73 protein-coding genes, 1 tRNA gene, 1 riboswitch and 1 other annotated feature (1 of these 76 running past the window's edge) are annotated in these 55,638 nt (G+C 37.1%); of the genes, 63 read left to right on the top strand and 11 right to left on the bottom strand.

Going from position 1 to position 55,638, the window contains the following annotated elements:
- Window positions 1-173 precede the first annotated feature (173 nt).
- The 8 genes from fadR (at window position 174) to C9J35_RS03520 (ending at window position 9,662) form a co-directional block, all read left to right on the top strand.
- Window positions 174-755: a fatty acid metabolism transcriptional regulator FadR gene (fadR, locus tag C9J35_RS03485; protein WP_054767282.1), complete on the top strand. Its 582-nt coding sequence runs from the start codon at window positions 174-176 to the stop codon at window positions 753-755.
- A 13-nt stretch (window positions 756-768) separates the two neighbouring features.
- A complete protein-coding gene (locus tag C9J35_RS03490) occupies window positions 769-1,542 on the top strand; it encodes an enoyl-CoA hydratase (RefSeq protein ID WP_054767283.1) in 774 nt (257 codons plus the stop codon).
- 109 nt (window positions 1,543-1,651) lie between these two features.
- On the top strand, window positions 1,652-2,425 hold the full coding sequence (locus C9J35_RS03495) for an electron transfer flavoprotein subunit beta/FixA family protein (protein ID WP_107923441.1): 774 nt from the start codon (window positions 1,652-1,654) through the stop codon (window positions 2,423-2,425).
- 382 nt (window positions 2,426-2,807) lie between these two features.
- Window positions 2,808-3,785 carry an electron transfer flavoprotein subunit alpha/FixB family protein gene (locus C9J35_RS03500; RefSeq protein WP_107923442.1) on the top strand — a complete coding sequence of 326 codons (978 nt, stop codon included), beginning with the start codon at window positions 2,808-2,810 and terminating at the stop codon, window positions 3,783-3,785.
- A 181-nt stretch (window positions 3,786-3,966) separates the two neighbouring features.
- Window positions 3,967-4,199: a binding site (T-box leader), on the top strand.
- 58 nt (window positions 4,200-4,257) lie between these two features.
- Complete coding sequence (locus tag C9J35_RS03505) at window positions 4,258-5,607, top strand: amino acid permease (RefSeq protein ID WP_054767284.1); 1,350 nt, start codon at window positions 4,258-4,260, stop codon at window positions 5,605-5,607.
- A gap of 143 nt (window positions 5,608-5,750) precedes the next feature.
- A complete protein-coding gene (gene trxA / locus C9J35_RS03510) occupies window positions 5,751-6,062 on the top strand; it encodes a thioredoxin (protein ID WP_054767285.1) in 312 nt (103 codons plus the stop codon).
- A gap of 88 nt (window positions 6,063-6,150) precedes the next feature.
- Window positions 6,151-7,941 (top strand): excinuclease ABC subunit UvrC, encoded by a 1,791-nt coding sequence (uvrC, locus tag C9J35_RS03515; RefSeq protein ID WP_107923443.1) that lies wholly within the window; start codon window positions 6,151-6,153, stop codon window positions 7,939-7,941.
- A 41-nt stretch (window positions 7,942-7,982) separates the two neighbouring features.
- A riboswitch (Lysine riboswitch) is annotated at window positions 7,983-8,161 on the top strand.
- A gap of 274 nt (window positions 8,162-8,435) precedes the next feature.
- On the top strand, window positions 8,436-9,662 hold the full coding sequence (locus C9J35_RS03520; RefSeq protein ID WP_107923444.1) for an aspartate kinase: 1,227 nt from the start codon (window positions 8,436-8,438) through the stop codon (window positions 9,660-9,662).
- Window positions 9,663-9,743: 81 nt separating this feature from the next.
- On the opposite strand, the gene C9J35_RS03525 is transcribed toward C9J35_RS03520, so the two are convergent.
- Complete coding sequence (locus C9J35_RS03525) at window positions 9,744-10,178, bottom strand: YslB family protein (RefSeq protein ID WP_054767286.1); 435 nt, start codon at window positions 10,176-10,178, stop codon at window positions 9,744-9,746.
- Between the two features lie 272 nt (window positions 10,179-10,450).
- Here C9J35_RS03525 and C9J35_RS03530 point away from each other — a divergent pair, with 272 nt between their 5' ends.
- From C9J35_RS03530 to racE, 7 genes are all read left to right on the top strand, one after another.
- Window positions 10,451-11,065, top strand: coding sequence for a succinate dehydrogenase cytochrome b558 subunit (locus tag C9J35_RS03530; protein WP_107923445.1), 615 nt, complete (start codon window positions 10,451-10,453; stop codon window positions 11,063-11,065).
- 65 nt (window positions 11,066-11,130) lie between these two features.
- Window positions 11,131-12,885 carry a succinate dehydrogenase flavoprotein subunit gene (gene sdhA / locus C9J35_RS03535; protein WP_107923446.1) on the top strand — a complete coding sequence of 585 codons (1,755 nt, stop codon included), beginning with the start codon at window positions 11,131-11,133 and terminating at the stop codon, window positions 12,883-12,885.
- A 5-nt stretch (window positions 12,886-12,890) separates the two neighbouring features.
- Window positions 12,891-13,670, top strand: coding sequence for a succinate dehydrogenase iron-sulfur subunit (gene sdhB, locus C9J35_RS03540; RefSeq protein ID WP_107923447.1), 780 nt, complete (start codon window positions 12,891-12,893; stop codon window positions 13,668-13,670).
- Window positions 13,671-14,056: 386 nt separating this feature from the next.
- A complete protein-coding gene (locus C9J35_RS03545) occupies window positions 14,057-14,515 on the top strand; it encodes an acyl-CoA thioesterase (RefSeq protein WP_107923448.1) in 459 nt (152 codons plus the stop codon).
- 189 nt (window positions 14,516-14,704) lie between these two features.
- Window positions 14,705-14,926 carry a helix-turn-helix domain-containing protein gene (locus C9J35_RS03550; RefSeq protein ID WP_107923449.1) on the top strand — a complete coding sequence of 74 codons (222 nt, stop codon included), beginning with the start codon at window positions 14,705-14,707 and terminating at the stop codon, window positions 14,924-14,926.
- A 75-nt stretch (window positions 14,927-15,001) separates the two neighbouring features.
- A complete protein-coding gene (locus C9J35_RS03555; RefSeq protein WP_107923450.1) occupies window positions 15,002-15,454 on the top strand; it encodes a MarR family winged helix-turn-helix transcriptional regulator in 453 nt (150 codons plus the stop codon).
- Between the two features lie 10 nt (window positions 15,455-15,464).
- Window positions 15,465-16,262 carry a glutamate racemase gene (gene racE / locus C9J35_RS03560; RefSeq protein WP_107923451.1) on the top strand — a complete coding sequence of 266 codons (798 nt, stop codon included), beginning with the start codon at window positions 15,465-15,467 and terminating at the stop codon, window positions 16,260-16,262.
- A 93-nt stretch (window positions 16,263-16,355) separates the two neighbouring features.
- Here the strand turns inward: racE and trhA are convergent, their stop codons facing one another.
- Window positions 16,356-16,997 carry a PAQR family membrane homeostasis protein TrhA gene (gene trhA, locus C9J35_RS03565; RefSeq protein ID WP_107923452.1) on the bottom strand — a complete coding sequence of 214 codons (642 nt, stop codon included), beginning with the start codon at window positions 16,995-16,997 and terminating at the stop codon, window positions 16,356-16,358.
- A 177-nt stretch (window positions 16,998-17,174) separates the two neighbouring features.
- On the opposite strand from trhA, the gene rph reads away from it, so the two are divergent.
- The 6 genes from rph (at window position 17,175) to C9J35_RS03595 (ending at window position 21,704) form a co-directional block, all read left to right on the top strand.
- Window positions 17,175-17,924, top strand: coding sequence for a ribonuclease PH (gene rph, locus C9J35_RS03570; protein ID WP_054767287.1), 750 nt, complete (start codon window positions 17,175-17,177; stop codon window positions 17,922-17,924).
- Window position 17,925: 1 nt separating this feature from the next.
- A complete protein-coding gene (locus C9J35_RS03575; RefSeq protein ID WP_107923453.1) occupies window positions 17,926-18,519 on the top strand; it encodes an XTP/dITP diphosphatase in 594 nt (197 codons plus the stop codon).
- Window positions 18,520-18,531: 12 nt separating this feature from the next.
- Window positions 18,532-19,032: a metallophosphoesterase gene (locus C9J35_RS03580; protein ID WP_107923454.1), complete on the top strand. Its 501-nt coding sequence runs from the start codon at window positions 18,532-18,534 to the stop codon at window positions 19,030-19,032.
- Between the two features lie 156 nt (window positions 19,033-19,188).
- Window positions 19,189-20,655 (top strand): protein adenylyltransferase SelO, encoded by a 1,467-nt coding sequence (locus tag C9J35_RS03585; RefSeq protein WP_201262035.1) that lies wholly within the window; start codon window positions 19,189-19,191, stop codon window positions 20,653-20,655.
- Between the two features lie 113 nt (window positions 20,656-20,768).
- A complete protein-coding gene (locus tag C9J35_RS03590; protein WP_193767085.1) occupies window positions 20,769-20,936 on the top strand; it encodes a DUF2639 domain-containing protein in 168 nt (55 codons plus the stop codon).
- 75 nt (window positions 20,937-21,011) lie between these two features.
- Complete coding sequence (locus tag C9J35_RS03595; RefSeq protein WP_107923457.1) at window positions 21,012-21,704, top strand: YqjF family protein; 693 nt, start codon at window positions 21,012-21,014, stop codon at window positions 21,702-21,704.
- Between the two features lie 87 nt (window positions 21,705-21,791).
- Here C9J35_RS03595 and C9J35_RS03600 read toward each other — a convergent pair whose 3' ends face one another.
- Window positions 21,792-22,454 carry a hypothetical protein gene (locus tag C9J35_RS03600; protein ID WP_107923458.1) on the bottom strand — a complete coding sequence of 221 codons (663 nt, stop codon included), beginning with the start codon at window positions 22,452-22,454 and terminating at the stop codon, window positions 21,792-21,794.
- Between the two features lie 102 nt (window positions 22,455-22,556).
- Window positions 22,557-23,303: an SDR family oxidoreductase gene (locus C9J35_RS03605; protein WP_107923459.1), complete on the bottom strand. Its 747-nt coding sequence runs from the start codon at window positions 23,301-23,303 to the stop codon at window positions 22,557-22,559.
- A 238-nt stretch (window positions 23,304-23,541) separates the two neighbouring features.
- Here C9J35_RS03605 and C9J35_RS03610 point away from each other — a divergent pair.
- A tRNA-Arg gene (locus C9J35_RS03610) sits at window positions 23,542-23,615 on the top strand.
- Between the two features lie 171 nt (window positions 23,616-23,786).
- Here C9J35_RS03610 and C9J35_RS03615 read toward each other — a convergent pair.
- The 3 genes from C9J35_RS03615 to C9J35_RS03625 form a co-directional block, all read right to left on the bottom strand.
- The gene (locus C9J35_RS03615; protein WP_107923460.1) at window positions 23,787-24,881 is read right to left on the bottom strand and encodes a site-specific integrase; all 1,095 of its coding nucleotides are present in this window, start codon (window positions 24,879-24,881) and stop codon (window positions 23,787-23,789) included.
- A 114-nt stretch (window positions 24,882-24,995) separates the two neighbouring features.
- Window positions 24,996-25,484: an ImmA/IrrE family metallo-endopeptidase gene (locus C9J35_RS03620; protein WP_107923461.1), complete on the bottom strand. Its 489-nt coding sequence runs from the start codon at window positions 25,482-25,484 to the stop codon at window positions 24,996-24,998.
- 3 nt (window positions 25,485-25,487) lie between these two features.
- A complete protein-coding gene (locus C9J35_RS03625) occupies window positions 25,488-25,829 on the bottom strand; it encodes a helix-turn-helix domain-containing protein (protein ID WP_054767290.1) in 342 nt (113 codons plus the stop codon).
- A 428-nt stretch (window positions 25,830-26,257) separates the two neighbouring features.
- On the opposite strand from C9J35_RS03625, the gene C9J35_RS03630 reads away from it, so the two are divergent.
- The gene (locus tag C9J35_RS03630) at window positions 26,258-26,467 is read left to right on the top strand and encodes a hypothetical protein (RefSeq protein WP_107923462.1); all 210 of its coding nucleotides are present in this window, start codon (window positions 26,258-26,260) and stop codon (window positions 26,465-26,467) included.
- Here the strand turns inward: C9J35_RS03630 and C9J35_RS03635 are convergent.
- Window positions 26,464-26,823: a hypothetical protein gene (locus C9J35_RS03635; protein ID WP_054767291.1), complete on the bottom strand. Its 360-nt coding sequence runs from the start codon at window positions 26,821-26,823 to the stop codon at window positions 26,464-26,466. The genes C9J35_RS03630 and C9J35_RS03635 overlap by 4 nt on opposite strands.
- On the bottom strand, window positions 26,816-27,229 hold the full coding sequence (locus C9J35_RS03640; RefSeq protein ID WP_107923463.1) for a hypothetical protein: 414 nt from the start codon (window positions 27,227-27,229) through the stop codon (window positions 26,816-26,818). The genes C9J35_RS03635 and C9J35_RS03640 overlap by 8 nt, the downstream gene beginning before the upstream one ends.
- A gap of 61 nt (window positions 27,230-27,290) precedes the next feature.
- On the opposite strand from C9J35_RS03640, the gene C9J35_RS03645 reads away from it, so the two are divergent.
- The 5 genes from C9J35_RS03645 (at window position 27,291) to C9J35_RS03660 (ending at window position 29,105) form a co-directional block, all read left to right on the top strand.
- Complete coding sequence (locus C9J35_RS03645) at window positions 27,291-28,049, top strand: phage regulatory protein/antirepressor Ant (RefSeq protein ID WP_107923464.1); 759 nt, start codon at window positions 27,291-27,293, stop codon at window positions 28,047-28,049.
- 16 nt (window positions 28,050-28,065) lie between these two features.
- Entirely contained in the window at window positions 28,066-28,248 is a 183-nt protein-coding gene (locus tag C9J35_RS03650; protein WP_054767294.1) for a helix-turn-helix domain-containing protein, read from the top strand.
- An 18-nt stretch (window positions 28,249-28,266) separates the two neighbouring features.
- On the top strand, window positions 28,267-28,587 hold the full coding sequence (locus C9J35_RS03655) for a DUF771 domain-containing protein (RefSeq protein WP_054767295.1): 321 nt from the start codon (window positions 28,267-28,269) through the stop codon (window positions 28,585-28,587).
- 141 nt (window positions 28,588-28,728) lie between these two features.
- The gene (locus tag C9J35_RS23460; protein ID WP_167395913.1) at window positions 28,729-28,887 is read left to right on the top strand and encodes a hypothetical protein; all 159 of its coding nucleotides are present in this window, start codon (window positions 28,729-28,731) and stop codon (window positions 28,885-28,887) included.
- 17 nt (window positions 28,888-28,904) lie between these two features.
- On the top strand, window positions 28,905-29,105 hold the full coding sequence (locus C9J35_RS03660; RefSeq protein ID WP_107923465.1) for a hypothetical protein: 201 nt from the start codon (window positions 28,905-28,907) through the stop codon (window positions 29,103-29,105).
- Here C9J35_RS03660 and C9J35_RS03665 read toward each other — a convergent pair.
- A complete protein-coding gene (locus tag C9J35_RS03665) occupies window positions 29,094-29,414 on the bottom strand; it encodes a hypothetical protein (RefSeq protein WP_107923466.1) in 321 nt (106 codons plus the stop codon). The genes C9J35_RS03660 and C9J35_RS03665 overlap by 12 nt on opposite strands.
- 96 nt (window positions 29,415-29,510) lie before the next feature.
- Between C9J35_RS03665 and C9J35_RS03670 the strand changes: the two genes are divergently transcribed.
- The 16 genes from C9J35_RS03670 (at window position 29,511) to C9J35_RS03740 (ending at window position 38,852) form a co-directional block, all read left to right on the top strand.
- Window positions 29,511-29,699: a helix-turn-helix transcriptional regulator gene (locus tag C9J35_RS03670; RefSeq protein WP_054767297.1), complete on the top strand. Its 189-nt coding sequence runs from the start codon at window positions 29,511-29,513 to the stop codon at window positions 29,697-29,699.
- 21 nt (window positions 29,700-29,720) lie between these two features.
- Window positions 29,721-30,140, top strand: coding sequence for a hypothetical protein (locus C9J35_RS03675; RefSeq protein ID WP_054767298.1), 420 nt, complete (start codon window positions 29,721-29,723; stop codon window positions 30,138-30,140).
- Between the two features lie 34 nt (window positions 30,141-30,174).
- Complete coding sequence (locus C9J35_RS24475) at window positions 30,175-30,303, top strand: hypothetical protein (protein ID WP_268807904.1); 129 nt, start codon at window positions 30,175-30,177, stop codon at window positions 30,301-30,303.
- 83 nt (window positions 30,304-30,386) lie between these two features.
- A complete protein-coding gene (locus tag C9J35_RS03680) occupies window positions 30,387-30,581 on the top strand; it encodes a hypothetical protein (protein WP_107923467.1) in 195 nt (64 codons plus the stop codon).
- Window positions 30,578-31,594 carry a hypothetical protein gene (locus C9J35_RS03685; protein WP_054767300.1) on the top strand — a complete coding sequence of 339 codons (1,017 nt, stop codon included), beginning with the start codon at window positions 30,578-30,580 and terminating at the stop codon, window positions 31,592-31,594. Before C9J35_RS03680 ends, C9J35_RS03685 begins: the two co-directional genes overlap by 4 nt.
- Window positions 31,594-32,157, top strand: a complete 564-nt coding sequence (locus C9J35_RS03690; protein ID WP_107923468.1) for a host-nuclease inhibitor Gam family protein — start codon at window positions 31,594-31,596, stop codon at window positions 32,155-32,157. Before C9J35_RS03685 ends, C9J35_RS03690 begins: the two co-directional genes overlap by 1 nt.
- A 10-nt stretch (window positions 32,158-32,167) precedes the next feature.
- A complete protein-coding gene (locus C9J35_RS03695; protein ID WP_054767302.1) occupies window positions 32,168-32,374 on the top strand; it encodes a hypothetical protein in 207 nt (68 codons plus the stop codon).
- Between the two features lie 17 nt (window positions 32,375-32,391).
- On the top strand, window positions 32,392-32,769 hold the full coding sequence (locus C9J35_RS03700) for an organic solvent tolerance protein OstA (protein WP_107923469.1): 378 nt from the start codon (window positions 32,392-32,394) through the stop codon (window positions 32,767-32,769).
- 21 nt (window positions 32,770-32,790) lie between these two features.
- The gene (locus tag C9J35_RS03705) at window positions 32,791-33,717 is read left to right on the top strand and encodes a DEAD/DEAH box helicase family protein (protein ID WP_107923470.1); all 927 of its coding nucleotides are present in this window, start codon (window positions 32,791-32,793) and stop codon (window positions 33,715-33,717) included.
- Between the two features lies 1 nt (window position 33,718).
- Complete coding sequence (locus tag C9J35_RS03710) at window positions 33,719-34,165, top strand: DUF669 domain-containing protein (protein ID WP_054767304.1); 447 nt, start codon at window positions 33,719-33,721, stop codon at window positions 34,163-34,165.
- Between the two features lie 80 nt (window positions 34,166-34,245).
- Window positions 34,246-34,455 carry a hypothetical protein gene (locus C9J35_RS03715; protein ID WP_054767305.1) on the top strand — a complete coding sequence of 70 codons (210 nt, stop codon included), beginning with the start codon at window positions 34,246-34,248 and terminating at the stop codon, window positions 34,453-34,455.
- 4 nt (window positions 34,456-34,459) lie between these two features.
- Window positions 34,460-36,829 (top strand): phage/plasmid primase, P4 family, encoded by a 2,370-nt coding sequence (locus tag C9J35_RS03720; protein WP_107923471.1) that lies wholly within the window; start codon window positions 34,460-34,462, stop codon window positions 36,827-36,829.
- Window positions 36,830-37,167: 338 nt separating this feature from the next.
- Window positions 37,168-37,395, top strand: coding sequence for a primase-like DNA-binding domain-containing protein (locus C9J35_RS24815; protein ID WP_369122286.1), 228 nt, complete (start codon window positions 37,168-37,170; stop codon window positions 37,393-37,395).
- Window positions 37,395-37,820 carry a hypothetical protein gene (locus C9J35_RS03730; protein ID WP_327322689.1) on the top strand — a complete coding sequence of 142 codons (426 nt, stop codon included), beginning with the start codon at window positions 37,395-37,397 and terminating at the stop codon, window positions 37,818-37,820. The genes C9J35_RS24815 and C9J35_RS03730 overlap by 1 nt, the downstream gene beginning before the upstream one ends.
- 109 nt (window positions 37,821-37,929) lie before the next feature.
- Entirely contained in the window at window positions 37,930-38,316 is a 387-nt protein-coding gene (locus tag C9J35_RS03735; RefSeq protein ID WP_054767307.1) for a YopX family protein, read from the top strand.
- On the top strand, window positions 38,313-38,852 hold the full coding sequence (locus tag C9J35_RS03740) for an ERCC4 domain-containing protein (RefSeq protein WP_107923473.1): 540 nt from the start codon (window positions 38,313-38,315) through the stop codon (window positions 38,850-38,852). Before C9J35_RS03735 ends, C9J35_RS03740 begins: the two co-directional genes overlap by 4 nt.
- A 147-nt stretch (window positions 38,853-38,999) precedes the next feature.
- Here the strand turns inward: C9J35_RS03740 and C9J35_RS03745 are convergent, their stop codons facing one another.
- Complete coding sequence (locus C9J35_RS03745) at window positions 39,000-40,673, bottom strand: AAA family ATPase (protein WP_107923474.1); 1,674 nt, start codon at window positions 40,671-40,673, stop codon at window positions 39,000-39,002.
- 271 nt (window positions 40,674-40,944) lie between these two features.
- Here C9J35_RS03745 and C9J35_RS03750 point away from each other — a divergent pair, with 271 nt between their 5' ends.
- The 19 genes from C9J35_RS03750 to C9J35_RS03840 all read left to right on the top strand — a co-directional run.
- Window positions 40,945-41,364: a DUF722 domain-containing protein gene (locus C9J35_RS03750; protein WP_107923475.1), complete on the top strand. Its 420-nt coding sequence runs from the start codon at window positions 40,945-40,947 to the stop codon at window positions 41,362-41,364.
- Between the two features lie 600 nt (window positions 41,365-41,964).
- Window positions 41,965-42,360 (top strand): hypothetical protein, encoded by a 396-nt coding sequence (locus tag C9J35_RS03760; RefSeq protein ID WP_107923476.1) that lies wholly within the window; start codon window positions 41,965-41,967, stop codon window positions 42,358-42,360.
- Between the two features lie 111 nt (window positions 42,361-42,471).
- On the top strand, window positions 42,472-43,080 hold the full coding sequence (locus tag C9J35_RS03765; protein WP_107923477.1) for a protein kinase family protein: 609 nt from the start codon (window positions 42,472-42,474) through the stop codon (window positions 43,078-43,080).
- Between the two features lie 124 nt (window positions 43,081-43,204).
- Complete coding sequence (locus tag C9J35_RS03770; RefSeq protein ID WP_054767315.1) at window positions 43,205-43,426, top strand: hypothetical protein; 222 nt, start codon at window positions 43,205-43,207, stop codon at window positions 43,424-43,426.
- Between the two features lie 71 nt (window positions 43,427-43,497).
- On the top strand, window positions 43,498-43,662 hold the full coding sequence (locus tag C9J35_RS23465; RefSeq protein ID WP_167395914.1) for a hypothetical protein: 165 nt from the start codon (window positions 43,498-43,500) through the stop codon (window positions 43,660-43,662).
- Between the two features lie 5 nt (window positions 43,663-43,667).
- Window positions 43,668-43,967: an HNH endonuclease gene (locus C9J35_RS03775; RefSeq protein WP_107923478.1), complete on the top strand. Its 300-nt coding sequence runs from the start codon at window positions 43,668-43,670 to the stop codon at window positions 43,965-43,967.
- A gap of 129 nt (window positions 43,968-44,096) precedes the next feature.
- Window positions 44,097-44,420, top strand: a complete 324-nt coding sequence (locus tag C9J35_RS03780; protein WP_167395915.1) for a P27 family phage terminase small subunit — start codon at window positions 44,097-44,099, stop codon at window positions 44,418-44,420.
- The gene (locus C9J35_RS03785; RefSeq protein WP_107923480.1) at window positions 44,417-46,129 is read left to right on the top strand and encodes a terminase TerL endonuclease subunit; all 1,713 of its coding nucleotides are present in this window, start codon (window positions 44,417-44,419) and stop codon (window positions 46,127-46,129) included. Before C9J35_RS03780 ends, C9J35_RS03785 begins: the two co-directional genes overlap by 4 nt.
- Before the next feature lie 76 nt (window positions 46,130-46,205).
- Complete coding sequence (locus C9J35_RS03790; protein WP_107923481.1) at window positions 46,206-47,303, top strand: phage portal protein; 1,098 nt, start codon at window positions 46,206-46,208, stop codon at window positions 47,301-47,303.
- A complete protein-coding gene (locus tag C9J35_RS03795; RefSeq protein WP_107923482.1) occupies window positions 47,300-48,007 on the top strand; it encodes a head maturation protease, ClpP-related in 708 nt (235 codons plus the stop codon). Before C9J35_RS03790 ends, C9J35_RS03795 begins: the two co-directional genes overlap by 4 nt.
- 26 nt (window positions 48,008-48,033) lie before the next feature.
- Window positions 48,034-49,200, top strand: a complete 1,167-nt coding sequence (locus C9J35_RS03800) for a phage major capsid protein (protein WP_107923483.1) — start codon at window positions 48,034-48,036, stop codon at window positions 49,198-49,200.
- Between the two features lie 44 nt (window positions 49,201-49,244).
- Window positions 49,245-49,439, top strand: coding sequence for a hypothetical protein (locus C9J35_RS03805; RefSeq protein ID WP_054767318.1), 195 nt, complete (start codon window positions 49,245-49,247; stop codon window positions 49,437-49,439).
- Window positions 49,420-49,707, top strand: coding sequence for a hypothetical protein (locus C9J35_RS03810; protein WP_107923484.1), 288 nt, complete (start codon window positions 49,420-49,422; stop codon window positions 49,705-49,707). Before C9J35_RS03805 ends, C9J35_RS03810 begins: the two co-directional genes overlap by 20 nt.
- Window positions 49,704-50,063: a phage head closure protein gene (locus C9J35_RS03815; RefSeq protein WP_054767319.1), complete on the top strand. Its 360-nt coding sequence runs from the start codon at window positions 49,704-49,706 to the stop codon at window positions 50,061-50,063. The genes C9J35_RS03810 and C9J35_RS03815 overlap by 4 nt, the downstream gene beginning before the upstream one ends.
- A 10-nt stretch (window positions 50,064-50,073) precedes the next feature.
- Window positions 50,074-50,454, top strand: a complete 381-nt coding sequence (locus C9J35_RS03820) for an HK97-gp10 family putative phage morphogenesis protein (protein WP_107923485.1) — start codon at window positions 50,074-50,076, stop codon at window positions 50,452-50,454.
- Window positions 50,451-50,774 carry a hypothetical protein gene (locus C9J35_RS03825; RefSeq protein WP_054767321.1) on the top strand — a complete coding sequence of 108 codons (324 nt, stop codon included), beginning with the start codon at window positions 50,451-50,453 and terminating at the stop codon, window positions 50,772-50,774. The genes C9J35_RS03820 and C9J35_RS03825 overlap by 4 nt, the downstream gene beginning before the upstream one ends.
- Window positions 50,775-50,789: 15 nt before the next feature.
- Window positions 50,790-51,395, top strand: coding sequence for a major tail protein (locus tag C9J35_RS03830; protein WP_054767322.1), 606 nt, complete (start codon window positions 50,790-50,792; stop codon window positions 51,393-51,395).
- A 79-nt stretch (window positions 51,396-51,474) separates the two neighbouring features.
- Window positions 51,475-51,804: a hypothetical protein gene (locus C9J35_RS03835; RefSeq protein WP_054767323.1), complete on the top strand. Its 330-nt coding sequence runs from the start codon at window positions 51,475-51,477 to the stop codon at window positions 51,802-51,804.
- Between the two features lie 221 nt (window positions 51,805-52,025).
- Window positions 52,026-55,638, top strand: partial view of a phage tail tape measure protein gene (locus C9J35_RS03840; RefSeq protein ID WP_107923486.1) — the 5' portion only. Its footprint extends 1,256 nt past the window's final position; the window shows 3,613 of its 4,869 coding nt (coding positions 1-3,613); the start codon lies at window positions 52,026-52,028; the stop codon falls past the right edge of the window.

The following is a 55,638-nucleotide window of genomic DNA, read 5'->3' on the forward strand; positions in this document are numbered from 1 at the left end:
CTCTGTTGAAAGTACACGATTTTTCATCTTGAGTTCTTCATTCATTGAGGGCAACAATATGGTCGAATTCGCAGACAGTTTTTTACTAGTAAGCTACAGCCATGTGGTAACAATCATTGTTGCTGATAGGAAAGTAGGCAAGCGTGGGTATGTTTTTAGGTGGTGATATAAGAGTGAAACGAGATAAGCCTAAATATAAGCAAATTGTTGATGCAGCTGTCATCGTTATTGCAGAAAATGGGTATCACCAAGCGCAAGTATCGAAGATTGCTAAACAGGCAGGGGTGGCCGACGGAACAATCTATTTATATTTTAAAAATAAAGAAGATATATTAATTTCTGTCTTTAATGAAAAAATGGCTGTTTTTGTAGAGTCATTACAAGATATAATAGAAAATGGAAGTACGTCGAAAGACAAGCTTTCTCGAATGATTGAAAATCATTTTAATGTTCTAGCGACAGATCGATACCTAGCAACGGTCACACAATTAGAACTTCGACAATCAAACAAGGATTTGCGATTAAAGATCAACGCAGTATTAAGAGAGTATTTACAATTGCTTGATCAAATTTTAGTTGAAGGCATGCTATCAGGTGAGTTCAATCAAACGATGGATGTACGCTTGGCACGTCAAATGGTGTTTGGAACAATTGATGAAACCATTACGTCGTGGGTTATGAATGACTATCGATACGATTTGATAGAACAGGTTCCAAAGGTTCAGGCATTAATCTTGAACGGCATTAAAGCGTAAAGGATGTGGAGAAATGGAATTTCTAAGTTGGAAAGTTGAAGATGGTGTAGCGATTATTACGATTGCTCGCCCACCAGCAAATGCATTATCTCGCGGAATCATTGCAGAAGTAAATGCTGTATTAGACGCCGTAGAAAACGATGACACTGTACGTGTTCTTGTGCTTCATGGTGAGGGTCGTTTCTTCTCAGCGGGTGCAGACATTAAGGAGTTTACAGCGGTTGAATCGGGTGCAGAGTTCACTAAGCTAGCAAGTAATGGGCAACAAGTATTTGAACGTGTTGAAACATTTTCGAAGCCAGTTATTGCAGCGATTCACGGTGCAGCACTCGGCGGTGGACTTGAATTAGCAATGAGTTGCCATATGCGCTTTGTGACAGAATCTGCGAAATTAGGGTTACCTGAACTACAACTAGGCCTTATTCCTGGATTTGGTGGCACACAACGTCTTCCACGATATGTAGGTGTTGCGAAAGCCGCAGAAATGATGTTTACAAGTGAACCTATTTCAGGTTCAGAAGCTGTGCAATGGGGCTTAGCAAACCGTGCATTTACCGATGATGCTTTACTTGAAGAAACACTGAAGGTTGCAAAGAAAATTGCGAAGAAGAGTCCGGTTGCCCTAAAAGCAGCTATTCAAGCATTGCAATACGCAAAGCCGGCTTCATTCTATGAAGGCATTGCGGTAGAAGCAGAATCTTTTGGTACAGTATTTGTAACTGAAGATGCTAAAGAAGGTATTCAAGCATTTATCGAAAAACGTGAGCCTGTGTTTACTGGCAAATAATATTCCATCAGTGTCGAAAACAAATGACAAAGGGGTTATTGACACTGAAAATATATAATATTTACAAGTTTACTTAGAAATTAAAAAACGTTTCAGGAGGTATGGATTTATGAACATTTTTGCATTAATTAAACGTACTTTTGATACAGAAGAAAAAATCGTTGTTTCTGGTGGGAGAATCCAAGAGGATGGCGCTGAATTTATCATCAATCCTTATGACGAATACGCAATTGAAGAAGCAATCCAAGTGCGTGACGCTGCAGGCGGTAAAGTAACGGTAGTTACAATAGGTGGCGAGGATGCAGAAAAACAATTACGTACTGCTCTAGCAATGGGTGCTGACGAAGCGGTCCTTATTAATACAGAAGATGATTTAGACGAATTAGATCAAAATGCAGCAGCTTACCTTTTAGCTGAGTATTTAAAAGATAAAGATGCTGACCTTATTTTAACAGGTAATGTTGCTATTGATGGTGGCTCGGGTCAAGTAGGGCCGCGCGTGGCTGATTTATTGGGCATCAACTATGTAACAACAATTACGAACCTAGAAATCGATGGCACATCTGCAAAAATCGTGCGTGATATCGAAGGAGATTCAGAAGTAATTGAGACGTCTTTACCACTTTTAGTAACAGCTCAACAAGGTTTAAACGAGCCACGTTACCCGTCTTTACCAGGTATCATGAAAGCGAAAAAGAAACCGCTTGCAGAACTTGAGTTAGATGATTTAGATATCGATGAAGATGATGTAGAAGTCAAAGTAGAAACAGTAGACATTTACTTACCAGCTCAAAAAGCAGCAGGTCGAATTCTTGAAGGCGAACTTCCTGCACAAGTAAAAGAGCTAGTAAATCTACTTCATACAGAGGCAAAAGTAGTTTAAATCATTTTTATCTTCATTTGGTAAATGTATTGTGGCGCAAGCAATGGATAACCAAAACTACAGTAGACTCCCAGCACTATTGGGGCAAGATAAATACCACTGAGGTTCCTTTTTCAGTGGATATCTGAACACCAAATGAATGAAGATAAAACCTCGGGTGAATGTAGCGGATTTGAAAGGACATCAATGGAAGAAGTTAGCTGAAAGACATCGTTTGTTAGTGACAATGGCTAAAAATCTACAATGGTAACCTGTGGCTTTAGCACAATGACCGTCGGCCATCGTGCCATCCTAAGTACACTTCACATATCCGGACGAAAAAAGGCCGAGGTGTAAATGATGATGTAAATCGAATCTTAAAGGGTAACGGAGGGAATATACTATGTCAAAAAAAGTATTAGTATTAGGTGAAGTTCGTGAAGGAAGTTTACGTAACGTATCTTTCGAGGCAATTGCAGCAGCTAAACAAATCGCTGATGGGGGCGAGGTTGTTGGTGTTCTTTTAGGGGATGCTGTAGCAAATCTTACAGGTCCATTATTCGAGTATGGTGCTGATCGTGTCGTAACTGTGGAGCATCCACATTTAAAACAATATACATCAGACGGCTTTGGACAGGCTTTGCTAGCTGTAATCGAACAAGAAAATCCAACTGGAATTGTCTTTGGTCATACAGCTAATGGTAAAGATTTATCACCAAAAATCGCAAGTAAATTGAAAGCAGGTCTTGTATCTGATGTAACATCAATTGAAGGTGCAGGGGATGATGTAGTATTCATCCGCCCAATCTACTCTGGTAAAGCTTTTGAAAAAGTAAAAGTTAAAGACGGAGTTGTTTTAGCATCTGTTCGTCCAAACAATATCGCACCTTTAGAAAAAGAAGCGGGTAAATCTGGTGATGTGTCTGCAGTATCTGTAGAAATTACCAACCTACGCACAATTATTAAAGAAGTTGTTCGTAAATCTTCGGAAGGTGTCGATCTTTCAGAAGCAAAAGTAGTTGTTGCTGGTGGGCGCGGTGTGAAATCAGAAGAAGGTTTCGAGCCATTAAAAGAATTAGCCGATTTACTTGGTGGTGCAGTTGGTGCTTCACGTGGCGCATGTGATGCTGAATACTGTGACTATTCACTACAAATTGGTCAAACTGGTAAAGTTGTAACACCCGACCTTTACATTGCAGCAGGTATTTCTGGAGCAATTCAACACTTAGCGGGTATGTCGAATTCAAAAGTAATCGTAGCGATTAATAAAGACCCAGAGGCAAATATCTTTAAAATTGCGGATTATGGGATTGTAGGCGACCTATTCGAAGTAGTACCGCTTCTAATTGAAGAGTTCAAAGCGTTAAAAGTGAACGCATAAATAATAGTTTTATATGTCACGCAGGGAGGATAATCTTCCCTGCTTTTTTGTAATAGATTTTTAGCAAATATTTATGTAGGCCGTTTCACTTTTGAAAGTTATTGCAAAATAAAATATTGACAGAGTGCATAATAGACCGTATAGTGATGGATAATAATTAAATTTTTCAATAATAATGTTTTGAAACGCAAAGATTAGGAGTAGTAAAAGCTCATTATTTGGTGAAGAGAGCTGCGGGATGGTGCAACGCAGTCCAATAAGACTTTGAACTTGCCTAGGAGTGGTAAGATAAATGGAATTGACAGATTATTCTATTTGTTTGACGATTAACCTTCGTTACAAGGTTTTTAAGTAGGGTTCGATAAGAACCAATTAGAGTGGTACCGCGGTTTGCTATGGCATATCGTCTCTTCTTTCATTTGATAATGAAGGAACAGACGATATGCCTTTTTTGATTTTAGGAGGTAAGAAAATGGAAAAAGTCAACCAGAAATTACAGAGAACAATGACCTCACGGCACATTACGATGATGGCTTTAGGTGGTGCCATTGGTGCCGGGTTATTTAAAGGGAGCAGTGCAGCTATAGATATGGCGGGCCCATCAGTGCTTTTAGCGTACTTAATAGGTGGTATTATTCTATTATTTGTTATGCAAGGTTTAGCAGAAATGGCCGTTCGAAATAATGAAGCCAGAACATTTAGAGATTTAGTACAAACAATTTTAGGAAAGTATCCAGCGTATTTTCTAGATTGGATTTATTGGAAGATGTGGGTGTTAAATATAGCGGCGGAATCTGTAGTTGCGGCTATTTTTATTCAATATTGGTTACCCCATTATCCCATTTGGATCCTTGCTTTATCGGTATCAGTGTTAGTTACAGCCATTAACTTATTATCGGTTAAAGTTTTTGCAGAAACAGAATATTGGCTGGCGTTAATTAAAATTACCGTTATTGTGGTGTTTATCATAGCGGGATTAGTTTTGTTACTAGTTACTTTTGGCAATCATACAGCTGTTGGATTTTCTAATTTAACGGAGCACGGTGGTTTCTTCCCAAATGGATCAACGGGCTTAATTGCTGCCATGCTTGTCGTTATTTATTCTTATGGTGGTACTGAAATTATTGGTATTACTCTAGCTGAAACGAAAAATCCTGAAAAAGTAGTGCCAAAAGCTGTGCGTAGTACATTAGTACGTATTGTCACTTTCTATTTACTGCCTTTCTTTATTATCGTTAGCTTAATTCCTTGGAATGAAGTAAATGGAGTGCCAGAAAGTCCGTTTGTGATGGTGTTTAACATGATTGGTATTCCTGGTGCAGACCATATTATGAACGCAGTCGTTTTACTTGCAATTATTTCATCAATGAACTCGGGGCTTTATGGTTCCTCACGCGTGCTATATACACAAGCAGTGGATGGACGTATTCCTAAAATATTTGCACATTTATCGAAAAGAAAAGTGCCAGTATATGCTATATTGATGTGTACTGTAGCTTTATACATGGGTGTAATCATTTCTTTATTTGCAGGTAGTAAAACCTTTGATTTTCTAATGGGCTCCCTTGGATATACGGTGTTATTTATTTGGTTAATCATTGCCATTGCGCATCTGAAGTCGCGTCAAAAACAAGCTGAAAAAACAAGTGCCTACGCGGTAAAATGGTTCCCTTATACAACGTGGATTGCAATTATTGCGCTAAGTGCCATTCTGATTGGCATTATTTTTACAACATCTATTATCGTCACAGGTATTACATTAGCCATTTATATCTTTATTACCTTAACGTATGTGTATAAAGGTCGTTTTCAAGAAAATTAGGCTGAATCGATTATCAATATAATGTCTTTTTCGACTCTTTTATCCTTGTTTTTCATAAATTATGCAATCTAAGCAGATTGTTCGCTCAAGCGAATTTATCCATGCTATACTACAAGCATAGTAAGATTTAAGGAGGATTTCAAATGGCAATTGTACATGCAACAGATGCAACTTTCCAAGATGATATTAAAGAAGGGTTAGTCCTTGTAGACTTTTGGGCTGCTTGGTGCGGACCTTGTAAAATGATTGGTCCAGTTCTTGAAGAAATGGACGCTGCAGGTAGCGCAGCTAAAATTGTTAAAGTAGACGTAGATAACAACCAAGGTACAGCAGCGCAATACCAAATCATGTCTATCCCTTCCCTACTATTATTCAAAAATGGGGAATTAGTAGACAAAACAGTTGGTTTCCAACCAAAAGAAGCATTAGAAGCTTTCATTACGAAACACGCTTAATCAGCAATAAAGGAAAAGCCGGGCCATCTTTAGATGTGCTTGGCTTTTTTTCGTTATATAATGTAAGAAAAGGGGGGGCAGGTAGGCGATGAATGATTTAATCAAACGCAAGCTTGACATTTTACCAGATCAGCCTGGCTGCTATTTGATGAAGGATAGGCAAGGCACAATTATTTATGTAGGAAAGGCTAAAATCCTTAAAAACCGTGTGCGCTCATATTTTACGGGAACACATGAGGGAAAAACACAGCGCCTTGTTAGTGAAATTGAGGATTTTGAATATATTGTGACATCGTCAAACCTAGAGGCACTTATTTTAGAGCTTAATCTCATCAAATTGCATGATCCGAAATACAATGTCATGCTAACAGACGATAAAACGTATCCATATTTAAAAATTACTAATGAAAAATATCCACGTCTAATTACGACAAGGAAGGTAAAAAAAGATAAGGCGAAGTATTTCGGCCCATATCCAAATGCATATGCTGCAAGTGAGACTAAAAAGCTACTTGATCGTTTATATCCGCTTAGAAAATGTGTGCAATTACCATCAAAGGTGTGCTTGTACTACCATATGGGGCAATGTTTAGCACCCTGTGTAAAAGTAATTGATGGACAAATTTATCACGATATGATTGAGGATATGACAAAGTTTTTAAATGGTGGGGTTGAAACAGTCAAAAAAGAGCTTGAAGTGAAAATGCTTGCAGCTGCTGAAAACCTAGAGTTTGAACGAGCGAAGGAATTCCGCGATCAAATTGCTCATATCGATACCGTTATGCAAAAGCAAAAGATTGTATCGAGTGATACGACGAATCGAGATATCTTCGGCTATGCGGTAGAAAAGGGCTGGATGTGTGTACAAGTCTTTTTCGTACGCCAAGGCAAACTGATTGAGCGAGATGTTTCGATTTTTCCAATTTATCAGGATGCCGAGGAAGAATTTTTAACATTTGTTGGTCGGTTTTATGAGAAGCTTGAACACATTAAACCAAAAGAAATTTTTATTCCGCAGGCCATAGATGCAACCATTTTAACGGAACTACTTGATGTGAAGGTACTTACGCCGAAGCGGGGTCAGAAAAAAGAGCTAGTAGATTTAGCAACAAAAAATGCGGAGATTGCTGTTAAGGCTAAGTTTCAACTCATCGAACGTCAAGAAGAACGTACGATAGGTGCATGTGAGGCACTCGGTGAGGCGATGGGCATATCGGCTCCATTGCGTATTGAGGCATTTGATAATAGTCATATGCACGGGGCAGATGCTGTATCAGCAATGGTCGTATTTGTTGACGGGAAACCCGCAAAGAAAGAATATCGTAAGTACAAAACGCGCACAGCTGCCAAGCATGATGACTATGGGGCAATGCAAGAAGTGATTCGTCGCCGTTACTCAAGGGTATTAAAGGAAGGCTTGCCATTGCCTGATTTAGTACTGATTGACGGTGGGAAAGGGCAAATGGAAGTTGCACGAGAAGTGTTAGAGGATGAGCTGGGCCTTGTTATACCAATTGCTGGCTTAGCGAAAGATGATAAACACAATACCTCACAGCTTTTATTTGGAGATCCTCCAGAGGTCGTAGCTTTAAAACGTACGAGTGACGGATTTTATTTATTACAACGCATTCAGGACGAAGTGCACCGTTTTGCGATTACATTCCTCCGACAACAGCATGAAAAGAATGCAATCCAATCAGTACTCGATGAAATTGAGGGCATTGGGCCGAAGAGAAAGCAACAGTTGTTAAAGCATTTTGGCTCGGTGAAGAAAATACGAGAGGCGAGCGAGCTCGCGCTACAAGAGGCGGGCATACCCGCTAATTTAGCTAGCAATATTTACACTTATTTTCAGCAAGAAGCATTGTCAAAGGACTAGACATATGCTAACGTAACTATTAATATAATATTCACTATTTTAGTGATGATAGAGGTGCAAGGTTTAATAGTAGCGCATTGGAGGGGGAACAAACCCTAGGATAATGTGTGAAAGGGAAGCTTGCCGAAGTGGAGTATCGTTGTTTCCGATGCTTTGCTGGTTTTGCATTTAAGAAATGTAAGACTGTCGAATCTTGAGGTTTCGGAGAGCTATCACACATGCGCAAGCTTTATATATTGTTCATGTTGCAGGCAGCTTTCCCATTTCGTGAATGCTGCCTTTTTGATGTTCAAAGGACGGATCTTTTATATTATTTTGCATGTATTCCTTTATCAAAGTGAGTGATGATCGCTAAGGTTTTACTATACTGTGTCAACGTCTAAGTGGCTTATGTAGTTGGCTAAAGCGTCTCTAGGATTGATAAGTGAGAATCGTATTAGCACAATTTACAATCCACGTAAAGGTGTAATCGCGTTAAAAGGAGAATGAGAACGATGACAAGAATTGTACTTAAATTTGGCGGTCCAGCGATAGCGTCAACGGATTATATTCAGGAGGTCGCGAATAAGGCAATTGCCGAAAAGAAGCGCGGACTTGATGTAGTGGTTGTGACAGCGGCAATGGGGCGTACATCCAAAGAGTTAGCAAAGATAGTACGCGATATATCGGACAATGCTTCAAAGCGTGAACTGGACGTACTATTTTCAACGACTTCACAAGTAGCCAGTGCGTTATTGGCGATTGCAATTCAGGAAGCAGGCTATGACGTAGTGTCTTTAACTGGTTGGCAGGCAGGCGTCCAAACTGATGCCAAGCACTGCAATGCACGTATTGAAGATATTGATGTAACGCGTATTGAAAAACATTTTGAACAGGGGCAAATTGTTGTGGTCGCGGGTGAACAAGGCATAGATGATGCTCAAAACATTACATCACTTGGTAAAGGTGGGGCAGAAACGTCAGCGGTTGCCATTGCTGCAGCTATTCATGCGGAACGCGTCGATATTTTCACAAATGTAGACGGGGTTTATACAGCCGATCCACGTCATGTTCCAGCAGCGCAAAAGTTAAAGGAAATCTCATATGATGAAATGCTAGAACTGTCAAATTTGGGCTCGCATATTATACATCCACGTGCAGTGGAGCTAGCGAAAAAGTTCCAAATGCCCGTTGTTATTCGTTCGAGCATGGTAGATGTCGCTGGAACCTTATTAAAGGAGGAAGTTGAAATGGAAAAAAATTTAATCGTGCGTGGTGTGGCTTTTGAATCAGACATTATCCGCTTAACTGTTGGCTATGATGCCTATTCAGATGCTTCCTTAGCAGATATATTTGCGGTATTGGCAGAGAATCGTATAAATGTAGATATTATTGTCCAGGCCATTATAGATGGCTTGAAGCCGTCTGTATCATTTACGATTTTGAAAGAGCAATTTGCAGAAGCGCTACACGTTTTAGAAAATAGTAAATTATCATTAGGTTTTAGTTTTGCTGATTTTGAAGTTGGCTTAGCGAAGGTATCAATTATCGGCTCAGGTATGGCGTCGAATCCAGGAGTTGCTGCACGTATGTTTAATTGTTTACGTCGTAAAGGTATTCCAGTGAAAATGGTAAGTACCTCAGAAATTAAAGTATCTGTTGTTGTCGCCCAAGACGATATGATTCATGCAGCTAACGCCTTGCATGCGGAATTTAATTTAGCTGAAGCGCTTCAAGTATAAAGAAGAGGTGTGTCGACAATAACGAGTTAAAATAAAAAAGGATTGCCATTCGCAAGGGACAGGAATGACAATCCTTCTCTATTACTCTGACGGAATCGTGTTCATGATACGCTCTTTCACATCCCACTTGACGGTAAACATTACGAGCTGTTGCTTTTCACGTTTTTCATCGTAGCATTCAGTCAAATAGCCTTTTGCTTGCTGAATCTGCTCAGCTATAAATCCAGCTTCAAGTCGAAAACTACGATTTTTAAGTTGTAAAAGTGCTGGCTCATTTGTTAAATGGAAGATACGTCCATCCTTCGATTCCTTCGTAAGTTCTAGAGTACCCCAGCAGGCATCTGCGAAAAATGCGATAATTTCTTCTTGACTTTTACAGGGGAACTTCCTAGCAAGCTCTTTTCCAGCCCAATAAAGCACGTCATTTTCATGTTTACCAAGAATGGAAGATAGAATATGATCGCGGATTATCTCATACCCAAATGATGATATTGTAGGAGATGGAGTATTTAACATTGATATCCTTCTTTCTTAGAATTTTCTTATAATTTGGCAGTGTTAAAGTAAAGATAGATTTTTCGAGAAAAAATAACGCATCATGTACTAGATTATTACCTTAATAAGGGCTATTAAAAACTCCAAGTTACCTTGACGCTCGTAGCTCTTGAGAGTACAATAAACATGTCATAATATTGTACCATGATGAAATACACAGTCAATGAAGTTTCATTTACAAAATGGTGACTTCTTTTGTTGTGCTATTTTAAGTACTAAGGGGGGTAACAGTCTTGTCGAAAGATCGAGAGTTTTTATGGCGCCGCTTACATTCTCTACTTGGTGTCATTCCAGTAGGTTTGTTTTTGGCGTTCCACTTGTCATTAAACTTCACTGCTGTTGGCGGTGAAGAAGCTTACAATGAAGCAACAGGGGTAATGGAACTATTTCCACATTCTCTATTGTTGCTTATGGAATGGGTAATTATTTATATCCCATTGATGTTCCACGCTTTCTATGGTGTGTTCATTGCTTTTACAGCTACACCAAATACAGGTCGTTTTAGCACATACCGTAACTGGATGTTCTCATTACAACGCTTCACTGGTGTATTCCTAGTGATTTTCATTGCATGGCATATTTTCCAAACTCGTATTCAAAAAGCACTTGGAGCGCACGTTGAATACGACATGATGGCAGATATCGTTGCAAATCCATTTATGCTTGGATTCTACATTGTTGGTATTTTATCAGCAACTTTCCACTTATCAAACGGTTTATGGGCATTCCTAGTAAGCTGGGGTATTACACAATCTCCACAGGCTCAAAAGGTTGCTACTTATGTAACAAACATTATTTTCGTAATTTTAAGTGTTATGGGTGTGGCTGCTATTTTAGCTTTCGTATAATCAATAGAGGCTACTATAGAGCACATGCAATCATGGCAATTTTTTAAGAGGAGTGAGAAATAATCATGGCGAAAAGCAAAATAATTGTTGTCGGCGGCGGTTTAGCTGGTCTGATGGCAACGATTAAAGCAGCTGAAGTTGGTACTGAAGTTGATTTATTCTCATTAGTTCCTGTAAAACGCTCACACTCTGTTTGTGCGCAAGGCGGAATTAATGGCGCGGTAAATACGAAAGGTGAAGGGGATTCTCCTTGGATTCACTTTGACGATACAGTATATGGTGGGGACTTCTTAGCAAATCAGCCACCTGTTAAGGGTATGTGTGATGCAGCCCCTGGTATTATTCACCTAATGGACCGTATGGGTGTAATGTTCAACCGTACGCCTGAAGGTTTACTTGACTTCCGTCGTTTCGGTGGTACTTTAATGCACCGTACAGCCTTCTCTGGTGCAACAACTGGTCAACAATTACTATACGCACTAGACGAGCAAGTTCGTTCTCACGAAGTAGCTGGTTTAGTGAGCAAATATGAGCACTGGGAATTCCTTGGTGCAGTAGTCGATCCTGACGGCGTATGTCGCGGTATCGTAGCGCAAGATATGCGTACAGAAGAAATTAAATCATTCCGTGCAGACGCTGTTATTATGGCGACTGGTGGCCCTGGTATTATCTTCGGTAAAACAACGAACTCTGTTATCAATACAGGTTCTGCTGCTTCTATCGTATACCAACAAGGTGCTTCATATGCGAATGGTGAGTTCATTCAAATTCACCCAACAGCTATTCCTGGAGACGACAAAAACCGTCTAATGTCAGAATCTGCTCGTGGTGAAGGTGGGCGTATTTGGACTTACAAAGACGGTAAACCTTGGTACTTCCTTGAGGAAAAATACCCTGCATATGGTAACTTAGTACCACGTGATATTGCAACACGTGAAATTTTTGACGTTTGTGTAAACCAAAAACTTGGTATCAACGGCGAAAACATGGTTTACTTAGATCTTTCACATAAAGATCCGCATGAATTAGATGTTAAACTTGGTGGTATTATCGAAATCTATGAAAAATTCGTAGGCGATGACCCACGTAAATTACCAATGAAAATTTTCCCAGCAGTTCACTACTCAATGGGTGGATTATGGGTTGACTACAACCAAATGACTGAAATTCCTGGTTTATTTGCTGCAGGTGAATGTGATTACTCTCAACACGGTGCAAACCGTCTTGGTGCAAACTCATTATTATCTGCTATTTACGGTGGTATGGTTGCTGGTCCAAATGCAGTGGATTACGTTAAACATCTTAAAAAGCATGCTGAAGATACTCCACAAGAAGTATATGATGCACGCGTAAAAGAAGAACAAGCTAAGTGGGATGCTATCATGAAAATGGACGGCACAGAAAACGCTTACCTTATTCACAAAGAGCTTGGTGAGTTAATGACTGCGACAATGACAGTTGTACGCTTTAACGATCAGCTTGAAGAAACTTACAAAAAAATTAGCGAATTACAAAAACGTTGGGAAAACATTAACATCAATGATACGCAAAAATGGAGTAACCAAGGTGCTCACTTTACGCGTCAGTTGAAAAACATGCTTTACCTAGCGAAAGTAATGACAAAAGGTGCCCTACTACGTAACGAATCTCGTGGTGCACACTATAAACCAGACTTCCCAGAACGTGATGATGAAAACTTCTTAAAAACGACTATGGCGAAATTCGATCCTGCTACAGGCGAGCCAATCATCACTTACCAAGAAGTTGACGTGTCATTAATCCCACCACGTAAACGTGACTACTCTGCGAAAGGAGACTAAGAATTATGGATATCGCAGCTAATACTGGAAGAATGGTAAAAGTTGAAATTTTACGTCAAGATACACAAGGTGGCAATGGCTACTGGCAGAAATTCGAAGTTCCTTACCGCCACGGTATGAACGTCATTTCTGTATTAATGGAAATTCAAAAGAACCCAGTTATGTCAAATGGTGAAAAAACAACACCAGTTGCATGGGATATGAACTGTCTGGAAGAAGTTTGTGGTGCATGTTCAATGGTTATCAACGGTCGTCCTCGTCAATCTTGTTCAACACTGATTGATCAATTGACTGAACCAGTTCGCCTTGAGCCAATGAAAACTTTCCCAGTTATTCGTGACTTACAAGTTGACCGTGATCGTATGTTCAACGCACTTAAAAAAGTTAAAGCATGGGTGCCAATTGATGGTACGTATGATTTAGGTGAAGGTCCACGTATGCCAGAAGGTAAACGTCAATGGGCTTATGAATTATCTAAATGTATGACTTGTGGTGTATGTATGGAAGCATGTCCAAACGTGTCTGAAAAAGCTTCATTCATCGGGCCAGCACCATTATCACAAGTACGTCTTTTCAATACTCACCCAACTGGTGCAATGATTAAAGACGAGCGTTTAAATGCAATCATGGGTGACGGTGGTCTTGCTAACTGCGGTAACTCACAAAACTGTGTAGCTGCTTGTCCTAAAGGTATTCCTTTAACAACATCTATCGCATCTTTAAACCGTGCAACGACAGTGCAAATGTTCCGTAACTTCTTCGGTTCTGATCACTTTGTTGACTAATTGTACAAGCTATACTCCCTTACACAAGCTGTGTAGGGGAGTTTTTTTTTTACTTAATTATAGAAGGGAATGGATAAAACAAGGGAATTGTTTAATAAAACACAGAAATATCAGATTTTTATATGCTAATAAAATATTTTCCTATATAATGAATATGTATTCATTTTCGCTTCAATCATCAGGAGTTACATACTGCTTTCTGCGGATGTCATACGTTAGAGGGGGCTAATATCAACCTTTAACCAGAAAAAATGCTTGAGGTGAATAAACTTGATAGAAAATAGCCCTAATGCGTGAAAAGCTCCTGTTTTCCATCTGTGGTAAATGCGACACATTAGCTACATGCTGTTGAGGTAAGGTAGATTAATATAAGGGGATGAAAAAATATGAAGGCAAGTTATATTGGTGACTTTCAAGAGTGGGTAAAGGATTTTTCGTTTTTTATTGAAGTGCGTGTGCGGTTTTCCGAGACGGATATGTTTGGTCATATGAATAATACAGTTAGCTTTACATATTTTGAACAGGCAAGGATCGATTATTTTAATCATTTAGGCATACTTATGCCTTCAACAATAGATGAAAATGTCAAAGGCATACCGATTGTAGCTGATTTACAATGTGATTATGTCAAGCAAGTTTTCTTTGACGATGTCATTCGTGTGTTTACCAAAGTAGCGAAAGTTGGGAATTCATCAATGGATATTCATTACTTAGCTAAAAATCAAAAAGATGAAGTATGCTTCACAGGACGTGGTACAGTTGTGCAAATGGATCCACGAACAGGAAAGAGTGTACCAATCTCAGATGAAGAAAAGGCACATTTAGCATCATTGGTTATTAGTTGATTTTTTTCTGGCTTTTTAAAGCAATATTGTGAAGAAGAAGTTGTGCCATTACATAAAAAACAAATAATTTAAAGAAGAAACTTCCGAATTTTTTGTGGAAACACGTGGTAAACATGAAAATAGCCGTCACCGCTCATCGTTCCTTAACATAAGTTACAATACGTGCGGGGGAGGAGGGTGTGACTGAAAATGACTGGCTCTCATCATCGTTCTCTTTTAACAAACCGAGAACGTGAAATATTTGCGCTTTTATTAGCTGAAAAAACAACGAGGGATATTGCAGAGCAGCTTGGTATTAGTGAAAAAACAGTGCGAAACCACATTTCCAATACAATTCAAAAGCTTGGTGTAACAAATCGATCTCAGGCGTTAATTGAGCTGTTACGCTTAGAAGAATTCAAATTAGACTAATTGGACACTTGCTATTTCGTGAAAAAAACGACAAAATAGAACTATTCAACGTATTTTTAGGAGTGAAATAGTTATATGTCGGATGAAGTAACAAAGCACTCACCTGAAACCGTTGCAACGGTTGAAAAGGAATTACGCTATATAGCGGCCATTGTGAAGCAAAAAGGAAGAGAAATTGTTTCACAATATGCGATTACGCCGCCACAATTTGTTGCGTTACAGTGGTTAGAAGAGCTTGGTGATATTACAATTGGCGACTTGTCAAACCGTTTATACTTAGCATTTAGTACGACAACAGATTTAGTGGACCGGATGGAGAAAAATGAATTAGTCAAGCGTGTGCGTGACGAAAATGATCGTCGTGTTGTTGTTGTTCATCTTCTCGAAAAGGGCGAACGTATTATACAAGAGGTTATTGAAAAAAGACAGCAGTATTTGCAGGAGATGCTTGTAGGTTTTAATGAACAAGAAGTCGGGCAATTATCGAGCTATTTACAAAAACTACATGTACACATGAAACAGGATTGAGGCGGAAAGTATGAATGCCCCGATAGGCGTTATTGATTCAGGAGTAGGCGGTTTAACCGTAGCAAAAGAAATAATGAAGCGATTACCAAATGAAACGATTTATTATATTGGTGATACAGCAAGATGTCCATATGGTCCACGAACTCGACAAGAAGTACGGAATTTTACTTGGCAAATGGCAAAAGCACTTGAAAAAATGAATATTAAAATGCTCGTCATTGCTTGTAATACAGCGACTGCAGTAGCACTCGAAAGTTTACAAAGAAATATGCCTTTTCCGGTACTAGGCGTTATTAATGCTGGCGCACGTGCAGCTGTAAAGAAAACGAAGCGACATGAAGTCGTTGTGCTTGCAACAGAAGGTACTATTAAAAGTGGGGCGTATGAGGAAGCATTGATGTCACTGAGTACGTCAACACAGATTATTCCATTAGCCTGTCCAACATTCGTCCCACTTGTAGAAAGTGGCGAATATAAAGGTGATTTTGCAAATAATTTAATTGCAGAAGGCTTAAAACCGTTAAAAAATGAACAATTTGATACGGTGATTTTAGGATGTACGCATTATCCTATTTTGCAAAAACAAATTGAAGCAGTTGTTGGCGAAGATGTTTTCGTGCTATCATCTGCGGAAGAAACAGCAAAGGATGTTCAGGAAATGCTTGCGTATAACGGCACTTTAGCAGATTCAGATGCTGTGCCTGCTCATAAATTTTATGCAACTGGTTCTGTGCCAATCTTCCGTTCAATTGCTGAAAATTGGCTCGAGCAAGGTACACTCGATATAAAGCGTATTTCATTAAAATAAAAATCAGCTTAGCTTATGAAAGCTAGGCTGATTTTTTTATACCCTAATATCAAAAACGAACAGATTGTAAGACTTGTTTTTTAGGGTTTATCTCTAGATGAATAAGTACACTGCCACGAACATCGCTGCACTGCCTGCCATAACAAAAACATGCCAAATCGCATGATTGTACTTGATTTTTTTGTTTTTGTAAAAAAATGTGCCCGCAGTATAAAAAAGGCCGCCGATTAAAAGTATCATAAAGCCTTCGAATGAAATATAAGCCACTAATGGTTTATAGACGAAAACAATGAGCCATCCCATACCAATATAGACAAGTAATGAAACTTTTTTAAAGCGATAAACAAAAAATTGTTTTAAAATAATGCCAACGATAGCGAGCACCCATTCAATGCAAAAAATGGTCCAGCCAAGTTGTCCACCAACAGCAATCAGCGCAACCGGTGTATACGTACCTGCAATTAATAAGAAAATCGAACTGTGATCTAACTTTTTCAGTAGTACTTTATGTGTTGGAATGGCATGATATAACGTGGATGCTAAGTATAAACAGAACATCGAAACGCCAAATATAATGTAGCTAATAAGCGCGGTTGTTGTACCGGATGCTAAAGCTTTATAAATTAATAAAAGGGTAGCAGGAATGGTTAATAATGCACCAACTCCATGTGTTAGGGCATTCCAAAATTCTTCCTTTACGGTATAACTACTTTGTTCAACCACTGATTGTGGCATGACCCATCACCTCTTCCTATAGTAGGTTTACTATAACAGAATAATAAAATAGATTGTAGACGAAAGTGTAATACAATCTATATGATAAATATCATATATTGCAGAGAGTTAATCGTCTTAGCGCTGTAAAATATGATAAAATAAGTGCGCGAAAGATTTTAGGAGGCACGAATAATTATGACAAGATATGATGGAAGAACTGTGGATGCCATGCGTCCTGTAAAAATGGATAGTGAGTATTTATTGCATCCAGAAGGTTCAGTATTAATCCAAGTAGGAAATACAAAAGTTATTTGTACGGCAACAGTTGAAGACAAAGTACCAGGTTTTTTACGTGGACAAGGGAAAGGTTGGATTACTGCGGAATACTCCATGTTACCGCGTGCCACAGCACAGCGTACGCCACGCGAATCGTCTCGTGGCAAAGTGAACGGGCGTACTATGGAAATCCAACGTCTAATAGGTCGTGCATTACGTGCTATCGTCGATTTAGAGGCACTCGGAGAACGTACTGTATGGATTGACTGTGATGTTATTCAAGCAGACGGAGGGACGCGTACGGCATCCATTACAGGGGCATTTGTAGCGATGACACAGGCGATTGCTAAATTGGCTGAGGAAAAGCAACTTGCTAAATTCCCAATCACCGATTTTTTAGCGGCCACAAGTGTTGGAATAGTGGCAGAACAGGGTGCAGTTTTAGACTTAAACTATGTTGAGGACGTTGCCGCGGCTGTCGATATGAATATCATTATGACAGGGGCAGGCCGTTTTGTAGAATTACAAGGAACTGGCGAGGAAGCAACATTTTCTCGAGAGGAATTAAATGAATTGCTTGCATTAGGTGAAAAGGGTATTCAAGAATTAATTGAACTACAAAAGGAAGTACTTGGTGAACTAGCCAACAAAGTGAGAGGAGACTGCTAACATGACACAGGTTGTAATTGCGACAAAAAATAAAGGCAAAGCCAAAGATTTCGAAGCATTATTTGAACCGCTTGGCTATGAAGTAGTGACGATGTTTGACGTTGCGCCAGATATGGAAATAGAAGAAACAGGCACTACTTTTGAAGAAAATGCAGTCTTGAAGGCAGAGACATTGGCAAAGGCACTAAACACTATTGTTATTGCAGATGATAGTGGCTTAGCCGTTGATGCGTTAAATGGTGAACCGGGGGTTTACTCAGCACGTTATGCTGGTGATCATGATGATGAGGCCAATATGGTGAAATTATTGGCGAATTTACAGGGTGTTGCAGATGAAAAACGTACAGCACGTTTTTGCTGCTGCATCGCCATTGCCGGTCCGAATCTTGAGACGACAACCGTTTTCGGTACATGTGAAGGTGTGATTGCCCATGAAAAACGCGGTACAAATGGCTTCGGTTATGATCCAGTCTTTTTCGTACCGAGCTTAAAGCGCATGATGGCGGAGTTAACAGCAGAACAAAAGGGAGCCATTTCACACCGTGGGAATGCTATACGTAAGCTAAAGGAAACATTGCCAAATCTTATAAAGTAAGAGGTGATATCCATGCAAGTTTTAGTGATGAGTGATACACATGGGGACAGTCGTGTCATTGAAAAGGTCCGTGGTTTTTATCCAAATGTGGATACCATAATTCATTGTGGAGATAGTGAGCTTGCTTTTGCACATGCAGCAATAGCTGACATGAAAAAAGTTCGAGGTAATTGTGATAACGATCAAGCATTTCCAGATGAAGCGGTATTTGAAATAGGCGACGTGACATTCTTTGTGACACATGGTCATTTATTCAATGTCAAATCATCCATTTTATCTTTATCGTATCGTGCGAAGGAAGTCGATGCACAAATAGCTTGCTTCGGTCATTCTCATATTTTAGGTGCTGAGATGATCGATGATGTGCTGTTTATCAATCCAGGCAGTTTATTAAAGCCACGTGGTCGCAAGGAAAAAAGCTTTGCCATTGTAGAAATTAGCAATGCTTATTTCCAAGTAAACTTTTTAACAGACGACAATGTTTGTATTTCTTCACATCAATTTGTGCGGTAATACCTATGATGAGAACATAAAAAACGCTTAACATTCTAATGACAAAAGAGTTTAAGCGTTTTTGTTTTTTTGCACATCTTGACAATGGGGATAATATCCATGGATTGTTTGTGGATAAGAAGAAAAGATAAAGGAAAAAGAACAAGAGGAGAAAAGATGACAAAGGAAAACAAAATAGGTTGGAATTTTGATAATAGCTATGCTCGTCTTCCGAGCTCTTTCTATACTGCACTTCGTCTAAATCCCGTTGCGTCCCCGACATTAATAGTGCTTAATCATTCACTTGCAAAATCACTAGGGTTAAACATCGATTTACTACAACGTGAAAATGGCGTAGCGATACTTGCTGGTAATGAGGTTCCGGAAGGTGCATGCCCACTGGCGCAGGCTTATGCAGGGCATCAATTTGGACATTTTAATATGTTGGGGGATGGTAGAGCGCTTTTACTAGGTGAACAAATAACGCCTAGTGGGGAGCGTTTCGATATCGGACTCAAAGGTTCAGGTAGGACACCCTATTCTAGAGGTGGAGATGGCCGAGCAGCTCTTGGACCAATGCTCCGAGAATATATTATGAGCGAAGCCATGCATGCACTGGGGATACCTACTTCTCGTAGCTTGGCAGTGGTGACTACAGGTGAAACGATTGTCCGTGAAACAGAACTGCCAGGAGCCATTCTGACACGTATTGCCAGCAGTCATTTGCGTGTCGGTACCTTTCAATTTGTAGCACAGTGGGGTACTGATGAGGAGCTTCAAATTTTAGCTGATACTACGTTAGAGCGTCATTTTCCGAATTTTAACGAAGCACAAAATCGCTATCTCTACTTGCTACAGGAAGTAATCAAGCAACAGGCTTCACTCATTGCAAAGTGGCAACTGGTTGGTTTTATTCACGGTGTCATGAACACAGACAATATGACGATTAGTGGAGAAACCATTGATTATGGTCCTTGTGCCTTTATGGATAGCTATGACCCAGCAACAGTATTTAGTTCCATTGATAGACAAGGTCGCTATGCATACGGGAATCAACCACATATTGGAGGATGGAATTTAACACGATTAGCAGAAACGTTACTACCGCTAATCCATGACAATCCACAAGAGGCTGTTGAACTGGCTCAGGAGACGATTCAACAATATCCACAGCTGTACTATAGGAACTGGTTAACAGGTATGCGAGCGAAATTAGGGATCTTTAACGAAGAGGAACAGGACGCAGCCCTTATTGATGAACTTCTTGGATTAATGCAGCAACATCAAGCAGATTATACTAATACATTTCGTGCATTAACCCTTGATAAACCTGAGGAAACTTCCTTATCTGGTACCAAAGAATTTGACAACTGGTATGCCACGTGGCTGGCAAGGCTTGACAGACAAGAGGCATCGAAAGCCTCTGCTCAACAATTGATGCGAGACAATAATCCAGCAATTATTCCTCGTAACCACCGAGTAGAAGAAGCATTAGAAGCGGCAGTCGAACATGGAGACTATCGTGTAATGACACGATTACTTGAGGTGCTTTCCAAGCCGTTTGCTTATTCTTCCGAACAGGAGAATTACGCTACATTACCACAACAAACAGATTGTCCGTATCAAACTTTTTGCGGCACATAAAATATTTAAAAACGAGGGGAAGTTTCCTTCGTTTTTTTATTTGTTCAAAGGGGAAGAAGGTCACCGCACATCATACCTGCGCATACGCTATGTATGAATAAATGAAAAGGAGAATGTGTGAGGTGCATAAATATTCAAAAGGTTGGTTTGTACAGCAATTACGTTCAAAAGGAATTAAATACCATCCACAATTACGATGTCATTTAGGGCTATTAAAAGAATCAGAATTACGTAATTTATATTACCAATATGTCGAACATGAACAGCAAGATAGTCAATAATTAATAGCCAGTTGCTCCTCTGTTTGAATGGCTCCCCTGTTGGAAATAGTAGATATAACAGGAAGGAGTTATTTTATGTGGAAGAAACCGTGGTTACTTACGCAACAATGGCATGATGTAGTATTCCTTCATTGGCCAATTCAGCCACATGAATTACAGCAGCATATGCCAAAAGAATTGAAGCTGGATCTCTATGAAGATACTGCATGGCTTGGCATCGTCCTATTTAAAGTAAAAGGCAATAGATTTCGATTTATGCCGCCCATTCCTAAAATGAATTCCTTTCTACAACTAAATGTCCGTACGTATGTAACTTGTAGAGAACGGAAGGGGATTTATTTCTTTAGCTCAGATGTCAGTAGTACCTTTATTGCTCAAATAACTTCAATAGGTCATTTTTTGCCTTACCGCTATGCTGAGATAATATGTAGCAGGAAGGGAAATATATTGTCATTGCTTCATAACTACCGAAACACGAACGCGGATGAATCATTTCATGTTACATTTGAACCCAAGGCCGGTGAGATAGAAAGTCATGCATTTGAAAAGTGGTTAGTAGAGCGTTATCATTCGTGGGTGAGGGGGCAAAAGCATTTAATACGTATCGATATTAGTCATATGCCTTGGCGTTTACAGCGAGTTAATGCTTGTGTTGAAACGAATACAATGGCACCTTTTATAAAGCGTGGCATTCAAGGTAAGCAACCAATCGCTCATTATGCCAAAAAGAAAACGGCTCGTATTTTTCCGCCTATATTCGAAACATAAAATACCAGCTCATGAACAATTACATATTGTCGATGAAGCTGGTATTTTAAAAAAATGAATACATTTGAGATTAAAAGTGCCATAAAATTAAAAGCGATAACAAAATTGCATCACAATTGCTGTTGCAATCATATCAGACATTGCGAGTGCCTCAGCTTCTATTTTATCAAAAATTTGCACATCTGCTTGATAGTTTTTCTGTATCATCGTTACAGCTTCATTTTTCGTTAAAGCTAAATGTGTGTAGAACATTTTTTGAACAGCTTCTTTACTCAAGTATGGATTGATGTGACTTAAAAATGTAGCGATGTCATCAGCATTTCTGAACCATTCTGTTTCTTTCGCTTGTGCTGTTGCTGTATCCCCTTTCACCGCCGCAGTTACTAGTTGTGCTGCAATAACCAGATGCTCTTTAATAAGTGCAGCATAACGATCTGCAATTTGGTCACCGTAAAACGGACGAAGGCAATTACCTAAATCAGTCGCATTGCGTAAAAGACGTTGTTGCACAAATGGTAAATCAGGCAAGTCAAAGACAATGCTGATAATGGTCATTCTCGTCCAATTGACATGTTCCATCCACAGCAATCGGTTCATGGCCAAAAAATCGGACTCTGCTGTACTAATGCAACGACGATAGTCATTGGGCCGATTTAAAATGTATCGAATTGGTGCAGTATATTGGGTAGTTGGAGAAGCATAGGCAGCACGTAAAGGATTTACATCATAGCCATTTGAATAGGGGTACACAGTATAATCACTCCTTCAAATTCTTCGTTCTAATGTAGAATACTCGATGGTACTGCCAAGTGTGAAAGAACGATTTTTTAACAATCAAAGAAGCTTTTTTGGCTAATCTTCGTAAATCATTTTCTTTGTCATGCCACCGTCAACGGTAAGGTTCATAGCTGTTACGTAATTATTAGTGGGGTTCGTTAAATAAAGACAAGCGAATGCGATATCTTCAGGAGTGCCAACACGACCCGATAAATGTTGAGAATGATCTATCGCACGCAGTTGCTCATAGTCGCCTGTTTCAATCCATCTAGGAGATATACAATTGACGGTAATTTGATCTGAGCCAAATGAACGTGCCATGGCATGTGTTAAAGCCACAATCCTGCCCTTTGTTGCTGCATATGCCTCCGTGTGTGGTTCAGACATTTCAGCACGTGTAGAGGCAATCGAGACAATAGAACCGCCTTTTTCATTGTAGCGCATAATTTTTGCGGCCTCTTTCCAACAGAAAAAGACACTCGTCAAATTCGTTTGAATCACCTGATTCCAAACCTCCATTGTTACATCATAGGGAGAAATGTGTTGAAACTTGGCTGCATTATTAATGAGAATATGCACGGTACCAAAACGCTCTACCGTTTTCTGCATTAAAGCAACGATGTCCTGTTCTTTCGTAATATCCGTTTGCACAAACAAAGCGGGATAGCCAAGTGCATGTAACCCTTTTTCGAATTCATGGCCTAGCTCATAGTTGATCTCGGCAACAACAACACTGGCACCACTTTTAGCATATGCAAGCGCTATGCCTCTTCCTATACCCTGCGCACCGCCAGTAATAACGGCAACTAAATTTTGAAACATGTATGTCCATTCCTCTATTTTTTCTTTTAGTCATTTTAGCAAAAGTATAATGTAATATCGGATAATGACCCTAAACATATGGAATAATATGAGAAAGAAATTCATATAATGAATAGGTAAACAGGCGAAGCGAGGTAATCCTTCCCTTCATAGTAAAATTCATGTTGACATTATGTTATAAAGCACATATAATAAATATTGTCTTTCAAATAGATTTGTTCTATAGGGAAGTAACCATGTCTCAGTAGCTCAGCAGGATAGAGCAACGGCCTTCTAAGCCGTCGGTCGGGGGTTCGAATCCCTCCTGGGACGTCAATTGCAAGTCGAAGGTTGATATTCAACCAAAAAGAAAAACGCTTGAAACCTTATGAATACAGGGTTTTAGGCGTTTTTCGCTTTATATAAAGAATATCGAGAATTGCATTGAATAACATATAAAATTAGAATTAGGTAAACAAAATGTAAACAAGGTGAACAAAAAAATTAAGATGAATAAATGTTGATTGCAATTTCTTCATCTCGTTCTTCCATTTCTTTTAATACGTGTGCGTAGTGGTCGAGTGTTGTTTGAATATCTGAATGTCCTAAACGTTTTGAAACTGAATGAATATTAGCACCTTTATAAATCAAAACACTTGCATGAGTATGACGTAAACCGTGAATAGAGATATGTTCGATCTCTAATGCATCCAGTGTTTTTCGTAATAATTTATTAGCACCTTCATTAGTTACTGTTTTAATGACTGATTGTCTATAGAAAACCAAATCATTTTCATTATTAGGTAAAGCTAAAATTAGTTTTTTAAATTCATTCATAACTTTCTTATCGATAGAAATCTTTCGTTCAGATTGTTCATTCTTTAATGGGCCGAATCCTGTACCTCTTTTATAATCCCATGCCCTGTATACTTTTAGTTCATTCTTTTTAAAATCAAAGCTATCTGTTGTTAGTCCAGTTAACTCCCCAAACCGTAGTCCTGATACAAGACCTAATAAAATTAAATGATAAGTACTTGTGGAGGGCGATAACCGATTAAATAATTCATCGTACAATTTAACACTATCTTGATAATTCAAGTGCTTATCTTCACTCTTTTTAGCGTTATTTGTAGCGTTTAATTCCACCTTGCGAGTGAAGTCTATTGTTATATATCCTTCCTCAATTGCATCCCTTACACACGCTCTTATGTGTGTATTAAGCTTTCTAACAGTCTCCTTTGATTTACCTTTACCATATTCATTTAAAAACATTTGGTAATCTGCCCGAGATATTTTTTGAATAGGTTTATCTTTGAAATATTCCTTAACACGTTCAACAGAATTTGAATAACGGTTATAGGTATTAATGTGTTTGTTGGATTTATACAACTCAACCCATTCATTAAAGTATTCAGCAAATGATTTTTCTTTTACAATTACTTGATTGCCCTTTTTTAATAACAATTCTATTTCCGCAGCAGCTATTTGTGCTTCTTTTTTAGTTGCAAAACCACCTTTTGAAATAGGTTTTCTTTTGCCATCCACATATTGATTTATCATATATTGCCAGGCACTGCCGCGCTTCGTAAAACTCGCCACGTTAATTTCTCCTTTCGATAACTAAACTTCATAGTATCTCAAATTTTACTATCACCACCTTTAATGGGAATGTGTGTTCTTTTTTAGGGTAAAATTTTTTATGTATAAATAAAGTTAAGATTTATATGTTGTCGTTTCGATCCAATCAAACATTTCGATTACTCCTAATGGTTCAAAGCATATTGTAAAATTATCTATTGGTACATATAATCCATATTTGCTTTTATACCAATCAAGGGCATCGTCTAAAAAATCCTCCGTCACATTAAGAAAATCTGCTAATTCATATCGATTAGCTATATGTAGTTTATGGGCTTGTACGAGTTTAGTGAGCGGCACGAGCTTTTCGTATGCCCATGCACGCGCTCTCAACTCTTGTTTACGATTCTCAATACTGGTTAGATCGAATATATCACCTGCTGTTGTGTAGTGATGTCCAATCTCCTCAGCTAGTATGCAGTACTTTTCAAGAATAGAAGGTAACCATTTATTTATCCATATAACATTGTCACCGTAAAGACCTTTGTTCTCCATGCGTTCTTTTTCGTATACTTCAATTTCTAAGGTGTCGCATTCCATCAATAGAGCATCGTATAAGTGCATATGTTAGTCCCCTTTATTTTTGCGTGCCTCTCGTCTCATAGCTACAAAGCGTTTAAATTCTTCTATTTCTTCTAATTCTTCTTCAGTCCATTCTTCTCCATCGTGGTGAGCAGCGAAAGTATGAACAGCATTATCTTCGGGAAGACTCTTTTGATCTGTACGACCAAGTATATAGTCTACAGACACATTAAAGAAATCAGCTACTTTTTGTATTTTATCTAAACTAGGTGCAATTCTTTTCCATTGATAGATTGTATTATTCGGAATCTCTAGTTTTTCTTCTAAGCGTTTGACGGTAATTCCTCTACTTTTACAAAGTTCTTTCACACGATCTAACGTTGTCATATCAATGATTCCTTTCGTATGTGCACAAAACTAAAAAATATATTAGTTTATATCGTTGACAACTAAAACATAATTTAGTGAAGTGAACATAAGCTAATTTATTGGCTAAAAAAGAGTGTAAAAAATATGACCTACTAAAACACATTTTGACGTTGGGGAACGGATTAAATGTTATGTTTACAGGCTTTTTAAAGTCTTATTTAGCTATGTCTATATACTAATGAATATATTAGTTATTGTCAACGGAATTAGCAAATAATTTAGCTTAAAAATTTTCCAATTCAGTAAAGAGCTGTGATACCGAGCCAATGACGGTATAGTATTCGGACTTATAGCTGATATGACGGTAGCGACGTTAATCTAATTTGAAGGTGGTAATGAGCTTTCTTGTACTAGCTAGTTGTGAGGGCTTGAAGGGAGGTTGAGGGATGAATTTCCAAACAAAAAAGGGTGCAAAAATTGCATTCAGTATTTTTGCAACCCTTTCTGTAATTAGTACAGCGTTTTTATTTGTGGAGGGGTTGAACGCTGTCACGTTAATACTTTGGGTGAATTGTATCGTTTTCTTGGTTAACACAGGAACATGCATGGGTTACCTTGAACGAATTGAAGAACTTGAAATGAAGAATAGATTTTAAGATTTTCTTACTAGGTCACCAATTTGAATTTTAGAGTTTCCTGTTAAACCACCAGATATTTCTTTGCTATCAACATTTAAACGTTGACGCACCTGTAATGAGGCGAATGAAACGGTAGACATGAGATTTTCTTTATTTTCACAGATGCACATTTTATCAAATACATCTTTGACAATTAAGTAAGACTTGATAAAGTCTAGCGCACCTAATGATTCACCTGTATCTGGGTCAATAATTTCTTCGCCAGGAACAAATATTTCTAATGTTTGCCCCTTGCTAATGCCTTTATTTTTACCAACATTAACAACAATTTGATATTCATTAATAATTTTTATGACTTTGTACGTGTTATTCATTATTTTTCACTCCTGAAATTTTATTCTTTTGTCTGAAAAGCAAATGATGTAGACCTTTGAAAACATTTTTTTCACTGTCATTTAAGTTTATCATAGCCAAGATTATCATGTGATTGAGATTGGCAAACATTGCTTCGTACTCATCAAGAATTTCATTTTTCTTATCAAATTCTTTTGAGAGTGCATGGTGCTTATCAGATATGTCTTTCACAGTTTTATAAAACGTTTGGTAACGTATGTAAAAGTCGATAAAAAAACCTATTATGCAAAATATAAAACCTATCAACAACCAACAGATAAGCCATGCGAATTGGAACTTATAATACGTCAAAACGGCAAAAATTAAGGCTTCAATGGTTAAAAGTAAAGGAAACCAGAATGTGATATTAAATTTGGGTGTTACCAATAAATTCACCTACCTTTCTATCCAAATTGTAACAGAAAGGTAATCGGAAGGAGGAAATTAATTGAATTTAGTAGTTATCCAAAATAGACAAGCAGTAACTACATCATTGCAGGTTGCTGAGTCATTTGAAAAAGAAGTAAAGCATGTTAACGAAGTAATAAGAAAACTCACGGTCGAAAATTCGGCAGTGAAAAAATTCTTTAAAGAAAGTACCTATAGGAACGATCGTGGTCGTGAATATCCAATGTACTACATGAACCGTGACGGCTTCACCTTACTGGCAATGGGTTTCAATGGAAAGAAAGCACTTGAATTCAAACTTAGATACATCGAAGCCTTTAACCAAATGGAACAAACCTTATTAGAACAACCACAACCGGGTTATCATTTGCCTTCCACATTCAAAGAGGCTCTCTACATGCTCGCTGAGTCTGTGGATGAAAACGACAAGTTGAAACAGCAAATCGAAAATGACAAAGAAAAGGTCATTCTAGCAAATGCAATTACAACAAGTGATGAAGGTTTACTTGTGGAAGCTGCTGCAAAATATATGCGCCAAAACGGTGTAAATATCGGACGTGACAGACTATTCAAATGGTTACGCGGACAAGGATACTTAGTTAGTCGTCAAGGTCGCGAGTACAACATGCCAACTCAGAAATCACTCAATCAAGGACTTATAAAAATTCATAGCCACCTGTTCTACGATTCAGAGGGTGAACTCAAAACGAGTCGTCAAGTGGTGGTAACAGGTAAAGGCTTGATGTTCTTCATTAATAAATTTTTACATGATGGACAACTAGCTTTGCGATTGGATTAAGGAAGGAGGCTATAGCATGTCAGAAGATTTAGGAGTACAAGTTCGGTCAGAACTTTTCAAACGAAAGTTGAGCCAAAAGAAATTGGCTGAAATGGTTGGCATTTCAAATGCTTATCTATCGGACATTATTCGCGGACGCAAAGATGGTCCGAAGGCTCAGGAACACATCAAGCATATTCGTAAAATTTTATGCATTTAGGAAAGAGGATGATGTTTAGTGCATCAGTTGCAAGTGAATTTAACTATTCCAGTGCCAGATGATTATGTGTTAATCATGAAAGTTGAACTTGAAGAATTACAACAAGATAGGTTAAACGGTGTCTATTGGACAATGGTTGATTTAGAAAATCGTATTGGTAAAAAGCAAGTGTGGATTAAAGAAAATATATTGTATCCGCAAAAATTCAAAAGACAGTTAGATGTTTCACAAGGTGGATTTGTTTATTATCCAAAGGCAAAAGGTGAAAAGTGGAGTTTCTTAGCTTCTAAGATGTCACAGTTTTTGGAAGATAACTTCTACACAATTTTTAAAGGGTAGGTGAAACCAAATGAAAATCAAAGTAGCAGAGTGGTTGGCATTACCGATAGAACAACGATTAGCTTTGATTAGTAACGCGATTAATAAAGCTGTAGCATCACGTCAAAAGTAAATCTATCAAACTATTTGGAGGTTGATTGAGTGGGAACAAAAATAATGCCTGCTGAAACAATGCAATGTAAATGCAACGTGTGCAGTAAAGAATTTCATATAGAAGAGGCTCTATATTGCACAATCTGTGGAACAAAATTGGATTTAAAAAATGCAGTTATTAAAACAGGAGTAAATCTATCAAACTAAAAAGGAGAGTGAAGAGTGTGGAGGACAATAAAAAAGCCTCACAAGTTGCTGGAACAACAAGTGAGTTATTTAAAGATATAAAAGTCTCTATCGATTTTGAAAATATTGCAGAGTTAAGGGAATTGCTCCAAAAGGCTACCGACCAATTAGAGCAACTTGAAAAAACTCTAAAAGAAATCAATCAATTTAAAGCTGTAATTAAAACATTAAAAGTTTAATTTTTTAACAAAGTATTCTGAACTAGCTGTATCAAGCATGGTTTGCCAGTCTTCAAAACTCGAATGATTTACAACATGTACATCGAACTCATCATCAGGAATCGCTTCAAAATCTTCTTGTGTTTCGACGATGAAGTTACCAGCTTTTAAGAATTCATCAAAAGAATTATATTTTGTGTATTTTGACATAAATGCTTTGTTTAAAAGTTCATCAAATGAAACTTCTAAACTATCTAGTTTCTGAGCTGCTTGTCCAACTGATTTTAATTCTTTTTCAAGTTCATCAAAGCCATCAAATTTAAATGACATACTAATCACCTCCTTTCAACGAATCTAGGAATGTATGTTCTTGTTTCTAATATAACACAACATATTGTGTTATTCAAAGTAAGGAGTGGCTAAATATTGAAACTTAGGTTGAAAGAAATTAGAGAATATAGAGGTTTATCACGTTATCGTCTTGCAAAAATATCAGGTGTAAATGATTCAACATTACAAATGATTGAAAACAGTGAGAATCCCAATCCAACATTCAAGATAATGTGTAAAATCGCTGATGCTTTGGAAGTAAGTTTAGATGATTTAAGAGGTTAATAACTATTAGGAGGAATAAACATGCAAGCATTATTAAACGTAAAAGGTACGAAGTTGTCAGTGATTGGTCTTAACATCAATGAGGACCAATTCACAAGTGTACAAGTTCTAGATGCAAAAGGGAAAGTAACAACACATTATGACATCAAGCATGCTTCATATGTTCCTGAAGGAGCGAGTGTAATTGATCTAAAAGAAGCGCTCGAATTTCCTGATGCGAATAAGCAGGTTGTGGATGACCTTAATCAGCTCCTTATAGATTCTAGAGATCATCTAAAGGACTTAGGAAATCAAATAATTCAGGAAGTGTTAGTCCATAACGGATTACCTTTTGGAGATAGTGCACTACCTAACCTAGCAAAAGAATACAAGGAACATAGTGATTACATCGATGGTGTTGCATCAGCTTTAGAGGTTGTAAAAAGTGACAACTATGCTTAAACGTGCTGCTGATAATTGAGGGGGAGGTGAATGAGTGATGAATAACTTTGAGCGTTTGGAGTTACAGCGATTCCAAGAAGAAGAGGAACAAGCTGAACGTGAAGCTTTCGTGGCTATTAACGGATTTTTTGAAAATGAAGAGGATAACTATTACCACGGATAATATCAAATTTTTGTATAGTTATCAGCTGACATTTGCAGTATTTTTACTATAATTTCGAAAAACGCAAACAAGTAGGTGATTCCATGCACAACCGTACAGGCTATACACACGCAGAATACGACCGTGAATCGGAATACTGGCAAGACATAGAGGATGCGCAGCAAGCGCAAATCGAGGCACAAAAAAACTTGTCAAAGGCGGCAACCGATGACAAGCAGATACAAAATTTAAAACAACCTAAAATCACTGGTATTGTACCACAGGAGGAACCAAAATGACAAAGTTTATCGAACAACGTGTAAATGAATTAGAAAACGAAGTAGCTGAACTGAAATTAATCGTTCATCAAATTCGCGAAAGTAAAGTCATTGATGGTGTGAGTTATGCGGATGAGCCTTGCACAACTAATACTGTGGAGGACATCATCGAATTTGAAGGTAAGAAATATCGCAAGGTTAAACGTAAGGCGTGCGAAGGTGACATTATAATGTATTCGGAAATCGGCAATGATTGGATGCACATTACACCTAACAAGCCGTATAAAGCTTATAAAGAAGATGGTCCAATTAGATTATTGTTCACTAGGGATAGTGGAGGTCCTTGTAGGGTTTATGGTGACGATTTAATTTTAAATGGTTTGGAATCTAAAAACATTAAAGTCTACGAATTAATTGTGGAGGACAAACCACTAACACCAAATCAACAACGTGCTGCAATTATTGAAAAGGCGAAGAATTTCGTTGAGGATTGCAAAGATAAACTTTTTGTTAGTAGAGATTTAGATTCCGGAAAACTAACAGAGCACAAAAATATTTATAAAGTAAGTGAGTTAAATTCAAAGGCAGATTTCACGATTTGTGATTGCGAATTTATTACTAATGTAGCAAAACGTACAATTGTAGCTCTATTAAAAGCTAAAAAATCAAGACGAATAGTTGCAAGATGTATCGCCAAATGCAATACATCTGATGTTTATAACGAACACATCGGAAAAGCAATCGCACTAGGACGAGCGCTTGGTCTTGATATAAGTGAGTTTGAACAGGCGGTGCAACCTACTGAATTGGTTGTTGGACAAATCATCTACTTTACAAATGAACATGGATCTAGCATTCATTATCGAATTGATGAAATTAATAAAAATAAAGATTCCGTTTTAACTATTGTAAAAGCTGATGGTTCTGAAAATTTAGTTGGAGAAGATGCCTTTGCGGATTTTGAAGATGGCAACGAAAACATTAAAGAAGTAATTATCAACGACACTAACGCTATTTATGGAGGTGTTGAGTAATGTTAGCAAACAAACTCGAACAATTAGACGAGCAGTTACAAGATAAAGTGAACAAGCCTTCCAAAGAGGAAGCTAACGAACATTTCAAAATCGACAATCTAGCATCTGCTGATTGGGCATTACGCAAGATTTCTATTAACAACAAGGAATTAAAGGACAAAGAAGAACTCTTTGCTCAGTATGAAGCGTGGATTAAGGAAGAACGCTTAAAAACGCAAGATAACAACAGCTACTTTGAATATTTACTCACAGATTATCATGCGCGTGTATTAGCCGAAAATCCAAAACAAAAATCGATTAGCACACAAAACGGTAAAGTTCAATCTACTACTCGAAAGCCATCCATTGTAAAACCAGAAAAAGATAGCCTTCCACAGTTGATTGAGTACGCAGAACAAAATGACTTCAATAAATTTGTGGAAGTTAACAAGGAACTAAAGTGGACTGAATTTAAAAAAGAATTAACGCTAACGGATGATTTGAAAGTTGTTGATTCTAATGGTCAAGTCGTTCCAAACATTCAAATTTCAGAAGGTGGCACAACATTCAAAATCACAACATAGGAGGATAACCATGGTACAAGTAAATGGCTTAACAGATGCATTATCAGAAGTTGATAACTTTAAAGATTCTGCAGTATCAGAAATAAATTCTGCTATCTACTTACTTTCAGACATCGATTTCGAAGTCAATTCAGAAGAAGATGTGCAGTATATCCAGTCAGAAGTAAAAAGTGCAATTGATTCTTTAAAAGAAGCGCTCAATACATTAGAAAGCTAATTAGGAGGAAAAACACATTGAAAAAATTACTCAATCAAAAAGAACAACACATTGCTTACACTCGTAAGGAAGCTGAAGAAATCGTAGAAAAAGCGAAAGAAAACGTTGGTTTAACAATGTTTAAAATCAACGAGAAATATAACAAACATGGTCAATACTTCTTAGTCGACTTAACGTATACATTCAACACTCCAAAAGAAGTGATGGAAAGTAATCCACGAAAAGACGATGCACCAGATGGTCAAATGGACATGGATGATATGCATGAAGGTGTACCATATACAATCAATCCAGATGGTAGTGTAACAATGGGAAATGCTGACGATGATTTGCCGGAATTCGAAGATCCTTTTGCTGAGAAAAAGGATGTCCCTGATGAGGACTTGCCATATTAATAGAAAAGGAGTGTGGAAGGCATGCAAGTAACAGATGGGATACGCGAAAAGCAAAAAGCCTTAATCGGAATGGCCGGTCCATCGGGTAGTGGTAAGTCACTAAGTTCACTACTACTCGCATATGGACTGATGAAAGAAGCGCATCCGGATTTATCAGAAGAAGAAGTGTGGAAGAAAATCGGTGTTGCAGATACAGAGCATAAACGAATGCTGACATACATCGGTCAGCTTCATAACGGAATTACAATCGGCTCATTTAAACATATCAACTTCGAGCCACCTTTCAATACGGATCGTTACAACATGGCTATCAAACTATTAAAGCAACAAGGTTGTGAAGCGATTATTATCGATAGCCTTTCACATCAATGGCAAGGAGAAGGCGGTGTCGTTGAAACGCATGGCGGCATGCAAGGTAACTCGTTTCAAAACTGGGGCAAGCTTGCTCCTGAATCTAGCAAATTAACAAAAGGTTTAACAACTCAGGACGTCCACATGATTACGACACTACGAGTGAAAAGTGATTATGTAATTGAATTAGTCGAAGGCAAAAATGTCCCAAAAAAGGTAGGTATGAAGCCTGTTCAAAAAGATGATATGGAATATGAATTTGATACAGTATTTTCTATCAGCATGGACCACATGGCGCGAGTGAGTAAGGATATTACAAATTTGTTCGAAGGTGAATTTTTAATCACTGATGAAATCGGTTCTAAGTTATACCGCTATTTAGAGTTAGGTGTGGATGTACAAGCAGAGGAACGAGCGTGGCGTGAACAGGAAGAAGTAAATCGTTTAAGTAATGTAACTAAGATCCGTGAGCAGTCTTCCACAGATGATAATGTAGCAAAAATCGTTTCAGACTGTGAATTTAAAGCAAATCTACAACTAGAAAACATGACCGTAGCAATGGTCGACAAAATCATTAGTTTAATTGGAGGAAAATAATATGTTCAAAATTAATCATGAAGAAGCAGGTCAAGGGTTCGAATTAATTGCATTAGGTGACTACGAAGTAACAGTAATCAATTACGAAATGAAACAAGCAAACAGCGGTAACAACCGAATTACAGTAGATTATGAAATTCGTTCAGATGTTCCGCAAAATCATCAAGGGCAAAAGATTTTATACGATGGTTTCACGATTACAGATAATGCAATGTGGCGTTTACAAGCAATTTCAAAGGCTGCTAAATTCCCAAATGGAGTAACATTTAATTCTTATAAAGAATGGGCGGATTTATTACTACACAAAAATTTAGTAGTTACTGTCGGGCATCGCGAATACAACGGAAATAAATACCCAGAGGTAAAAGGATTTAAAGAATCTCAAGTTGCTCCACCAGCACTACAAGGTGGCTCAATTACCGTAACGGATGATCAAGTGCCGTTCTAATAAAAATTTCATAGAGAGGTCTGTTTTAGGCGGACTTCTCTTTTTTATACCCAAATTTAGATTTTTAGGAGTGAAATACTATGAAAAGGAATGATTCTTGGAGTGCTGTAGCTAAAGAATTGCTTAAATGCCCACATCCGAATTGTCACCATGTTGGACAAGTAATAACAAAAGCACATTGTCGCATTCATCATAATATGGAACGTGAGGAAATGAAAAAGAAATACGGTATGCCATTTAGGCTGATTACTAGAAGTGAAGAACAAGTAAAGGCATTAGTGAAAAGGTGATGAAATGAAACCACCAATTAATTTTAACGAATTACCCTCAGAATTACGGATATTACCTCAATGGATTCTGTGGAGGGCAGAAGAAAAAGGCGGACGCTATACAAAAATACCATATCAAGTAGATGGGAACGAAGCACGTTCAAATGACCGTAGAACATGGTCCACATTTGCAACAGCAGCTAAATTTTATACAGAATCAGATGCAAACGGAATTGGGTTTGTATTTAGTCGTCAAGATTCGTACATCGGCATTGATATAGATGAATGCGTTACGTATGCAGCAGATGATACAGATAAAGCAAATCCTATTATTAGTGACTTTGCTAAAGAAATTATCGACACACTAGACAGTTATACGGAGTTTTCTGTAAGTGGCACAGGTATTCACATCATCATCAAAGGTTACCTTCCACAGTCTGTGGTAGGTACTGGACGTAAAAGCGTAAAGCATGGCTTAGAGATTTATCAACACGGACGCTACTTCACGATGACTGGTAATCGTGAAAATGCTAATGAAATTTTTGACCGTACAGATGAGATAGCAGAGATATTTGAAAAGTATTTTGATGATAGCGACATAAAAGGTCGCGTGAACCTGGCGGAATATGAAAATGATGAAATCAAGTTATCGAATGAAGCACTTTGGGAGCGAATGTTTCGGAGTAAATCAGGTGACGAAATACGTTCACTGTATAACGGTAACTTAACCAATGATGACCATTCATCAAGTGATTTAGCATTATGTAATCATTTGGCTTTCTGGACAGGGAAAAGTGCTTCGAGAATGGATTCGATGTTTAGAGAAACAGCCTTGATGCGTGATAAATGGGATAGAATTCACTTTTCAGATACAGGCGAAACGTATGGTGAACGTACAATCGCTGAGGCTATTACTTCCACTACTACAACCGTATTGGACCATAAGCACGAAGAAGAATATGCAGAGTTCGATGTGTCATTCACAGTTGATGCAGTGGCAGATGATGTAGAAGAAAAACCGAAAAAGAAATTCCGTCTTAATGAACTAGGTAATGCCGAGCGTATCGCATATGAGTACGGCCATGCCATTCGTTTTGTTAGCGAAATTGGTTGGATGTTGTGGGACGGCAAACGATGGAAATACGATAACAAATTACAAATCGAGCGTATCGCAAATAAGGTTCTACGTGATTTAGAAAAATCGGAGGACGATATGGAAAAATCGTGGGCGCGCAAATGTGGTAAACGAAATATTCGAATGAACAGTATTAAGGACTTAATGCCATTAGTGCCAGCTGAACGTGAAGAATTTGATCGACATAAATATTTATTTAATTGCTCGAATGGAATTTTAAATTTACGAACAGGAAAAATGCAACAGCATGATCGTGAGCTCCGTTTATCAAAATTAGCGAATGTCGAATTTGATGAAAAGGCACAATGCCCAACATGGTTAAGTTTTTTACAGCAAATTTTCAAAGGCGACAACGAGTTAATCGATTATATGCAACGATTAATAGGATATAGCATGACAGGTGATATTAGCGAGCAAGGTATGTATTTCCTTGTTGGCGGTGGGTCCAATGGTAAATCAACATTTATCAATATCATCAAAGCAATGATGGGTGATTATGGTTTGCAAACAAAATCGGACACATTTATCAAAAAGAAAAACGATGGAGCAAATAACGATATTGCACGTTTAGTTGGGAGTCGATTCGTTTCAGCAGTAGAGAGTGAAGAAGGGGAAAAATTGCAGGAATCACTTGTTAAAACAATTACAGGTGGTGAGCCAATATTGGCCCGATTCCTACGACAGGAATTTTTCGAGTTCCTTCCTGAATTTAAAGTTTTCTTTACCACGAATCACAAACCGATCATCGGTGGTGTAGACGAAGGTATTTGGCGAAGAGTAAAAATCATTCCATTTACTTTGAATCTAAAACCGCATGAACGAGATAAAAAACTCGAAGAAAAGCTATCACTTGAAATGTCCGGGATATTAAATTGGGCCATGGAAGGCTGTATGAAGTGGCAACAGTCAGGATTAAAGGAACCTAAAGTGGTAGTGGATGCAACAGGGAATTACAAAGAGGAAATGGATATTTTAGCACCATTTCTTAGTGAAATTTGTTATACAGATGAACCGGGAAATGAAGCGATTCGAATTGAAGCACAAGAATTGTACAAGGTTTATGACAATTGGTGCTATAAGTCGGGAGAGCGTCAAATTGGAAATCGGTCATTTTATCGAATGTTAGAAACAAAAGGTTTTGGAAAAACGAAAGGCACTGGAAATAAAACCTATTTGACAGGAATTACCTTAAATGAACGAAAACCAGTTACTAAAGGGGTTACCGAAAATGAAGAAACAGGTGGTTTTAAGCTCATTTAGTAACCATTCTACTAGTTTAATAACTTTTAATAACTTTTTCAAAAGTCAGTCATACCAAGGGTTTAAGAGTTGTTTTTAACTACTTTAGTTATTTTAGTTATTTTAGTTATTTGTTTTGGAGTTCATTTAAAAAACAAAATAAAAAATAAATATATATATAGAGCCCCGAACTCCGCAACTGATAACTTTTATAACTTTCAGGCGATGAAAACAACCTTGAAGCCTTGTGGCTGTAAGGTTTAAGGAGTAGTTATTTAAGTAACTTTAGGGTTGTTTAAGCCTGTTTTTAGTTAGTGTAGAGGGTATTTTCGAAAAATAAATAACTGGATGGTGAAATGATGATAAAAAATTTCTTCAGCGAGAATATCGAAAAAGATATCAAATCTTTCGAGACCAGTGAACGTTTATATAATTCTTACAAAAGTTTTTGCGCTGATAATTCGATTGTACCGTTATCTAAAATTCGTTTTAGTAAAAAATTAGATGAATTTAACGTGGGTGTAAAACATACCAAGATGGAGAATTACATCCAGTTATACGGTCGTCAGGGTGTGAGATTGAAATAATGGTACTTTATGTTTTATCTCAAATTTGGAAAAGTGGTGCTGAAATATATCGTGATGAATCGGATGGTAGATTGTCGCTTAAAAATGCAAAGTTGGTGCCAGAGGAAATATTAAAAGCTGCTGAGCCGATTTTTAATCAAATAGAGGATTGGTTCAAATCATGGGAAGATGCCAAAGCAATCAATAAACATATACGAATGATGGTCCATCAAGCCTGTGGATGGCAACATAATCCGAAACTTAACGAATGGATATGCGCGGACATTGAAGCATTGACGTTGTTTATGGAGTGGCAAGAAACATTGGCTAAAAACGGATGGAATGATATTTACGAAGACTATCGACAATTTGAAAATGATGAATCAAATGTTATGAAACAAAAATTGTATGAACGGGCTATTTTATACGCTAATCAAAATAAGTGATTTACAGCCGTTTTAAGACGTTTTAGAAGAAGAATGATAAATATATCCAACTTTGAAATAGAACGTGTGTACTGCGCTGATTTTGGGCAAAAATGAGGAGGTTAAGAGAATGAGAGAGATTAAGTTTCAAGTGTTAATCAAACACCTATTTAAAACATTGCAAAGAATTATGGATTTTGAATCAATAAAAGCATTAGATTTCACTGAACAGTCTATAACAATCGAGATTGATGGAGAGACTTATAAATTTCATTTCAGTGAAGTTGAATTTATTAAATACACAGGCTTAGTAGATATTGAAGGGCGAGAAATTTACGATGCAGACATTTTGAAGGATGACGAAAACTTCTTGTGGTTAGTGAAATACAAACAAGGTGCTTTTGTTGCAGAGTGTTCAGATTTGATGGCGGAACAGCAATTATCGTCAATTAATTTATATTCAAAAACAATCGGCAACAATCTTAAAAATCCTGAATTGCTAGGTGATTCACAATGATTCACTACCATTACACAGAAACTGAATTAAACAAAATCCTAAAAACACTCACGATCGTGGTTGATACGAGGGAACAAGTAAATGGCCATATCCTGGATTATTTACGACAAAAGGATATTCCGATAAAGATTCAAAAATTGGATTACGGTGATTATTCTGCAATGATTCCGAAAAATGAAGAATTAGGAATACAGCGTGATATTTACCTAGAAAGTGCAGTCGAACGTAAAGCCCATATCGATGAAATATGCGGTAACTTGCAAAAAGATACACAAACAGCTTTTGAAAACGAATTGATTCGTAGTCAACGGGGACGTTTTGTAATATTCGTGGAACAACCTGATTTCGATGAAAAATTAGCACAGGGCGAATATAGAAGTCGTTATGACCCGAAAGCATTAAAGGGGCGTTTAGAATCATTTCAAGCAAAATACAATTTTGAAATTAGACCAATGAGCAAATTAATGATTGGTCACAATATTTATCACCGTTTTCTTCATCAAGCGAGGTACTATTTAAAAAACGGGGTTTTCTAAATGAAAATTAATAGAAAAATAAGTCACTGAAAAAAGAGTATAAATTTATAGATTCAGAGTTAAAGAATGCTCTTAAATTTCATATGAACTTAAGAGCAGCAATTATTATTATTATTACGATTCAAAAAAAGAGAAATAGAAGGATAGTTACATTCCTCTTCTTTCGGAATTATCAAACCAATCTTTTATTTGTTTTATAAAAAGCCAAACATCATCATCTTTTGGTTTTATATAGTTCTCGTGATCGGGATTATCACCCATTAATTCGAATTTGTTTGTGATCCAAGTGTTGCCATGTCCTTCTAGAGGAATTTCAGATAACCATGCTTCAAGTTCACCAATCGGAACAGGAAATAAGCCGTAAGTGTTCAAAGTGCTTAAAAAGCTTTCAAGTAATGGTTTGTCATCTTTAGAAAGATATTTAATTCCATGTGTTTTTAGTGGCGAATTTTTTTGAGTTATATTTGGAAATAAGTTTTTAATTGATTCCTTGTTTGTGCATATACCAGGATGTTGACTTACAGGTATATTAACTGATTTTAAATAGTCGGTAAATACGCCACCACCATCCTTAATTAAATCTAAATCAATAATTGAAACAGTAGGAATACCGATTTTTCGTAATTCTTTTGTAATCCAGCCTACAGTTTGTTTATTCTGAGCGTTTAAAAATAGACATTCGTCGATATGCCATTCGGGTTTGAAATCTTTTAATCGTTGATTAATTTCTTGATAGAAAACTCTGTCTGAATCACTTTCAGTAACAATTACATTTTTAAAAAAGATTCCATCTAGAACATTAGTTGATCGCAGAAGAGGGTTTTTCATCATGTTGGAAAGAGATTCGTTATCTAGTAATTTAGCAGTTGCTTTTTCACCTTCATAGGTTAATCGTATGATATTAATAGGTACACGCGCTTCGATACAGCCCATTATAAAATTGGAACTATGAGAACTAATAAATATCTTTTTATTCTCTGCATTTCCAAGCTTACTAATGACATTTCCAAGCTTACGAGCTAATGGGGGATGAAGGAAAGCCTCGGGTTCATCTAATAATATTGTATTAGGTTTCCCCGAAATTATTTCAGAAATAATACCAATATAAGCTTTTCTACCATCACTAGTGTTTTCATTATTTTGAGCATTTTTAAGGAATTCATTTGCTTCAGGTTTTATCGATAGTCTGAAATCCTCAGGGATTTTTGAATTTGAAAGAACAATTTGAGCCATGGATCCATTGATTTTAATTTCAGGATATAACTTGAATGCATCATAGACATATTCCTGAAGCTTATTATAAATACTATCATCATTAATTATTTTATTTACAACATTATTGTAGTTAAAATTAGTTTCACCTATTGTTGTAAAATCCTTCCATTTCAATGAATCTAGCCTAGTTTGACCATTTAATAATAAGGTTGACTGTCCAACTAAAAATCTAATTAAAAATCCCTCTATATATGGATCTATTAGTTCGGATTGGAAATAACTTTGTTTGAAAATATTTTCATCTATTGTTTCAGTAATGTGACCATTTGAATCAATGATATTAACGTGTTCGGTATGATTTTTATTTCGTATTCTCTTATCCAAAATTTCTTCAATTTCTATTGTTGATTTATGTATTAACTTAATTTTATCTATCAGATGATATTCGTTTTGAGGTTGCTGAGTACTAACATATTGTAAAATTTCTCTAAGAAGAAGAGATTTCCCTGAATTGTTCGGACCAACTATTACATTTATTTCCTGTGGTCGAAAAGACAATTTTGAATCAGTAGATTCACCAAATTTTAATATAATTTCATCTAACATTTTTATTCCTCCTTTAACTAGTATCATAAACCATAAATTAAAAATTTTGTTATATAATTCCGAGAAAATATAATACAAATCGTTAAAGGAGTATTTGTTAAGTCTAGTGATTTGTAAATGACAATTAGTTAATAAAATCTATTTTTGAGTGCCTAGCGTTCGATTCTAGGGGTTTTAATCGCAAAAATGATAAATTGTTCATCTGTAAGTTAGAACCTCTTAAATCGAACGATAGAACATCAAATTCATATCATCATATGTGGAGGGCAAAATGAGCAAACTAACACCGAATCAAAATAAAACCATTGAAGAATATTGGTCAGATTTAGATGGTTTAAAAAAACAATTGCGCTATCGTGAATGGGAATTGCTAAATGCGTATCAAGAAACTGATACAAATATCGGTGGCGGTAAAGCAAATCGAATATCCGACACGACAGGTAATAAAGCTATTATTCTAGCAGAAGATAAAAACTATCAGTATTTAAAAAATATCATCACAACACTTGAACAATATTACAAAGAGTTAGACCATGACCAAAAAACAATTGTGGACATGCGATATTTTGATAAAACGGAATGTTACGAATGGCAAAATATAGCGGATAAATTATACATGTCTACTTATCGAGTGTTGCGTAAACGGAACGCATTGATTGATGAAACGGCTAGAAGATTGGGGTGGGTGTAATGTTTATTCTATTAACCTTATACTTATTTCAGCTAATATTTAATTATTTTGTATTACGAGCTGTGTATATTAAAAATCCGCATTTGATTGACGGTTTACCTATTGTATTCGGATTGATTCCGTTCATAGGGTATTTAGTAGGGATATTATATTTCCCTCATTGTTTCAATGATTATTCCAAAAAGAAAATATTAGATTTTATTTTCATGGTCCAAAAAGCGCAATAGTGCCTACTAGCGAATTGCGCATAAATCTGTAGTAGATTGATATTATCAAGTTTTATCAAAAGCGTACGGAAATACGCAAAATATATTTTACAATAATAAGCACGTTCGCTTGTACGTGTGTTTCGCAAACAAGCATGAGAGGCTACTAAATTGGTAGTCTCTTTTTATGAGAACAATGTATCTCCAATATAGGCAGCAACATATAAAAAAGCGATTCCTATAATGAGTGCAATAATCGATGCTACGAATTTGTTACGAATAAATTTCATGATTTCACTCCTATTACTTATGATTTTTAAGTATGCATCATATTTCTTGTAATGACAATCTATTACATTTATCCTATGATATAGGTAGATGGGAGGTGTTAGCAATGAATGAATTACAAATGGCAGTATTAAAACGTGCAAACGATTATAATTTTCAACTTCTAACGAGTAACCCAAATAAACTACAAGATTATGTGTTTAATAAGATTATTAATCCTATGGTTGATGATGTCATAAAAGTTAGAGATGATTTTTATAATGTTAACTTTTTGTTAGATGGAATAGAAATTATGCTTGTAGATAAAAAAATAAAACTGCAAGCGGAACAAGGCAAGTTTAGTATTTTAGAAGATAAAGGCGATGGCCTTTGGATTTTATTGTCCGTCGTTTTTAAAAATGAAATCGGTTATGTTAATTTAGGTAAAGATCGATTTGACGAAGATGTGATTGAACAACTAACTAATTCACATTTAACAAATGCCATCAAACGTATATTCTAATGAATATCACATAAAAGTCACATCTAACAAGGTGTGGCTTTTTATTAGAATCAGTACTCAATTGATTATCTCCATGTTAATTAAATTTAAGAAAGCTTTGGAGGAATAATTATGACAAGAAGAGATTTAATTTTCGAACGATCAAATCTAGGTATATTAAAAAAATACAATGAAGCAATGAAAATTTTAGAATACAGTGTAATGTTAGTAAATTTGTTTGAAATAAAAGAATTCAACAATGTAATAGCAGGACAATTAAGATTAATTCTTTGTGACACCACTAAAAAAGATAATAAAGTAATTGATAATTCACTTATAAGAAAAATCCAGCCTAACCCAAAACTATTCCAAGTTAATGAGCTAACCAATTTTTCTGATGGAATAGGTGGTTTTATAGCAGGAGAAATGTTTAACTATGATAAACCAACGATACCTTTAAAAACTTGGCTAAATCAAGTTATTCTGTCAATAAATCTCCAAGGAAAAAAACAGGATATTTCTATTAAAGATTTTATTAAGTTTTCAGCAAATAAAAGTGGTGGAGCACATGTTGACCCAATACTAAAGGAAAAAGCTTTTATTGTTGATAATCATTCTGATAGAGTCTTAAGCAACATAACAATAGGATTGTTTAGATCTGTAGGTAAAGATTTAAAAAAGGATAGTGGAGCAAATTTAGCTTACTTAATTGATAAGTATAAAGAGAAGGCATTCGAATAACGGGTGTCTTTTTATTATGCCTTGAAGCCTGTATATCCTATCGACCATCAAATAATCGTAGACGTTAATCGTGGGGTTATGAATAGGGTGTGCAGTCTTGAAGATGTAAGAAGGAGTTGATTGTATGAGTAGATTTTTAACCAGTCGAAGTTACAAACAATTAATCGCTGAACGTAAAGCAATGGAACATTTTATGCAATACAAACGCGATACATTTGGTGAAGATATCACTGTCAAACAACGTGCAGAATTACAATCTGATGAAGCTTTGTTGAAGGAAATTGTTAGTGATATTGAAACAGCGCGTGACCGTATTGGAAGGACTATAAAAGAAGAGTGCGTTTAACCATCAAGTCGAAAGCTAAACAGACTATAAAAGCTAATGAGCAATCACTATGAATTGTGGAGGGCTGAACAATGGGAAACGTTAGAGGTATAACAATCGGATTAGAGATTGATGACAAATCTAAATTAAAGTTACGTGCTATTGCAAAGCATGCTGAAGCATTGGCTGATGAGTTAGATGCGATTGATTCAATGAATGATGAAGAAGTACCAACACATTTAGAAGGCAGCGACTGACAACCATGCAGCAATATAAAACAAAGCAAGAAAAAAGTGCATTTTACAAATCATACAAATGGCAGAAGCTACGACTTAAAGCACTTGAACGCGATAATCACGAATGCATTTGGTGCGCTGAAGAAGGCAGAGTTACAACGAAACACGACGCTATTCTTGAAGTCGATCATATAAACGAAATCGAATACCATCCAGAACTAGCACTCGACTTAGATAACCTACGCACACTATGTAAAGCTTGCCATAACAAACGTCACAATCGTTTCGATGGTAAAGAAAAGAAATGGGATGACGAAATGTGGTGAAGAAATGTTAAAACCACATACCCCCGGTCAAAAAGGTTTTTCAATATATAAAAGTCCCCAGACCGACGGGTCCCCCAACTGTCTAAAAATTAATGTTAAAAACACTCATAGGAGGGAGGAGGGGTAATTTTGGAAAAGGGAATTAAAAAAATCGAAAAAGATTTATTATTACGTCACGCCGACGATCCAATCAAACTTTCGAAAGTACATCGCTACATACAATTTTTAAAGATTGATTTAAGTTGCGATAGCGATATTGGTAAAGATGGAACGACGATAAAAGTTGAAAATGGTACACAAAATTTTTTAAAGCAACACCCAGCGATTGCGACCAAGTTATCGATTTCAAAAGAAATAGAGAAATTAGAAGATGCACTCGGAATAAAAAATGATAGTAACCCTACTCCCTCTCCCCCAACTGTGGATGACAAAGGCAGGAAGAGCTTAATTTGATTAGCTATAAGTATATTGATGAATATATAAAGCTGTGGCGTGACAGCAAAATTATTTTAAATAAAAGGCGTAGTAAATTAATTGAATTAATCGAGCGTGACATTCTTACTGCTGATGATATGTATTTTGATGTGGAGCAAATCGAAAATTATATTACTTTTACAGAGAAGTATTATTTTCCTCTCACATTGACGCAAAAATTTAAAACATGCTTTATTTTCTTGTATTACAATGACGGTTCTTTGGTCTTTGATGAACATTTGGACTATGAAGGTCGTGGCGGTGGTAAAACAGGACGTATATCGACTCTAGCAAATTATTTTATTAGCGATTTGCACGGCATCGATAATTACAACGTGTCTGTAGTAGCAAATAGTGAAAAGCAAGCGAAAATGTCATTCACAGAAGTGTATAACACCATCGATAAAGACGATACGTTAAAAGAACATTTTGACCATAAGAAAGCTTTGATTGAGTCCCGTAGTACAAAGTCATTATTTCAATACCATACATCTAATGCAGGTACAAAAGACGGTTTACGAGATGGATGTGTAATTTTTGAAGAGGTACACAGATATGAGGATTCTGGAGTTGTAAATGTATTTACTTCAGGTCTTGGTAAAGTTTCTAATCCGCGAGTATTCTATGTCGGTTCTGACGGATTCGTGCGTGAGGGCTTCTTAGATAAGTTATTAGAACGTGCTGACAATATTTTAGATGGCCATGTAAGCATTCGCGACGATGGTCTTTTTGCATTTATGTGTAATTTGGATGATGAAGCAGAAATGCATAATCCTGAAATGTGGCAAAAGGCAAATTCTCAGTTCCATCCACCGTTAACTAATTACGCGAAAACCCTTTTTAAAACGGTGATGAAGCAATATAACAAGTTAGAACATGATCCAGATGGATATGAAGAGTTCATTACAAAACGTATGAATCTCCCAAAAGTAGACCTAGAAAAAAGTGTAACGTCATGGGAGAAAATTAAGGCAACTGATCAATCATACAATTTGGATGAATTAAAAAAGCGTGAATGTATCGGTTGCTTGGATTATGCTGCTGTTCGTGATTTTGTAGCAATGGGCTTATTGTTTTTGAAAGATGATAATTTTATTGTTCCCAAAGAACTGACGCACTCATATGTATGTAAGCCATTCGCTGATAAGCATTATGCATACAGCAAAGAAAAAGCAGAAAACAACAATAAGAAAGACCATCGAAAATTTGCTCCAATTAAGGAGTGGGAAAACGATGGTCTTTTGAGTGTCCTGGACATCGAAACAATGGATCCGCACCTTGTAGTTAAATGGTTCGTTGATAAGTGCGATGAAGGATGGAACATTAAAAAGATTGTTGGAGACAACTTTAAAATGGATATATTGAAGCCGTTATTTGAAGCAGCAGACTTTGAGGTTGAAGTTATACGTAATCCAGATGCTGCTAGTGGATTATTAGCACCACGAATAGAGATTGCTTTTGAAAATGAGCAAGTCATATTTGGTGACAATCCATTAATGCGTTGGTACACGAACAATGTGCTTGTTAAGCGACTACCTAACGGAAATAAAGTTTATCGAAAGAAAGAGGAAGTAAAACGAAAGACAGATGGTTTCATGATGTTCTTATATGGCGTATGGGGCTCACGCGATTTAGATGATACCGATATTGATGGAGTACTTGATTTCTTAGACAGCATCGCATTTTGATGGAAGGGGGTGAGGTATTGGGGTAATTTTAGATGCATTTAAGCGTAATAAGCAAATCGGTAAAGAAGCTGCTGACATGTGGGATTTTGATATTTTCGGAATCGACATTGAACAGCGGGCGTACTTAAAAAAGACGGCTATTGAAACGTGTATAAACTTAATTGGTCGAACCATTTCTTTGGCTGAATTTAGATTTACTAAAGACGGTAAGAAGGCTAAAAGCGATTGGGATTATTTACTCAATGTAAGACCAAATACGGACCAATCAGCAGCTGACTTTTGGCAAGATTTTGTGTACAAGCTTCTTCATGAAAATGAGGTACTTGTAATTTTAAGTGACAATAATGATTTGTTAATAGCTGATAGTTTTGATCGTATAGAATATGCTGTCTATCCAGATATTTTTAAAAATGTTGTTGTGAAAGGTTATGAATTTAAAAGGTCATTCGAAATGGGAGAAGTCATCCACATTTCTTATAACAACGAAAAATTTACAAGGTTTCTCGATGGCATGTTCAAAGATTATACAGAGTTGTTCAGCCGCATGATTGAAACGAATATGTATGCAAATCAGATACGTGCACTTGCTGGCGTTGATGGAAATACACCATTGGATGATAAAAAGCGAGATCAATTACAAGGTTTTATCGATAAAATGTTTAATGCATTCCGTAAGAAAGCTTTTGCTATTGTTCCGCAAATTAAAGGTTTCAACTACAGCGAACTTGTATCAGGCGATAAAAATAACGGTCGCTCAGTTGAGGAATTAGCAAAGCTCAAAAAAGATTTAACAAGCCATGTGGCGATTCTCTTAGGTATTCCTACCACATTGGTACATGGCGATATGGCGGAGTATGAAACAGCTTGGAAAGCATATATAAAGTTTTGTATTAAACCACTTATCAAGAAAATTCAAGATGAGCTTAATGCAAAGTTAATTGATAAAGATGATTACATGAATGGTGAACGAATTAAAATTTTCGGTGTGGCTGAAATGGATCCGTTAGAATTAGCAACTGCAATTGATAAACTTGTGGCAAGTATGGTTTATACACCGAACGAGGTACGTGTAATGCTTGGCGATGAGCCTTCCACAGATGAACGATTGAATAAGCATTATTTCACAAAGAACTATCAAGAATTAGATTCCGTTGAAGGAGGTGAGAATGGATGAAACATAGAATTAAGGGTGACATCATTTCTTGGAATTCAAGCATTTGGGATTTTAACTATAAAATGAAGTCAATTAAAGAAGATGAAGACATTGAACTCGAAATTAATTCGTATGGTGGAGATGTATTTTTAGGTATTGATCTTATGAATACATTGCGAGGTCATGCGGGTAATGTAACGATTATCATTACCGGAATAGCAGCAAGTGCAGCGTCAATTATTGCTATGGGTGCAAATACAATTAAAATGTACTCAAATACTCAATTGATGGTTCATAACGCTTGGACTTATGCAGCTGGAAACGCTAAAGAATTGCGCAAGGTTGCTGATGACTTAGAAAGTATTGGAGAATCAGTTCTAGCATCTTATACGCATCGTGTTGATGAGGCAATCGTGAAAAAATTGCTTGATGAAGAAACGTATTTATCAGCAAGTAAAGCGAAGGAATTAGGCTTTATTGATGAAATTATTGATGAAAAAGCTGAAGAGGTCGAGTCGGAAATCTTCTTGAATAAAGCTGAACAATTTAACAATTCAATCACTACTTCCTCCTCTACTGTGGAAGGCAACGAAGGATTATTAAAGGAAATCAATAGCTTGAAAACTCAGATGACTGATTTACAAACAAAATTAAAACAATCAAAAGAGGAACCTATAGAGCCAACACAAAAAGTTGCAGCTCGTCATAAAGGGTTCTTTTTTTAATACTTAAAAAACGGAGGTAATCATTAATGGTTATGAAATTAAAAGGACAAATGGGTAATTTTAAAGCAAAAAAGAAAGCTTATACAGATTTATTAAACAATGAAAATGCAACACCTGAGCAACTACAAAATGCAGTAGATGAAATGTTTACAGCATTACAAGATGATTTATCAGAAAAAATTACAGCTGAGGCACGTAATGAAGCAAACGACACTCAAATTTTAGTAGCACGTGGCCAGCATATTTTAACGTCAGAAGAAACGGCGTTTTATAACAAAGTTGTATCGGATGGCGGCTTCAATGATGAATCGGTTTTCCCTGAATCTGTACAGGAGCGAGTATTTGAGGGCCTAACGAAAGAGCGTCCATTATTAGCTGCTATTGGATTACAAGACTTAGGAGCAGCAACTAAATTTATTTATTCTGATCCAACACTTGCATTTGCATGGAAAGAAATTTTCGGAGAAATCAGTGGACAAGTAAATGCTGCATTCCGTGATGAAAAAATCACTCAACTTAAATTAACAGCCTTTGGTGCTATTCCAAACGATATGTTAGAACTTGGTCCAGTGTGGGTTGATCGCTACATGGTGACATTACTAATCGAAGCCTTAGCAGCTGGTTTAGAATACGGCTTAGTAAATGGTCGTGGTCCAGTACAAAATGAGCCTGTTGGTTTAATGAAAGATGTAGATTCAGCAACTGGCGCTGTAACTGATAAAACATCAAGTGGTACATTAACATTTGCTCCGTCAGAACGTGGCGAGGTTGTTGTAGGCGAGTTATATGGTGTACTTAAAAACTTATCAACTGATGCAAAAGGTAAATATCGAAAAGTATTAAATAAAGTCGTTATGGTGCTGAATCCAATCGATTCACTAGCTGTACAAGCTCGTCATACGATTCAAAACACTGCTGGTCAGTTTGTAACGAATTTACCATACAACTTAACAGTTGTAGATTCAGAAGAGATCCCTGTTGGCAAAGTTTTATTCCTTGTACAAGGTGAATACATTGCGGCTATTGCAGGTGCTTATAAACTTAAAAAGTTTGATCAAACACTAGCCATGGAAGATGCGACACTATACACAATTAAACGCTTTGCAAACGGTCGTCCAAAGGACAACAAAGCTGCATTAGTTTATGACCTAGATGTACAATTCCCTGTTCCAGGAGAAACGCCTGAGCCTTAATTTAGGGCTTTAGGCGTTTTTAAATTGAAAGGAGGTAGTAGAGAGTGACAAAGAAATATAAGGTCGTACAGCGCTTTAAAGAGGTGAAACACGACGGACATATTTATAAAGTTAATGACTACTATCCTGTGAAAGGCAAACGCGCGACAAAGGCACGAATTGCACAGCTACTCACAACGAACAATAAAGAAAAGCAAGTTTTCATTGTTGAAGTAGGTGATGAAGTTGACGACGATTGATACTGAAGTTTTAGTTGAATTTAAAAGACGTATGAAACTTGGTGATGATGAGGACGATAATTTACTTCGCATTCTAAAAGCCTCTACAGAGGACTTACAAGCCATTTGTGGTGATTATAATATAAACACTAGCGAACGTTTCAAAGAGCTTGTCTTCGAGCGCTCACGCTATGCTTATAACGATGTATTAGAGTATTTCTCCGATAATTTTTTAACGCAGATTGTAAATTTATCTGTAGCTAAAGCAATGGAGGAAGAGAGCGAATGAAGCGTATTCCAAGACCGATTGTTGAGCAGAAGAAATTAAACACTGGGGAAATGCGAAATAGAATCGAAGTACAAGAGTTTGTCGAAACGGTCAATGAAAATGGCTATCCTGTAGAGGACTGGCAAACGAAGCACCATCTATGGGCAAAAATTAAAACAGTAAAAGGCTCAGAAGTTATCAAAGCAGCAGCAGAAGTAAATACCGAAACATATCGCTTTATTGTGCGATATACAGAAGGGTTAAATGCCAAACAGCGTATTGTGTTTAAAAATCGTATTTATGATATACAAGCTGTTTTAAATGATGATGAATTGCAAAACACACAAACAATCATTGCAGTTGTAGGCAAGCCTTAGAGGTGATGTTATGAGGATTGATTTTACAGGCTTAGAGGAACTACAAAGAGAATTACAACAGAGATTAGATTCTGATAGTATACTAGAGCCCACTTTGAAAAAAGGTGCTGAATATCTAAAAGATAAGTTAGAAGAAAATGTGTATAATTTCGGATTTAAAAAGCGTTCAGGGAGATCAGAAGAATCAATGGTTATTGACAGTAAAATTTTAGATAACTCCCTTGCTGTTGGTTTAAGTAATCAAAACAATGATGCTTTCTACCTCTACTTCCATGAAATAGGCACATCAAAAATGCCAGCACGTCCATGGTTCCGTCCAACCTTTGAACGCGAAATGAATCGAATCATAGAAATTATGAAAAATGAATTAAGTACGAGGATGAGGCTATGAGTATTAATAAAATCATACGTGATGCCTTGTTACCTTTGGGGGTGCCAGTCATGTACATGACATATACAGGCACCGAAACAACTTATATTACCTTCTTTCGATATAACGAACGTGGAGCGTTACAGGCTGATGATACAGAGCAAATGACACGTTATTCCGTTCAAGTTGATATTTGGGGAAAGGGAGATATAGAATCGCTCACAGAGAGCGTAAAAGACCAATTACAAGCGATAGGATTTGTGAGGAATTCCTTTTTCGAAGATTACGAGAAGGATACCAAAATATATCACAAAGCCTATCGTTTTTATTATGACAACTAAGGAGGCTATTTAATTATGGCAGGAGTATTAATCGGTTTATCAGATATTCGTTACACAAAGATTGTCCCTGGTGCTACAGATGTTACAACAGCATTTGCTAACCCAATCGAAAAATTAGCTAAAGCCATTGAGGCCAAAGTTACACCAAAAACAAGTAATGCAGTGTTATACGCAGACGATGGTGCAGCTGAATCTACATCAGCAGAAGGTGAAACAGAAATCGAATTAAAAATCGATGCGTTGGCCAATACGGTTTACGCAGACATTTTAGGCAAAGAAATAAACGAAGATGGCGTTGTAGCAGATGCATCTGGTGATGTAGCACCTAACATTGCGTTAGCATTCCGAAGCCTAAAATCAAACGGTAAGTACCGTTATTTCTGGTATTACAAAGGTAACTTCCAACTGCCAGAAGAAAACTATAAAACTAAAGGTGAAAGTGTTGAGTATAATACACCATCAGTAAAAGGAGTATTTGTAAACTCTGATATTGTTAAAAATGCCAAAGGTGAAGGCATTAAACGTTATTTTGTGGACGAAGACGACGATGGTGTTGCACCAGAGGTTATTGCAAATTGGTTTAAAAAGGTTTATACAGGCTCAACAACACCTACACCTTAATGAAATAAAAAGTTATAAGAGGGCGATTAATCTCGCTCTCTTTTTATTATGCAAAATAACAATAAGGGAGCGATTTAAGATGGCTAATAAAGCAGAGGTAATGAAAGATAAAGGCGTAAAAATTGAATTGAGTGGTAAGGAGTTTGAAGTTAAATTTGACCTGAATGCCTTGTGTAATCTACAAGATAAATTCGGCAATATGACAAAAGCTTTCGACGGATTAAATCAGCAAGATTTCAAGAAGATAAGATCATTGCTACATGTCGGTTTGGCAAATGGAGAAAACATCGACATTACAGAAAATGAAGTCGGTGCGTTAATCACAATGAAGAACATTTCTACTGTTACAGATGCACTTACGCAAGCATTCAGTGATGCTATGCCATCCACAGATGAAGAGGGAAAGTAAACGAATCAAGCGGAGAAAAGGAGCTTCCGTTTGATTTTTTTATTTACATTGGAACGGTCCATTTAAACATGAAAGAAAAGAAAGTGTGGAAGACAACACCGCGCAAAATACTCGCTTTATGGGATAGGCATTGCATTTTCAAAGGTTGGAAGAAAGAGGAAGAGCAAGTACCACGTGCTTATGCAGACCAAATCCAGTGGTAGAAAGATGGTGAAATAATAATGACAACAGGTGATGTAGGTAATTTAAGGGTTAAATTGTCGCTAGATAATGCACAGTTTGAGCGTTCAGTCGCAAGTATGAACAGGACACTCCAAGCGATGGGGCAAGAAATACGAGGTTTACAAAATCGAGGGCGCGAATGGGGTTCTAGCATTGACGGATTGCGTCAAAAGCAAGAAGCGTATAGTCGTCTGCTTGAAGGTCAACAAACTAAAGTACGGCGTTTATCTCAAGAATATGAAAAGGCTAAACAACAGTATGGAGAAAATTCAGTGCAAGCTGAACGATTGGCTGTACAGCTTAACAGAGCTTCAGCAGAAATGGACCGTACACAAAGGGAACTAAATGAGACCACTGCTGAATTAGATCGACTAGAACGTGAATTAGCCCAATCACAAACTGCTTGGGGGAAATTTGGAGCTACTGCAACTGCTGCAGGTGAAAATCTAAAAGCAGTTGGCGACAAAATGACTAGCATTGGCAAAGACATGTCTATGAAAATTACAGCACCACTTACTGCTTTAGGGGCAGTCATTGTAAAGGTTGGTATGGATTTCGACAGTCAAATGTCCAAGGTTGCTGCTGTAAGTGGTGCTACAGGTGCTGAATTTGATGCCTTGCGTGCTAAAGCACAGGAGCTTGGAGCATCCACTAAATTTACAGCTACACAAGCAGCTGAGGGATTTGAATATCTAGCATTAGCTGGATATAAAACAGAGCAACAATTAGCTGCTATTGACGGTTTGTTATCATTAGCGGCAGCGGCAAACATGGACTTAGGTCAAGCCGCTGATATTACAACAGACATTATGTCAGCATTTGGACTAGAAGCGTCTAAAGCTGGGCACGCAGCGGACGTATTTGCTTATGCACAGGCGAATGCGAATACCAACGTTGAACAGATTGGTGAAGCAATGAAGTATGCAGCACCAATGGCAAATCAAATGGGGTGGAGTTTAGAAGAAACGACAGCGGCTATGATGAAATTGGCTGACAATGGGCTAAAAGGGTCTATCGCTGGTCAAGCGTTTGCTTCGTCTTTAGGACGGTTGGCTAAACCAACAAAACAAATGCGCAAAACAATGGAAGAGTTAAACATTGAGTTTTTTGATGCAGAAGGCAATATGAAATCATTACCTGATATTGTTGCGCACCTAGAAGATAGATTTGATGGATTGACGATGAAACAAAAATCGGCGGCTATTACCACATTATTTGGTGCAGAAGCATATAAGCATTGGGCAATACTCCTAGAATCAGGGAGCAGTATATTGAATACTCATACAAAAGCGTTAGAAAATGCAGATGGTACTGCTAAAAATATGGCGGATACAATGGTTGATAACTTAGGCGGGTCATTGTTGATGCTAAAATCAGCTGTGGAAGGCTTAATGATTCAATTTAGTGATTTAATCAAAAATGACTTAAAGGCATTTGCGGAATGGTTAACAAAAATTACTGATAAGTTTTCTGAATTAGACGAGGGTACAAAAAAGGTAATTTTGATTGTTGGTGCTTTAACTGCGGCTATTGGTCCATTGCTTGTAATTGGTGGTGTTTTAATTTCTTTAATCGGTTCCATCGTATCTACTTTGGGAGCTGCGTCTACAGCTATTGCAGGAGCCGGAGGGGCATCCGCTGTATTAGGTTCTGCTTTTGCAGCATTGACTGGACCAATTGGATTGACTGTTGCAGCTATAGGCGGTTTAACAATTGGCACTATCGCATTTGCGAAACACATGAGCAATGATGCATTACCAAGTGTTGAGAGGTTCGGAAAAGGTGTTTCGGAATCCACTAAAGAAGCTCTAAATGGATTCTTTGATTTAAGCGAAAGTGCTTCACAATCAGTTACAAACATGTATGTGACTTCCACAAAAGTAACAAGCGAGATGGCCGCCGAACTTACTTCAAAGTTTGACCAAATGAATACTCAAATTGTGGAGGGCATGAAGAAACGTAATACTGAACAATTGTCTGATTTACAAGCGTTTTTTATGAATTCATCAGCTTTATCATCTGAGGAAGAAGAAAAAATAATTGTTAATACTCAAAAACGCCATGAAAGAGAACTACAAGAACAAAACACTATGAATGAACGGGTAAAGGCAATTACTCAAAAGGCTTTAGATGAAAAACGAGAATTGACAGAGCGCGAGCAAGAAGTCATCAATAATTATAATGAAGGAATGAAAGAGAATGCGATTAGAGTGTTTAGCGAAAGCGAACTAAAGCAAAAAGTAATACTCGAACGCATGAAAGAGAATGCATCCATTATATCTGCTGAGCAAGCCGCTGAAGTGATAAAGAATGCTGTTAAGCAGAAAGATGAAGTTATCAAAGAAGCAAATGAAACCTACGAAAAGCGTAAAGCTCAAATTACCCAGATGCGTGATGAAACAGGAGTTATTTCAACTGAACAAGCTGATAAGATGATTGCTGAAGCTACAAAGGCAAAAGACCAAACTATTTTCTTAGCTGAAGAACAACATCAGAAGATTGTAGAAACGGCCCAAAAACAAGCTGATGAACACGTAGAAAAAGTGAATTGGGAAACTGGTGAAATTTTATCTAAGTGGGAAGTATTCAAAAATAAACACTCTGAAATATTCGATAAAATCGAAGAATATTACACAAAAGTAACAGATTCTTTAAAAGAAATAACATCCACTGCCTATGATTTCATAAAAACAACAGTAGATGAAAAGTTAAGTGGTGTTGTGGACTTTGTAAAAGAACAACTTGATAAACTAAAAGAATTTTGGGACGAAAACGGAGAAGCAATATTTACTTTAGTCAAAGGCCATTTTGATAATATTAAAGGTAATATAGAATTGGTCATGGGCATTATCAAAGGATATTTTGAGATTGTTTGGCCAATCATTTCAGGTATTGTAAAAATTGCTTGGAACGCTATAAAATTTACAATAGGTACTACACTAGATATAATTTTAGGCGTTATCCAAACTATCATGAAATTAATCCAAGGCGACTGGGAAGGTGCTTGGGAAACGATTAAGGGAATTGCTGAAAAAATATGGGGTAATATCGTATCTTTCTTTGAAGGTGTAAATTTAGTTGATATTGGTAGGGATATCGTCCAAGGCTTAATAAATGGTATGGGTGAAATGGTTAAGGCTGTAGGTGACAAAGCCGAAGAACTAGGTAACAAAGTAATTACTTCTGTTTCAAATGTCTTACAGCGTAAATCACCATCCCGTGTAATGATTGCGATTGGTAAAGATGTCGGTGAAGGTCTAGCTATCGGTATTGAGGACAAGAACGACCGAGTATCAGACGTCATGAAGGATTTAGGAAATAATCTAATTGACATTACAGATCACTTTAAATCTGAAGAAAAGAAAATCACTGATAAAGCTAATGCTGAAATTGAAAAGATTGAAAAACGGTCTAAGGAAGATATTGATAAAATCCAACGTACTGCTGCATCTAAAAAGCGTAAAACAACTCAGGATGAAAACGTTAAAATCCAACGAATTCAAGAGGATGCCGCTAAAAAAATAGCTGAGATTGAAAAGAAGGCTACAAAAGAATCAGTAAATTCACTTACTAAAGTTCAACAGGAAAAGCTGAAAGAGATTAAATTGTTTA

The organism is Lysinibacillus parviboronicapiens (assembly GCF_003049575.1).
GTDB lineage: Bacteria > Bacillota > Bacilli > Bacillales_A > Planococcaceae > Lysinibacillus > Lysinibacillus parviboronicapiens.

What these genes read in the sequence shown, in the direction of transcription:
- C9J35_RS03490 (WP_054767283.1), top strand. Translation starts at nt 769, where the DNA reads ATGGAATTTCTAAGTTGGAAAGTTGAAGATGGTGTAGCGATTATTACG.
- C9J35_RS03495 (WP_107923441.1), top strand. Translation starts at nt 1,652, where the DNA reads ATGAACATTTTTGCATTAATTAAACGTACTTTTGATACAGAAGAAAAA.
- C9J35_RS03500 (WP_107923442.1), top strand. Translation starts at nt 2,808, where the DNA reads ATGTCAAAAAAAGTATTAGTATTAGGTGAAGTTCGTGAAGGAAGTTTA.
- C9J35_RS03505 (WP_054767284.1), top strand. Translation starts at nt 4,258, where the DNA reads ATGGAAAAAGTCAACCAGAAATTACAGAGAACAATGACCTCACGGCAC.
- trxA (WP_054767285.1), top strand. Translation starts at nt 5,751, where the DNA reads ATGGCAATTGTACATGCAACAGATGCAACTTTCCAAGATGATATTAAA.
- uvrC (WP_107923443.1), top strand. Translation starts at nt 6,151, where the DNA reads ATGAATGATTTAATCAAACGCAAGCTTGACATTTTACCAGATCAGCCT.
- C9J35_RS03520 (WP_107923444.1), top strand. Translation starts at nt 8,436, where the DNA reads ATGACAAGAATTGTACTTAAATTTGGCGGTCCAGCGATAGCGTCAACG.
- C9J35_RS03525 (WP_054767286.1), bottom strand. Translation starts at nt 10,178, where the DNA reads ATGTTAAATACTCCATCTCCTACAATATCATCATTTGGGTATGAGATA.
- sdhA (WP_107923446.1), top strand. Translation starts at nt 11,131, where the DNA reads ATGGCGAAAAGCAAAATAATTGTTGTCGGCGGCGGTTTAGCTGGTCTG.
- sdhB (WP_107923447.1), top strand. Translation starts at nt 12,891, where the DNA reads ATGGATATCGCAGCTAATACTGGAAGAATGGTAAAAGTTGAAATTTTA.
- C9J35_RS03545 (WP_107923448.1), top strand. Translation starts at nt 14,057, where the DNA reads ATGAAGGCAAGTTATATTGGTGACTTTCAAGAGTGGGTAAAGGATTTT.
- C9J35_RS03550 (WP_107923449.1), top strand. Translation starts at nt 14,705, where the DNA reads ATGACTGGCTCTCATCATCGTTCTCTTTTAACAAACCGAGAACGTGAA.
- C9J35_RS03555 (WP_107923450.1), top strand. Translation starts at nt 15,002, where the DNA reads ATGTCGGATGAAGTAACAAAGCACTCACCTGAAACCGTTGCAACGGTT.
- racE (WP_107923451.1), top strand. Translation starts at nt 15,465, where the DNA reads ATGAATGCCCCGATAGGCGTTATTGATTCAGGAGTAGGCGGTTTAACC.
- trhA (WP_107923452.1), bottom strand. Translation starts at nt 16,997, where the DNA reads ATGCCACAATCAGTGGTTGAACAAAGTAGTTATACCGTAAAGGAAGAA.
- rph (WP_054767287.1), top strand. Translation starts at nt 17,175, where the DNA reads ATGACAAGATATGATGGAAGAACTGTGGATGCCATGCGTCCTGTAAAA.
- C9J35_RS03575 (WP_107923453.1), top strand. Translation starts at nt 17,926, where the DNA reads ATGACACAGGTTGTAATTGCGACAAAAAATAAAGGCAAAGCCAAAGAT.
- C9J35_RS03580 (WP_107923454.1), top strand. Translation starts at nt 18,532, where the DNA reads ATGCAAGTTTTAGTGATGAGTGATACACATGGGGACAGTCGTGTCATT.
- C9J35_RS03585 (WP_201262035.1), top strand. Translation starts at nt 19,189, where the DNA reads ATGACAAAGGAAAACAAAATAGGTTGGAATTTTGATAATAGCTATGCT.
- C9J35_RS03590 (WP_193767085.1), top strand. Translation starts at nt 20,769, where the DNA reads ATGTGTGAGGTGCATAAATATTCAAAAGGTTGGTTTGTACAGCAATTA.
- C9J35_RS03595 (WP_107923457.1), top strand. Translation starts at nt 21,012, where the DNA reads ATGTGGAAGAAACCGTGGTTACTTACGCAACAATGGCATGATGTAGTA.
- C9J35_RS03605 (WP_107923459.1), bottom strand. Translation starts at nt 23,303, where the DNA reads ATGTTTCAAAATTTAGTTGCCGTTATTACTGGCGGTGCGCAGGGTATA.
- C9J35_RS03620 (WP_107923461.1), bottom strand. Translation starts at nt 25,484, where the DNA reads ATGCACTTATACGATGCTCTATTGATGGAATGCGACACCTTAGAAATT.
- C9J35_RS03625 (WP_054767290.1), bottom strand. Translation starts at nt 25,829, where the DNA reads ATGACAACGTTAGATCGTGTGAAAGAACTTTGTAAAAGTAGAGGAATT.
- C9J35_RS03630 (WP_107923462.1), top strand. Translation starts at nt 26,258, where the DNA reads ATGAATTTCCAAACAAAAAAGGGTGCAAAAATTGCATTCAGTATTTTT.
- C9J35_RS03635 (WP_054767291.1), bottom strand. Translation starts at nt 26,823, where the DNA reads ATGAATAACACGTACAAAGTCATAAAAATTATTAATGAATATCAAATT.
- C9J35_RS03650 (WP_054767294.1), top strand. Translation starts at nt 28,066, where the DNA reads ATGTCAGAAGATTTAGGAGTACAAGTTCGGTCAGAACTTTTCAAACGA.
- C9J35_RS03665 (WP_107923466.1), bottom strand. Translation starts at nt 29,414, where the DNA reads ATGTCATTTAAATTTGATGGCTTTGATGAACTTGAAAAAGAATTAAAA.
- C9J35_RS03675 (WP_054767298.1), top strand. Translation starts at nt 29,721, where the DNA reads ATGCAAGCATTATTAAACGTAAAAGGTACGAAGTTGTCAGTGATTGGT.
- C9J35_RS03680 (WP_107923467.1), top strand. Translation starts at nt 30,387, where the DNA reads ATGCACAACCGTACAGGCTATACACACGCAGAATACGACCGTGAATCG.
- C9J35_RS03685 (WP_054767300.1), top strand. Translation starts at nt 30,578, where the DNA reads ATGACAAAGTTTATCGAACAACGTGTAAATGAATTAGAAAACGAAGTA.
- C9J35_RS03690 (WP_107923468.1), top strand. Translation starts at nt 31,594, where the DNA reads ATGTTAGCAAACAAACTCGAACAATTAGACGAGCAGTTACAAGATAAA.
- C9J35_RS03695 (WP_054767302.1), top strand. Translation starts at nt 32,168, where the DNA reads ATGGTACAAGTAAATGGCTTAACAGATGCATTATCAGAAGTTGATAAC.
- C9J35_RS03705 (WP_107923470.1), top strand. Translation starts at nt 32,791, where the DNA reads ATGCAAGTAACAGATGGGATACGCGAAAAGCAAAAAGCCTTAATCGGA.
- C9J35_RS03710 (WP_054767304.1), top strand. Translation starts at nt 33,719, where the DNA reads ATGTTCAAAATTAATCATGAAGAAGCAGGTCAAGGGTTCGAATTAATT.
- C9J35_RS03715 (WP_054767305.1), top strand. Translation starts at nt 34,246, where the DNA reads ATGAAAAGGAATGATTCTTGGAGTGCTGTAGCTAAAGAATTGCTTAAA.
- C9J35_RS03720 (WP_107923471.1), top strand. Translation starts at nt 34,460, where the DNA reads ATGAAACCACCAATTAATTTTAACGAATTACCCTCAGAATTACGGATA.
- C9J35_RS24815 (WP_369122286.1), top strand. Translation starts at nt 37,168, where the DNA reads ATGATAAAAAATTTCTTCAGCGAGAATATCGAAAAAGATATCAAATCT.
- C9J35_RS03730 (WP_327322689.1), top strand. Translation starts at nt 37,395, where the DNA reads ATGGTACTTTATGTTTTATCTCAAATTTGGAAAAGTGGTGCTGAAATA.
- C9J35_RS03735 (WP_054767307.1), top strand. Translation starts at nt 37,930, where the DNA reads ATGAGAGAGATTAAGTTTCAAGTGTTAATCAAACACCTATTTAAAACA.
- C9J35_RS03740 (WP_107923473.1), top strand. Translation starts at nt 38,313, where the DNA reads ATGATTCACTACCATTACACAGAAACTGAATTAAACAAAATCCTAAAA.
- C9J35_RS03745 (WP_107923474.1), bottom strand. Translation starts at nt 40,673, where the DNA reads ATGTTAGATGAAATTATATTAAAATTTGGTGAATCTACTGATTCAAAA.
- C9J35_RS03750 (WP_107923475.1), top strand. Translation starts at nt 40,945, where the DNA reads ATGAGCAAACTAACACCGAATCAAAATAAAACCATTGAAGAATATTGG.
- C9J35_RS03760 (WP_107923476.1), top strand. Translation starts at nt 41,965, where the DNA reads ATGAATGAATTACAAATGGCAGTATTAAAACGTGCAAACGATTATAAT.
- C9J35_RS03765 (WP_107923477.1), top strand. Translation starts at nt 42,472, where the DNA reads ATGACAAGAAGAGATTTAATTTTCGAACGATCAAATCTAGGTATATTA.
- C9J35_RS03770 (WP_054767315.1), top strand. Translation starts at nt 43,205, where the DNA reads ATGAGTAGATTTTTAACCAGTCGAAGTTACAAACAATTAATCGCTGAA.
- C9J35_RS23465 (WP_167395914.1), top strand. Translation starts at nt 43,498, where the DNA reads ATGGGAAACGTTAGAGGTATAACAATCGGATTAGAGATTGATGACAAA.
- C9J35_RS03775 (WP_107923478.1), top strand. Translation starts at nt 43,668, where the DNA reads ATGCAGCAATATAAAACAAAGCAAGAAAAAAGTGCATTTTACAAATCA.
- C9J35_RS03790 (WP_107923481.1), top strand. Translation starts at nt 46,206, where the DNA reads ATGTGGGATTTTGATATTTTCGGAATCGACATTGAACAGCGGGCGTAC.
- C9J35_RS03795 (WP_107923482.1), top strand. Translation starts at nt 47,300, where the DNA reads ATGAAACATAGAATTAAGGGTGACATCATTTCTTGGAATTCAAGCATT.
- C9J35_RS03800 (WP_107923483.1), top strand. Translation starts at nt 48,034, where the DNA reads ATGGTTATGAAATTAAAAGGACAAATGGGTAATTTTAAAGCAAAAAAG.
- C9J35_RS03810 (WP_107923484.1), top strand. Translation starts at nt 49,420, where the DNA reads ATGAAGTTGACGACGATTGATACTGAAGTTTTAGTTGAATTTAAAAGA.
- C9J35_RS03815 (WP_054767319.1), top strand. Translation starts at nt 49,704, where the DNA reads ATGAAGCGTATTCCAAGACCGATTGTTGAGCAGAAGAAATTAAACACT.
- C9J35_RS03820 (WP_107923485.1), top strand. Translation starts at nt 50,074, where the DNA reads ATGAGGATTGATTTTACAGGCTTAGAGGAACTACAAAGAGAATTACAA.
- C9J35_RS03825 (WP_054767321.1), top strand. Translation starts at nt 50,451, where the DNA reads ATGAGTATTAATAAAATCATACGTGATGCCTTGTTACCTTTGGGGGTG.
- C9J35_RS03830 (WP_054767322.1), top strand. Translation starts at nt 50,790, where the DNA reads ATGGCAGGAGTATTAATCGGTTTATCAGATATTCGTTACACAAAGATT.
- C9J35_RS03835 (WP_054767323.1), top strand. Translation starts at nt 51,475, where the DNA reads ATGGCTAATAAAGCAGAGGTAATGAAAGATAAAGGCGTAAAAATTGAA.